This window comes from Burkholderia sp. WSM2230 (genome assembly GCF_000472445.1).
In the GTDB taxonomy this organism is placed as follows: domain Bacteria; phylum Pseudomonadota; class Gammaproteobacteria; order Burkholderiales; family Burkholderiaceae; genus Paraburkholderia.
This window is the reverse complement of record NZ_AXAJ01000014.1, coordinates 56,302-111,257: the sequence shown is the minus strand read 5'-3', so window position 1 is coordinate 111,257 and position 54,956 is coordinate 56,302. Positions and strand designations below refer to the sequence as shown.

Genomic DNA, 54,956 nt, shown 5'->3' with positions numbered 1-54,956 from the left:
TTCTCGAGCGTGCCGACGTGGACGAACAGTTCCTTCTCGAAGTTCAGCAGGAACAGGCGGGCGCGCGCGCGCTGCACCGGATCGGCCGGCATGAGTTGCGGGTGCGGGAAGCGCTCGTCGATATACTCGTTGATGATGTTCGATTCGTACAGAATCAGGTCCCGTTCCACGAGAATCGGCACTTGACCATACGGATTCATCACGGCGATGTCTTCCGGCTTGTTAAACAGGTCGACGTCGCGGATCTCGAAGTCCATGCCCTTTTCGAACAGCACCAGCCGGCAACGCTGGGAGAACGGGCAAGTAGTGCCGGAATACAGAACCATCATGATTTACGTTTCCTCAAAAAGCTGAAGGGCCAGCGCGCGGAAAAACCGTTCAGCAGGTTTTTCCTGGCGCCGGCCCCACGCCGTGTAGCGGCGTGATTATTTGATATGTTTCCAGTACGCGGCGTTCAGTCGCCAGGCGAAAAAGCTCAGAATACCGAGGAACAAGAGCACCCACACGCCAAGTTGCTTGCGGGTTTTCTGCGTCGGCTCGGACATCCAGGACAGGTACGACACAAGGTCGGCCACAGCAGAATCATAATCTACCGGCGACATCGTCCCCGGAGTGACCTGCTGGAAGCCCACAAATTTGTGCACGGTCTCGCCCGTTCTTTCGTCGACTTCGTCACCGAACTTCGCGGTACGTTGCCCCTGAAGCTGCCACAGCACGTGAGGCATGCTCACGTTTTCATACACCAGATTGTTCCAGCCGGTCGGCCGCGTATTGTCGCGATAAAAACTGCGCAAATACGTGTACAGCCAATCCTTGCCGCGCGCCCGCGCTTCCACCGACAAGTCCGGCGGACTCGCGCCGAACCACGCTTTCGCGTCGTCCGGGCGCATCGCCACCGTCATCGTGTTGCCGATCTTGTCCGTCGTGAAGAGCAGGTTCGACTGAATCTCGTTCGGCGTGATGCCGAGGTCGGTCAGCCGGTTGTAGCGCATCAGGTTCGCGCTGTGGCAATTCAGGCAGTAGTTTACAAACAATTGCGCACCATGCTGCAAAGAAGCGAAATTGTCAGCGTTATCCGGCGCATGGTCGAGATGGAAATTCTCGTCCGCGTATGCCGGGCCGGCCAACAGCGCGAGCAGTGTCGCGCCGATCAGCGCGCACGTCGAAAGCAGCTTTTTCATCTTCGTGTTCTCCTCGCTCGCGATTAGTGGGGCTTGTAGCGCACGCGCTCGGGCGGCTGCTTGAACGTGCCAAGCCGCGTCCAGAACGGCATGCCGAGGAAAAACGCGAAGTAGATCAGCGCGCAGACCTGCGCAATCAACGTGGCGGCCGGCGACGGCGGTTTCGTGCCGAGAAAGCCCAACGTGAGGAACGCGAGCACGAAGATCCCGTAGAACACCTTGTGGAAGAACGGCCGGTAACGGATCGACTTGACGGGCGACCGGTCGAGCCACGGCAGGAAAAAGAGCGAAATGACCGCGCCGCCCATCACCACCACACCCCAGAACTTCGACTCGGTGAACGCCATGGCCAGAATCACCAGAACCGCGAGCACCGGCAAGCCGAGCTTCCACTTGCCGCGCGCGCGCACGAGCGCGAGCAGGCCGAGCAGCGCGATGACGACCATCAGGACGATCTTGAACGGGTCGGTAGTGGCGCGCAGCATCGCGTAAAAGGCGGTGAAGTACCAGACCGGCGCGATTTCCGGCGGCGTCTGCAGCGGATTGGCCGGCACGAAGTTATTGGCTTCGAGGAAGTACCCGCCCATTTCCGGCGCGAAGAAAATGATCGCCGCGAAGATCATCAGGAAGATCGACACCCCCATGAAATCGTGCACCGAGTAGTACGGGTGGAACGGGATTCCGTCGAGCGGAATGCCATCCGCGCCCTTCTTCGCCTTGATCTCGATGCCGTCCGGGTTGTTGGAGCCCACCTCGTGCAGCGCGACGAGGTGCGCAACGACCAGCCCGAGCAGCACCAGCGGAATTGCGATCACGTGAAATGCGAAGAAGCGGTTCAGCGTGACGTCCGACACCACGTAGTCGCCGCGAATCCACAGCGACAGGTCCGGGCCGATGAACGGAATCGCCGAGAACAGGTTCACGATCACCTGCGCGCCCCAGAACGACATCTGGCCCCACGGCAGCAGATAGCCGAAAAACGCCTCGGCCATGAGAGACAGAAAGATCGCGCAGCCGAAAATCCACACGAGTTCGCGCGGCTTGCGGTACGAGCCGTAAAGGAGCCCGCGGAACATATGCAGATAGACGACCACAAAGAACATCGACGCGCCCGTGGAATGCAAATAGCGGATCAGCCAGCCCCACGGCACCTCGCGCATGATGTACTCGACCGAGGCGAACGCAAGCGTCGCGTCGGGCTTGTAGTTCATCGTGAGGAAGATGCCTGTGACGATCTGGTTGACCAGCACCAGCAACGCGAGCGAGCCGAAGAAGTACCAGAAGTTGAAGTTCTTCGGCGCGTAGTACTCGGAAACATGCTTTTTCCACGTGGACGTGAACGGAAAGCGCCGGTCGAGCCAGCCGACAAGCCCGGTCGTCTCTACTTCGTGTTCGATCGCCATTACGCTTCTCCTTTCTCGTCCTTGCCGATCACGAGCCCATTGGCCGACGTGAACATATAAGGCGGGATGTCGAGGTTCTGCGGCGCGGGTTTGTTCTTGAAGACGCGGCCGGCCATGTCATAGGTCGAACCGTGGCACGGGCACAGAAAGCCGCCTGGCCAGTCGTCCGGAAGATTGGGCTGCGCGCCCTCCTGGAAGCGCGGCGTCGGCGTGCAGCCCAGATGGGTGCAGACAGCGACGGCGACAAGAATATTCTTGTGGTCGGTACGCGAACGGAATTCGTTGTTGCAGTAGTCCGGCAACGGCAGCGAAAACGGATTCTTCGAGTGGGGATCGGCTACTTCGTTATCGGCTTTCTTGACATCGGCGAGCATCTTGTCGGTGCGGTGGATGATCCACACCGGCTTGCCGCGCCAGGCCACGGTCTTCATGTCGCCGGGCTTCAGATCGCTGATGTCGACTTCGACCGGCGCTCCGGCTGCCTTGGCTTTTTCAGATGGTGCAAACGAACTAACAAAGGGTACGACAGTGGCAACGCCTCCAATGCCACCTGCTACGGTCGTCGCTATCAGCCAGGTACGGCGGCTGCCGTCGACGCGTTCATCTTCCTTGTCTCGCATCACACGCCCCACTTCTGAGTTGGATTTTCCTTCAGGTCGCTTCTACCGCCGCTAGTTTGCTCGAATGGAGTCGCCATTTACAAGGGCCGATTGCCAAAAACCGTGCGAACCCCTTGATAACTCAGGGTTTCTCCGTACAGATCGCAAACTTTTTCGCACCTCCTTTTAAGTGCCCCCTCCGTTATTCGAGCTTTTTTCTTCGCTAATACGCTTTTGCTAATTCGACGCTTAAACCGGATTCGGGATATCGATAAAGAGGTGCTCGATATCGAACTGCTCTGATAGGTGCTTGCCGACCGCCTGCACACCGAAGCGCTCGGTCGCATGATGCCCGGCCGCGAGAAACGCGACGCCGCTTTCCGCCGACGTGTGCATGACCGACTCCGATACCTCGCCCGTCAGATAGACATCGGCGCCGGCGTTGATGGCCGCGTCGAACATGCCTTGCGCGGCGCCCGTGCACCACGCCACGCGGCGCAACATGCGATCCGGGTCGCCGAACACGAGCGGCGTGCGGCCGAGCGTCTGCTCGATTTCCGCCGTGAAGTGCGCGAGCGTGATCGGCATGGCGAAGGTGGCGAGCCAGCCGAGGTCGTTCTCGCCGAAGCGCGCGTCGCTGATCCAGCCCATCTTTGCGCCGATCTGCGCGTTGTTGCCGAATTCGGGGTGATCGTCGAGCGGCAGGTGATAGGCGAAGAGGTTGAGGTCGTTGGCGAGCAGCAGCTTCAGGCGCGCGTATTTGCGGCCGGTGATCTGCGGCGCCTCGTTGCGCCAGAAGTAGCCGTGATGAACCAGCACGGCGTCCGCGCCCCAATCGAGCGCCGCTTCCAGAAACGCCACGGACGCGGTCACGCCCGTCGCGAGTTTGCCGATCTTGCGGCGCCCTTCCACTTGCAGACCGTTCGGGCAATAGTCCTTGAAGCGCGCGGTTTCAAGGAGATTGTTCAAGTACAATTCAAGTTCGATCCGATCCATATAAACCTCTAGTCTTCAGATGCTTAGACGCTTCTGGCTGTTCTTCGCCCAAGCGGTGACTGTGCTGTTGGCGCTGATGTTCATCATCGCGACCCTCAAACCGCAGTGGCTCCAGCGTCAAGGGCAATTCGGCAAGCAACTTGCCGAACCGATCGTCGCGCTGCGGGAAGTGGCGCCCGGCATTGGCAGCGGGCCCGCAACGACGTCTTACGCGGACGCCGCCCAGAAGGCCATGCCCGCGGTCGTCAATGTGTTCTCCAGCAAAGATGGCTCACTGCCGCCGGATGCGCGTGCGAAAGACCCGCTGTTCCGCTACTTCTTCGGCGACAAGAACAATCGCAAGCAGCGCGAGCAGCCGGCCGCGAACCTGGGCTCCGGGGTGATAGTGAGTTCGGAAGGGTACATTCTAACGAACCAGCACGTTGTCGACGGCGCAGATCAGATCGAAATCGCACTCGCCGACGGCCGCACCACGAATGCCAAGGTGATCGGCATCGATCCCGAAACGGATCTCGCCGTGCTTAAGGTCAACATGACCAACCTGCCCACCATCACGCTCGGCCGCATGGAGCAGACGCACGTGGGCGACGTGGTGCTGGCCATCGGCAATCCGTTTGGCGTCGGGCAGACGGTCACCATGGGCATCGTGAGCGCGCTCGGCCGCAATCACCTCGGCATCAATACCTTCGAGAACTTCATCCAGACCGATGCGGCGATCAATCCCGGCAACTCGGGCGGTGCGCTCGTCGACGTGAACGGCAATCTGCTCGGCATCAACACCGCCATTTATTCGCGCTCGGGCGGCTCGCTCGGCATTGGCTTCGCGATCCCGGTATCGACCGCGCGCAGCGTACTGGAGAGCATCATTACCACCGGCTCGGTCACGCGCGGCTGGATCGGCGTGGAACCGCAAGACGTCACGCCCGAGATTGCCGAGTCGTTTGGGCTCGACCAGAAGTCGGGCGCGATTGTGGCAGGCGTGCTTAAGAACGGTCCCGCCGACCGCGCGGGGATCAAGCCGGGCGACATTCTGATGAACGTGAACGGCCAGGAAATCACCGACACCACCCGCTTGCTGAACGTGATTGCACAGATCAAGCCGGGCACGGCCGCGAAGGTGCATCTGGTGCGCAAGAACCGCCAGCTGGATGTGGACGTGATCATCGGCAAGCGCCCGCCGCCGCCGAAACAGCCCGCCGACGACAGCGACCAGCCGGACGACGAAGGCGGTTGAACGCGCCGCGCACGCCGAACAAGGCGCGCAATCGCCAGCTGAACGATCCGCAGGCAAAAAGCAAAAGGGCAGTCCGTCAAGGACTGCCCTTTTGCTTTGCCGTTCAGATCAAGCGCCGCCTGATCGAGCCGCCCGCGCGACATATCAGCCGGGCGGACTGGCGTCTTCGACCACAGCGGTTTGCTTGCCGACAATCAACCGCGCCGCGATGATACCGGCCTCGTACAGCACGATCAGCGGAATCGCCAGAATGAGCTGCGAGAACACATCGGGCGGCGTGACCACCGCCGAAATGACGAATGCGCCGACAATCACATACGGCCGCACTTCTTTCAGTTTTTTCAGCGTCACCACATTCATGCGCACCAGCAACACGACGACGATCGGCACTTCGAACGTCACGCCGAACGCAATGAACATGGTGAGCACGAAGCTCAGGTAATTGTCGATATCCGTCGTCATTTCCGCACCGAGGGGCGCGTTGTAATGCGCCATCACGCGGAAGATGGTAGGAAACACGACGAAGTACGCGAACGCCATGCCGCAAAGGAACAGCGTGTAGCTGCTGCCGACCAACGGCCCAACCAGCTTTTTCTCGTGCTGATAAAGACCCGGCGCGACGAACGCCCAGATCTGGTACAGCACGAAAGGCAGCGCGATCACGAAGGCGACCAGCATCGTCACTTTCATCGGCACGAAGAACGAGCCGGTGACGTCGGTCACAATCATCTTGCCGTCTTTCGGCAGATTGTTCATGAGCGGCCGCGCCAGCAGCCGGAAGATATCCGGCGCCCAATACACCAGCCCGACAAACACCACGATGACGGCAAGGCCCGCGCGGATGATGCGGTCGCGCAGTTCGACGAGGTGGGAAATGAAGGTCTCTTCAGTGCCTTCTTCCTGGCTTTTCTGGGGGTCGCTCACACCGGCCCTCGGTTAGAGATTGTCGTTCTGGTCATCAGAAAAACCGCGTCGGACGACGCATGCTGGCAGGCGTATGCCGCGCGACGCGCGCTGCGCCCGACTGCACGCGCGTGCGCCGCGTGGTGGCGCGCTTATACCAGGTGGGCATGGCGGTTTGCTTGACGCGCCAGTTTTTGCGCCTCGTCGTCGCGGCGGGCGTGCTGGTTTGCCACGAAGCATTGCCGGCGTCTTCGACAGCGCCGCCGGCAATGCTCGGCGACACCGACGTGCCGCTGTTCCACGCGTCGTTCAACTCGGTTTCGTGCTTGCGCAGATTTTCCTGAACGGCGGTTTCCACATTGCTCGCCGCCGTCTCGAACTCGGTCTTCATGCGACGCAATTCGTCGAGCTCGATTTCCCGCGTGACTTCCGCCTTGACGTCGTTGATATAGCGCTGCGCGCGACCAAACAGCGCCCCGGCCGTGCGGGCGACGCGCGGCAACCGCTCAGGGCCGAGCACGACCAGAGCGACGACGCCGATCAGCGCCATCTTGGTTAGACCGAGGTCCAGCATGGAGGGAAATGTCCGTCGGTAACGCGGTGGGCCCGCGGCTTAGCGGTAATCGCCCGAACGCGGGGTTTTTTCCTTGGCTTCCACATCCACAGCGCCGTTGCGCGGCAGTTCGCGCTGCTGCCCGTCCGCCGGCGGTGTTTCGTTTTCCCGCATGCCTTCCTTGAAGCCCTTCACGGCGCCACCCAGATCGCCGCCGATATTGCGCAGCTTCTTCGTGCCGAACACGAGCGCCACGATTAACAACACGATCAACCAATGCCAAATGCTCAATGAACCCATGACTACTCTCCTTAACCCCGACGCCGCACACTGTGCGGCAAAAAATTCGTCTGCCTTGCGGCGTGAATGGAAGCGCACGCGCTTCATCTATACCTTACAGCAGCGTTGCGGCCCTTGCCGACGTGCTGCATTCGCCGCCAAACCGCCAAAACCCGGCGTGTATTGTGACGAGACACCGCGTCGCCAAAATTACAACCCGTCAGAAATAATGCTGGCGCGCCCGGCGACCGGCAGTACCACCCCCGATTTCGCCGGAAATTGCTTCGTCAGCCCATGCGCTGCCAGGGGCGCGGTCCCGCGAGAATGTGCGCGTGCAGGTGATACACCTCTTGCCCGCCGCCCGGACCAGTATTGATGACAGTGCGGAAGCCGGTTTCGCCACCGGTGTACGCCACGCCCAACTGATCCGCGAGTCGTGCGGCCAAAAGAATCATTCTACCAAGCAGCGGCGCATCGCTTTCGGTGCAATCGCTGAGCGTGGCGATGTGTTTGCGCGGAATGACCAGCACATGGGTTTCGGCCGCCGGACGGATGTCGCGGAAGGCAAGAAACTCTTCGTCTTCATGCACTTTGGTGGATGGGATCTCGCCGGCGGCGATCTTGCAAAAGAGGCAATTCGGGTCGTGACTCATCGCATTCCTGAAGCGGTATGGCTAAGCGCGAAGCGTGGTCTAAGACGGCGCGGTGAGCCGCGCCCGCCGTCCGCTAAACATCGGACGAAATCAGAACCACGCCCGCGGATTCACAAGCGGCTTGTTATCGTACAGATACAGCCAGCCCTTGATAATACGGTACAACATCCAGATGCTGACGGCCCACAGCAGCGCAATGCCGATCACGACGAACACCAGCAGCCCGCCAATCGCATAACCGACGAGGCCGATCCAGAAGGTGCGGATCTGCCACTCGAAGTGCTGTTCATACGGCGTGCCCGCGGCGTCGCCCCGCTTCACATAATTGATGATGATCGCGACGATGATCGTCAGTCCGCCCGTCAGCCAGTGGACCGCATAGAGCGCGTACAGCACATGCGTGAGCGTGCGCAGGCTGCGTTCCCGCTCCGGCTCCATAGCGTGGCGGTAAGCCGGCGGCGGATAACTCCCGTGCGACTGTTCCATGCTGCGTCCTCCCGCGAATGGGTTGTCCGGATGCGTTCACTGCAATGTGGGTGCCGGCGCTTGCCACTTCAAGGCGGAGCGGCCAAATAGTCAAATCGACCGCATTCGCCGAAACGGCACGCTCAGTCGCCGTTCTGCTCACGCTCGCGGCTCTTGCGCAGCGCTTTTTCCTCGATGCCCGACATGCCTTCGCGGCGCTCGAGTTCGGCGAGCACATGCGCCGGGCTCAGATCGTAGTGCGACAGCATCACGAGGCAATGGAACCACAGGTCCGCGACCTCGCCGACCAGCGCCTTCGTCTCGCCGCCGTGGCGCGTGTCCTTGGCGGCCAGTACGACTTCGGTGGCCTCTTCGCCGATCTTCTTGAGCACCGCGTCGTCGCCCTTGTGGAATAGGCGCGACACATACGACACGTCCGGATCGCCGCCCTTGCGGCTGTCGATGATCGCAGCGAGGCGCATCAGCGTGTCGGTCGTGGAGGGCGTGGCGGTTGCGGCTTGGGTGGTCTGCGTCATTTGTAGATGTGTTCGGGGTCTTTCAGGACAGGATCGACGGCAATCCAGTCGCCATCGTCCGCGGTGCCTTCGAATTTCTGGAAAAAGCACGAGTGGCGGCCGGTGTGGCATGCAATGCCTGACACCTGCTCCACTTTCAGCAACACGACGTCTTCGTCGCAATCGAGCCGCACTTCATGCACATGCTGCACGTGGCCGGACTCCTCGCCCTTGAACCACAGGCGCTGGCGCGAGCGCGAAAAGTACACGGCGCGCCCGAGTTCTATGGTTTTGGCCAATGCCTCGCGGTTCATCCACGCGAACATCAGCACGTCGTTTGTCGACGCTTCCTGCGCGATGACCGGCACGAGGCCGTTCGCGTCCCACTTCACCTTGTCGAGCCAATTGACTGCCGTCGGATTTACCACTTCACAACCTCACCGAAATGCCCTGCTCGGCCATGAAGCGCTTGGCCTCGCCGACCGTGTGTTCGCCATAGTGGAAGATGCTGGCGGCAAGCACGGCGTCCGCGTGGCCGCTCCTGATGCCGTCGGCGAGATGCTGCAGATTGCCGACGCCGCCCGAGGCGATCACCGGAACCGGCACCGCGTCGGATACCGCGCGCGTGAGCGCAAGGTCGAAGCCGCTTTTGGTGCCGTCGCGGTCCATGCTGGTCAACAGAATTTCGCCGGCGCCGAGTTCGGCCATCTTGCGCGCCCATTGAACGGCTTCAAGGCCGGTCGCCTTGCGCCCGCCGTGCGTGAAGACTTCCCAGCGTGGCGGCTCGCCTTCGGCGGACACGCGCTTCGCGTCGATAGCGACGACGATGCACTGCGAGCCGTATTTGTCGGTGGCGTCTTTCACGAGCTGCGGATTCGCGACCGCCGACGAGTTCATGCTGATCTTGTCCGCGCCCGCATTGAGCAGGCGCCGCACATCTTCGACGGCGCGCACGCCGCCGCCGACCGTCAGCGGGATAAAGACCTGCGAGGCGACCGCCTCGATGATCGGCAGGATCAGGTCGCGCTGGTCCGAAGTCGCAGTGATGTCGAGGAAAGTGAGTTCGTCCGCGCCCTGATCGTCGTAACGGCGCGCGATTTCCACGGGATCGCCCGCGTCGCGCAGTTCGACGAAATTGACGCCTTTGACCACGCGGCCGGCGGTGACGTCGAGACAGGGAATGATGCGTTTAGCTAGAGCCATGATCTTGCAATTCTGCCAATACCGCTGATGGGGCCGCTCGCTTCCGGTGCACGCGAGCGGTGATGTGCCGGGTGGCTAGCCGTGTTTCCGCAGGCAGGTGCCACGGCTGGCGCTAAGGCGCTGCTTTCGCAGCCGCCGCCCGTTGCGCCGTGGATCGTGCGGCATGCCGGCGTGGGTGTTGCGTGCGCCGCGCCGGGCGGTGGTTCAAGCAGTGGTCCGAGCGCCGGTTCTAGCGCCGTCCGCAGGCGCGGCAAAACGTTGCCAACCATGCCACTCGCGCCGCCGTGCCCGCCCGCGCGCATTCGCCCGCGCGCGTTGCGGCCGCTCAGGCGTCGTCCGATTCGCGCAGCCGGTCCGCCAGAGTCTGCGCCGCTGAAAAATCCAGGTCGCCCGAATAAATGGCCCGGCCGCAGATCACGCCTTCAATGCCTTCGTCCTCGACTTCGCAAAGCGATTCGATGTCCGTCAGGTTCGACAGCCCGCCGCTCGCGATCACCGGAATCTTCACGGCGCGCGCAAGGCGCACCGTGGCCTCGATGTTGATGCCCTGGAGCATGCCGTCACGGCCGATATCGGTGTAAATGATCGACTCGCAGCCGTAGTCCTCGAACTTGCGCGCGAGGTCGGCCACTTCGTGGCCGGTCAGCTTGCTCCAGCCGTCGGTTGCGACTTTGCCGTCTTTCGCATCGAGCCCGACGATGATATGGCCGCCGAACGCCGTGCACGCGTCCTGCAGAAAGCCCGGATTCTTGACCGCGGCCGTGCCGATGATCACGTACTCGAGACCGTCGTCGAGATAGCGCTCGATTGTGTTCAGGTCGCGGATGCCGCCGCCAAGCTGCACGGGAATCTCGCCGCCCACTTCCTCGATGATCGCGCGGATCGCGTCTTCGTTCCTCGGCTTGCCGGCGAATGCGCCGTTCAGGTCGACGAGGTGCAAACGACGCGCGCCGCGTTCGACCCAATGTCGGGCCATCGCCGCCGGTTCCTCGGAGAATATCGTCGCCTGGTCCATATCGCCCTGTTTGAGGCGTACACACTGACCATCTTTCAGGTCGATGGCGGGGATCAGCAGCATAGCAATCGGGTGTTGTCTGGGAAGGGGTTGATGGTCGGCGGCGGCGGCTGGTCGGCCAGCCTGCCGGAACGCCGTCTCGCTAGTTTAGTACAACTCTTTCGACGCCCTTGCGCCCAGGCGGCGCAAGGCGCAATGAGGGTGCGGCGGCTGCGGCGCGCGACGAGAGCCCCGCTGGTGGCGGGACAGCGCGCGGCGACAGAAGGAAGAAAGGCGCTCACGGGTTCCAGTGCACGAAGTTGCGATACACGCGCAGCCCCGCTTCGGCGCTCTTTTCCGGGTGGAATTGGGTGGCGAAGATGTTATCCCGCGCCACCGCCGAGGTAAAGGGCACGCCGTACACCGTCTCGCCGGACGTGTGCGCCGCATTGTCCGGCGCTACGTAATAGCTATGCACGAAGTAGAAGAACGCGTTGTCCGTCACGCCGTCCCACAGCGGATGCGGCTGCGCCTGACGCACGCGGTTCCAGCCCATTTGCGGGACCTTGAAGCGCGAGCCGTCGTCCTGCACCTGGCCTTCCAGGTCGAAGCGCAGCACTTTGCCCGGCAAGAGGCCGAGGCCCGGCGTGTCGCCTTCCGCGCTCCAGTCGAACAGCATCTGCTCGCCGACGCACACGCCCATCAGCGGCTTCGCGCGCGACGCTTCCACCACCGCTTCCTGCAGGCCCGATTCGGCGAGACTGCGCATGCAGTCGGGCATCGCGCCCTGGCCGGGCAGCACCACGCGGTCGGCCGCGCGGATCGCTTCCGGCTTGTCGACGATCGCCACGTCCGCTTCCGGCGCGGCCTTGCGCAACGCCTGCGCCACCGAGCGCAGGTTGCCCATGCCGTAATCCACAATCGCTATCGAAGTTTTCATTTCAAGTTAGGCAGCAAAGCCTTCAATCCGTCGACGATGAATTCCACCGCCAGCGCCGACAACATCAAACCCATCAGCCGCGTGCCGATGTTGATACCGGTGCGACCAACCCAGCGTGCAATCGGTTCAGCAAGGCGCAGCGAAAAAAAGCAGATCGCCGCCAGCACCGCGCCGATGACAATCAAGCCAATCCGGTCGTACCAGTGCGGCGAGCTCGCCGCGTAGACGATCGTCGTGCTGATTGCGCCCGGGCCGGTCAACAGCGGAATGGCCAGCGGCACGACCGCGATGTTGTCCTTCTGCTCGGCTTCATCGCGCTCTTCGGGTGTCGAACGACTGTTCCCGATCTGCGCGTTGAGCATGTTGATCGCCATCAACAGCATGATGATCCCGCCGCCCACTTCCAGCGAACCGACCGAAATGCCAAAGAAGCTGATGATCTGCTGTCCGAACAGCGTGGTCACCGCAATCACGCAGAACACCGAAATAGCCGCGATCCGGATCGTTCTGCGCCGTTCGGCGTCGCTTTGATGCGCCGTCAGACTCATGAAGAACGGAATGGCGCCGATCGGATTGATCAGCGCAAGCAGCGAGATAAACGACTTCAGAATATCCATTGAACATCGGGCGCGCGTAAAGCGCGTCCCGGTCCGGGTAAAAAGTCGCTTAAAGGCTGCCCTTGGTCGACGGAATCTGCCCCGCCGCGCGTTCGTCCAGTTCCACCGCCATGCGCAGCGCGCGGCCGAAGGCCTTGAACACCGTTTCCAGTTGATGGTGAGCGTTGATGCCGCGCAGATTGTCGATATGCAGCGTCACGCCCGCGTGGTTCACGAAGCCGCGGAAAAATTCGATCGACAGATCCACATCGAACGTGCCGATGCGCGCGCGGGTGAACGGCACGTGGAATTCGAGGCCCGGACGGCCCGAGAAGTCGATCACGACGCGCGACAGCGCCTCGTCGAGCGGCACGTAGGAATGGCCGTAGCGGCGAATGCCCTTGCGGTCGCCGATTGCCTTGGCGACAGCCTGGCCGAGCGTGATGCCGGTGTCTTCGACCGTGTGGTGGTCGTCGATATGCAGGTCGCCATGCGCTTCAATGTCGAGATCGAATAGGCCATGCCGCGCGATCTGGTCGAGCATGTGGTCCAGAAACGGCACGCCGGTGGCCAGCTTCTGCTGACCGGTGCCGTCCAGGTTGATCTTCACACGGATCTGCGTTTCGCTAGTGTTGCGAACGACTTCCGCAAGGCGCATGGTAATTCCTCGAATCGAGCTAGAAAGCGATAGTAGTGTGGGCGGGAAGCGGCAGGCCGCGGCTCAGTGCAAAACGAGTTTGAGAGCGGCGAGCAACTGGGCGTTTTCGTCGGGAGAACCAACGGTCAAACGCACGCAATTCGCCAGCAATGGGTGCATTTTACTCACGTTTTTGATCAATACCCGCGCCGTGAGCAGGGTTTCGAACAGAATGGAGGCGTCGGGCACGCGCACCAGCAGAAAGTTGCCGGCGCTCGGAAACACTTCGGCGCCTGGCAATGCAGCAACAGCCGCGGCCAGTTTCGCACGTTCTTCGCGCAGTTTCTCGGCCTGCGAGTCGAGCACGTCGACGTGATCCAGCAGGAAATCGGCCGCCGCCTGGGTCAGCACGTTGGTGTTGTACGGCGGGCGCACCTTGTCCAGCTCCGTAAGCCACGCGGGCTTGCCGACCAGATAGCCGAGCCGGATCCCGGCAAGACCGAGCTTCGATACAGTCCGCATCACGACCACATTGTTGAACGCGTCCGCGCGCGGCAGCCAGCTTCGCTGTGCGAACGGTTGATAGGCCTCGTCGATCACCACGAGGCTCTTCGTCGCGGCGGCGATGATGCGCTCCATGTCGGCATTGTCGAACAGCGTGCCGGTCGGATTATTCGGGTACGCGAGGTAGATGATCGCTGGTTCGTGCTGCGCGATTGCCGCGAGCATCGCGTCCGTGTCGAGCGTGAAATCGGCGTTTAGCGGCACGCCGACGAATTCCATGTTCGAGAGCTTCGCCGACATCTGATACATGACGAAACCCGGCACTGGCGCCAGCACCTTGGCGCCCGGCTTCGCGCACGCCACCGAGAGCATGCTGATGATCTCGTCCGAGCCGTTGCCGAGCAGTACGTCGCAACCGGCTGGCACGCCCATCACGCGCTTGATCTTCTCGATGAGCGCTTCGGGGCGCGGCGCCGGGTAACGGTTCAGCGCGACGCCAGCCAGATGCTCGCCGAGATGCGCGGCCAGAACCGGCGGCAGCGGAAACGGATTTTCCATAGCGTCGAGCTTGATGTAGCCCGTGGCGTCCGGTACCGGATAGCTCGTCATCGCGAGCACGTCTTGGCGAATGATGTCTTGAGGTGTTGTCATAAGTCAGTGGGCCGGGCCGGGCGTCGCATGCATCAGGGGCATGCAACGCTTCGGACACGCCTCGTTGCGCGGCTGGCTCGCCGCGCCGGGTTGGTCTGGGTTGTCGTTATAAGATGCGCGGTGGTCGAACGGCTTGTGCGATGTCAGGCGGAAGCTACGCCGAGTCGGTTGACCGGCTCGACCATGCTTTGAGCCGGACTCGTGGTTCCAGCGGGCGGCTCGCGCATGCCTTGGTGATGCTTCGTGGTCGTGATCCGGTCGCGCCCGACCGCTTCGTTGCCTTGCCGCCTTGCTGCCTTGCCGCCTTGCTGCCTTGCCGCCTTGCTGCCTTGCCGCCTTGCTGCCTCTCTGCTCAGCCGAGACTTGCTGGCTTCGCCGCTCAGCTACCTTGCCGCATCCGGTATTCCGCGCTTCGCGCGTGCGCCTGCAAGCCTTCGCCGTACGCCAGTTCGGCAGCGATCTCGCCAAGCGTCTGCGCGCCTTCCGCGCTCACTTCTATCACGCTGGAGCGCTTGAAGAAATCATAGACGCCGAGCGGCGACGAGAACCGTGCGGTGCGCGACGTAGGCAGAACGTGGTTCGGCCCGGCGCAGTAGTCACCGAGACTCTCGCTCGTGTAGCGGCCAAGGAAGATCGCGCCCGCATGGCGGATCAGTTGCCCCCACTGATGCGGCTCCAGCGCCGAAATTTCCAGGTGTTCCGGCGCGATGTCGTTGGCAATCGCGCAGGCTTCGGCCATGTCGCGGACCTTGATGAGCGCGCCGCGTCCTTCCAGCGACGCCTGGATCACGTCGCGGCGCGGCATGGTGGGCAGCAGTTCGTCGATGGCGTCCTGCACGCGGCCAATGAACGCGTCGTCCGGACACAGCAGGATGGACTGCGCGAGTTCGTCGTGCTCGGCCTGCGAGAACAGGTCCATCGCGACCCAGCGCGGATCGGTCGTGCCGTCGCACAGCACGAGAATTTCCGACGGCCCGGCGATCATGTCGATGCCCACCGTGCCGAATACGCGGCGCTTCGCCGACGCCACATACGCGTTGCCCGGGCCGCAAATCTTGTCGACGGCCGGCACGGTTTCGGTGCCGTACGCGAGCGCGGCCACGGCCTGCGCGCCGCCAATGGTGAACACGCGGTCCACGCCGCCGAGCAACGCAGCCGCCAGCACCAGCGGATTCTTCACGCCGTCCGGCGTGGGCACGACCATGATGATTTCGCGCACGCCGGCCACCCGCGCCGGAATCGCATTCATCAGCACCGAAGACGGATACGCCGCCTTGCCGCCCGGCACGTAAATGCCGACGCGGTCGAGCGGCGTCACTTTCTGGCCGAGCACGGTGCCGTCGGCTTCCGTGTATTGCCAGCTATGGCTGCCGCACTCGATTTTCTGCTTCTCGTGATAGCCGCGCACGCGCGCCGCCGCGGCTTCCAGCGAGGCCCGGCGCTTCGGTTCCAGACTTTCGAGCGCCGCTTCCAGCTCCGAAATCGGCAACTCCAGCGCCGCGACGCTCTGGGCGTTCAGACGGTCGAAGCGGTTCGTGTACTCGAGCACCGCCGCGTCGCCGCGCGCCTTCACGTCGTTCAGGATCTGCGCGACCGAGCGCTCGATTGCTTCGTCTTCGCTCGCCTCGAACGCGAGCACCGCATGCAGCGACTTCCTGAAGTCGGCAGCGGCGGAATCGAGTTTGCGAATCTTGATAGACATACGGGTATCCGTTTCGGTAAGGCGCGCTTTAAAGCAAGGTCAGACTGGTTCGATCCAGATGTCAGGCGGCGGCAAGGCCGGTTTTCGTCGCGCGTTCGAACGCGTCGAGAATCGGCCGCAATGCGGCGCGCTTGAGCTTCAGCGCCGCCTGGTTCACTACGAGGCGCGACGAAATCTGCATGATTTCCTCCACCTCCACGAGATTGTTCGCGCGCAAGGTATTGCCCGAGCTCACCAGGTCGACGATCGCATCCGCGAGGCCGACTAGCGGCGCCAGTTCCATCGAACCGTACAGCTTGATCAGATCGACGTGCACGCCCTTGGCGGCGAAATGCTCGCGTGCCGTCTCCACGTATTTGGTCGCGACGCGCAAGCGGGCGCCCTGGCGCACCGCGTTCACATAATCGAAACCCGCGGCCACCGCGACCGACATGCGGCAGCGCGCAATGTCCAGGTCCACCGGCTGATACAAGCCGCTGCCGCCGTGTTCCAGCAGCACGTCTTTGCCCGCGACGCCGAAATCAGCTGCGCCATATTCCACGTAGGTCGGCACGTCGGTCGCGCGCACGATGATCACGCGCAGATTCGCGTCGGTGGTCGGCAGGATCAGCTTGCGCGAGCTTTCCGGATCTTCGGCCACTTCAATACCGGCCGCGGCGAGAAGCGGCAGCGTTTCCTCAAAGATACGCCCCTTCGACAACGCCAGCGTGAGCGGCGCGCTCACCGCGGGCGAGTTCGAGGTTTGCGGCGTCGAGCTCATGCCTCGCTCCCGGAAACTCGACGCACCTTCGCGCCAATCGCGTTCAGCTTGGTTTCCATCCGGTCGTAACCGCGATCCAGATGGTAGATGCGGTCGATCAGCGTTTCGCCTTCCGCGCGCAACGCCGCGATCACGAGACTCGCCGACGCGCGCAGATCCGTCGCCATCACCTTCGCGCCGGAGAGCTTGTCGACGCCGGTCACGAGCGCGGTCTTGCCGTCCGTGGTGATGTTGGCGCCGAGGCGGTTCAGCTCCTGCACGTGCATGAAGCGGTTTTCGAAGATCGTTTCGACGACCTGCGCCTTGCCCTCCGCCACGGCGTTCAGCGCCATGAACTGCGCCTGCATGTCGGTCGGGAACGCCGGATATTCAGACGTGCGGAACGACACCGCGGTCGGACGCTTGTCCATGCGCACGCGCATCCAGTCGTCGCCTTCCTCGATCGTGACGCCCGCTTCGCGCAGCTTGGCCGTCACGGCTTCCAGAATCTGCGGACGCACCTTTCGCAGCGTGACGTCGCCGCCCGCCGCGGCTACCGCGCACAGGAACGTGCCGGCTTCGATCCGGTCCGGAATCACCGTGTGCTTCGCGCCGTGCAGCTTGTCCACGCCCTGAATCACCAGACGATCCGTGCCGATGCCTTCGATTCTGGCGCCCATCTGAACCAGCAGATGGGCCAGATCGCCGACTTCGGGCTCGCGCGCCGCGTTCTCGATGACCGTCTCGCCTTCCGCGAGCACCGCCGCCATCAGCAGATTTTCGGTGCCCGTCACCGTGATCATGTCGGTGATGATGCGCGCGCCTTTCAGACGCTTGGCGCGCGCTTCGATGAAGCCGTGCTCGATCGTGATCTCAGCGCCCATTGCCTGCAGGCCCTTGATGTGCTGATCCACGGGACGCGCGCCGATTGCGCAACCGCCCGGCAGCGACACGCGCGCCTGGCCGAAACGGGCGACGAGCGGCCCGAGCACGAGGATCGACGCGCGCATGGTTTTCACCATTTCATACGGCGCGACGAGGTTGTCGACCTTCGACGCGTCGAGCGACACGCGGCCCTCGCCGCTTTCGATGCGCACGCCCATCTGCCCGAGCAGCTTGAGCATGGTGCGCACGTCCTGCAGATCGGGCACGTTGTCGAGCTGCACCGGCTCCGCGCTCAGCAGACCCGCGCACAGAATCGGCAACGCCGCGTTCTTCGCACCCGAGACAACGACCTCACCCGACAGCGGGTAGCCACCTTCAATGACGAGTTTGTCCATGCCTGTCTGTTCCTGATCGACCCGGACCTGAGCCGGGACTGCTTGAATTGTGTTCGGCGCGCCGCTGCCGGCGTCGCGCCCTTCCTGAGTAATTCGCACTAAATTTCCAGATTACGCGTTCTGCCATTCGGCGGGCGTCAGCGTTTTCATGCTGAGCGCGTGGATTTCTTCGCGCATGCGGTCGCCGAGCGCCGCGTACACGAGTTGATGACGCTGGATCAGCCGCTTGCCCTCGAAGCTCGGCGAAACGATGGTCGCAAAGAAATGCTGACCGTCGCCTTCGACTTCGAGATGCTGGCAGGCGAGCCCAGCGGCTATGTATTGCTTGACCTGTTCGGGAGTCGGCAACATGAGAGAAGCTCCTCGTCAGTGGCGCAGCTTGTAGCCGGATGCGAGCATGCGCATCGCCACCACGGCCAGCACCACGAAGAAACCGGCGACAATCGCAAGGCTCGCGAGCGGATCGATATCCGACATCCCGAAGAAACCGTAGCGAAAGCCGTCGATCATGTAGAAAAACGGATTGAGCCGCGACACCTCGCGCCACACCGGCGGCAGCGTATGCGTCGAGTAGAACACGCCGGAGAGAAACGTGAGCGGCATGATCAGAAAGTTCTGGAACGCGGCGAGCTGGTCGAATTTCTCGGCCCAGATGCCCGCAATCAGACCGAGCGTGCCGAGAATCGCCGCGCCGCAAATCGCAAACAGAATGATGTAGAGCGGCGCCGCGAAACTCACCGGCACGAACCAGATCGTCACGATGAACACGCCGAAGCCGACCGCGAGGCCGCGCGCGACCGCCGCGAGCACGTAGGCTGCGAACATCTCGTAGTGCGAAAGCGGCGGCAGCAGCACGAACACCAGATTACCGGTGATTTTCGACTGGATCAGCGAAGAAGAACTGTTCGCAAACGCATTCTGCAGCACGCTCATCATCACGAGGCCCGGCACGAGGAAGCTCGTGTATTCGACGCCCGGATAAACCTGCACGTGATTGCGCAGCGCGTGGCCGAAAATGGTCAGATACAGCAGCGCCGTGATGATAGGCGCGAGCACCGTCTGGAATGACACTTTCCAGAAGCGCAAAATTTCTTTGTAGAACAGCGTGCCGAAACCGCTATAGCCGCTCATGCGAGCCCCTCGATTACTTCCGGACCGTTCATTACCTGAACGAATACGTCTTCGAGGTCGGCTTTGCGGACCTCGATTTCTTCGAACGTACAGCCTGCTGCACGGCATTGCGCGAGAATTTTCTCGACGTCGTCATAGCTCGCGAGGCGCAGCAGGTGCTGGCGGCCATTGCCGTTGCCTGCGCCGCCTTCGGCTTCGAGCAGCCGCAGTTCAGCGGGCAGTACGCCTTGCGCGAAGCGCACGAACAACTGCATGCCGGCAAAGCGTTGCAGCAGCGTGCTCGTGCGATCGAGCGCCACCACCTCGCCGCGACGCAGCATGGCGATGCGGTCGCACAGCGACTCGGCCTCTTCCAGATAGTGCGTGGTCAGCACGATGGTATGGCCTTCGCGATTCAGGCGCGAAATGAACTTCCACAGCGTTTGGCGCAATTCGACGTCGACGCCGGCAGTCGGCTCGTCGAGCACGATGACGGGCGGCCGGTGCACCAGCGCCTGCGCGACCAGCACGCGGCGCTTCATGCCGCCCGACAGCGCGCGCATGTTGGCATCGGCTTTATCCGTGAGATCGAGGTTGGCCATGATCTCGTCGATCCACGCGTCGTTGTTGCGCAGCCCGTAGTAGCCGGACTGGATGCGCAACGTTTCGCGCACGGTGAAGAACGGATCGAACACGAGTTCCTGCGGCACCACGCCCAACGCGCGACGGGCCGCGCGGAAATCGTCGACCACGTCGTGGCCGCGCACGGCGATGCTGCCTTCGTCCGCGCGCGCGAGGCCCGCGAGAATGCTGATGAGCGTTGTCTTGCCCGCGCCGTTCGGACCGAGCAGCCCGAAGAACTCGCCTTCTTCCACCGTGAGGCTGACGCCCTTGAGCGCCTGCAAGTCCTTGTAGCGCTTTTTGACGTTACGAATTTCTATGGCTGACATGACAGTGCGCCGCGTGCATCGCGGCGCTTAAAGGAGCCCTGGGCGGGCGCAAAGTGCTGGAAAGAAACGGAGTCGGGGCGGGTTGGGTGGCCCGAACCATGCCCCAAAAAACGGTTGATTATAGGGCAAAACCTGCCGGCCCTATCTCAGTTGGGGGGATTCGAACAGGCGCGATCAGCGCGCCGGGCGATGCGAGCGCCGCCCTGGCGGCCAGCGCTCTGTAAGACAAGAACCGGGCGGTGGGACCGCCGGCAGGCGCCGAATCGCTCAGTCGGCGCGACCGTCATTCATGGCACCGGCGATCAGCGTGTCCACGCCGTAGGCTTGTGCGAGACTGGCCAGCCCGGCCGGCAGATTGTGAACTTCGAACGCGCCGCCGCGCGCCTCGCCGGCTCGCCGCCACGCGAGAAGCACAGCCAGCGCCGAGGAATCGAACTGCGTAAGCGGCGCGCAGTCGACGCCGCGCGCGCCTGCCGCGATCCGCTCCAGCCCCGCCGCGAGCGCGGCGCTCGCGCTCGCGTGGGTCAGCGTCGCGCCGCTCGCGAAGCGATTGGCGACGGGGCTCAGCACTTCGCTCACGACTGCTTGCCCGCGGCGAGTTGCTGGTTGCGCTGCGTGAGGAACTGGATCAGTCCGTCGACGCCCTTCTGCTGGATCTGCTCGTTGAACTGCTGCTGATAAGCCTGGATCAGCCACGCGCCGAGCACGTTGATGTCATACACGCGCCAGCCTTGCGGCGTCTTGTAGAGACGATAGTCCAGCTCGATCGGCGAACCGTTGTTCATGACGACCGAACGCACCACCGTGTCGGTGTCGTCCGGGTTCATGCGGAACGGCTTGTACTGGATCTGCTGGTCGCGCACCTGCGCGAGCGCGCCCGAATACGTGCGGATCAGCAGCATCTTGAACTGTTCGACCACCTGAGCCTGCTGCTCGGGCGTCGCCGTGCGCCAGTTGCGGCCCATCGCCAGTTGCGTGGTGCGGCGGAAGTCGGTGTACGGCAGGATCTTTTCGTTGACGAGACGCGTGATATGCGAAATGTCGCCCTGCTGGATCGACTTGTCCGCACGCACTGCGTCGATCACCTGCTGGGTCACCGTTTTGATGAGTACGTCAGGCGCGCTGCTGTCCACAGCTTGCGCCGATGCGCCGGCACTCATGAACGAGAACAACGCGGCAAACAACGGAATGAGGAAGAATTTTTTCATATCGAGCCTTGCGTAAAAAATAGTGCAACCGTTTGAGCGGACATTAACACGCGAGTTCAGCGGCAATCCATGCGCAAACTGCGAGAGTCGTATCGATCTGTTACGGCCGCACCGCCGCCGTCAACGCAACTTGAACGACGGAAAGTTGAAGCGCGTGGGCGGCACCAGTTGCCCCGCCGGGATTTGCGTGGTTTCCGGACCGCCGTTGATGTCGAGCGGCGGCGTCTCAGCAGCGCCCGAAGCGGCTTGGGGCGCGGCCGCGTTGTTGGCGGCGTTGTTGGCGGCGTTGTCGGTCCCCGCCGCACCCGAAGCCGTCTGCGGTGGCGTCGCGGCGCTCGCGCCGGACGCCGCCGGCGCCTTCGCAGCAGCACTGCCCGTTCCCGCCGCGCCCGCCGTTCCGGTCACCGCGCCTGCCGGCGCGCCGGCGGCCGTGCCGTCGACGTCGTCGTACTTCGGCAGCGGCGCTTCATCGCCATAGTTCGGCAGCGCCTGCGACTGCTTGCCATCCGACAACAAATACTGGCGACGCTGCAGATACGCGTTGCGCACGAACGAATATTTGTCCAGCGCGGCGCCTTCCAGCACGTCGCTCGCATTCAGCAGATTCGCGCGCGTGTTGACGATGTTCAGGCCGTACAGCGCCCAGCTCAGGCCCGGTGGATCGACATAGCTGAGCGGGTTCACATAGTAATTGCCGATCGAGCCGACCGCGTCGCGCACGGTGCTCGGGCCAAAGAGCGGCAGGACCAGATACGGACCCGCCGGCACGCCGTAGTGGCCGAGCGTGAGCCCGAGGTCGTTGTCGTGCTTGGGCAGCTTGGCGAGCGTGGCCACGTCGAACAGGCCGCCGACACCGAAGACCGTGTTGATCACGATCCGCATGATGTCCTCTACGCCGTCGGTGATCTTCAACTGCAGCAGATTGTTCGCCGCAATGTAGACGTCGCCGATGTTCGAGAAGAAGTTTGTCACGCTGTCGCGCACCGGCTGCGGCGTGATGAACACGTAGCCCTTGGCGACCGGCTTCAGCGCGTACTGGTCGAGCTTGTCGTTGACGGTGAAGATGGTGCGGTTGAGGCCCTCGAGCGGATCGCCCTTGGTCGGCGTCTGCACCGTGGTGCAGCCGGCGAGCGCCGCGGCCGCGACGGCCAGTTTGGCCACCCGGAAGACGCGTGCGCCTCCGGCCTGTAAGGTCTGCATTGTTGTTCTCCTTATTGACCGGCCGAGCCGGAAGCGGGCACAGCCGCCGCGGGCGCCGGCGCAGGGGCCGCCGCCGGTGCCGTCTGTGCCGTCGGTGCCGCCGGTGCCGTCTGTGCCGTCGGTGCCGTCGGTGCCGTCGATGCGGCGCCCGGCTTCGATGCGCCCGAATCGGCCGCTTTGCTGTAGAGGAACTGTCCGATCAGGTTTTCGAGCACGATTGCCGATTGCGTCATGGAAATCGTGTCGCCGGCTTTAAGCACCTCGGAATCGCCGCCCGGCTCGAGCCCGATGTATTGCTCGCCGAGCAGCCCGGAAGTCAGGATCTTCGCCGACGTATCTTTCGGAAACTGGTATTGCCTGTCGATGTCGATCGTGACGAGCGCCTGATAAGCATTGCTGTCGAAACCAATCGAGGCGACCCGGCCGACCGTCACGCCCGCGCTCTTCACAGGCGCGCGCGCCTTCAATCCGCCGATATTGTCGAACTTCAGCTTGACCGGATAGGTCGCCTGGAACGACAGCGAACTCATGTTGCCGGCCTTCAGTGCGAGAAACAGCAACGCCACAAAACCCAACACCACGAACAGGCCGACCCAGAAGTCGAGAGCAGTCTTTTTCATTGTCATCCCAAAGTGAATCCGCCGCGCCGTCGTCGCTCCACCGTTGCTCCGCCGCGCGCGCCCAGCGCCGCAGCGTCCGGCAGCCAACGCAGTCTTAGCTGAACATCAGCGCGGTCAGCAGAAAATCGAGGCCGAGCACCGCGAGCGACGCGTACACGACCGTTTTGGTCGTGGCGCGCGACACGCCTTCCGGCGTGGGCCGCGCTTCGTAGCCCTGGAAGAGCGCCACGAACGTCACGGCAAGGCCGAACACCACGCTTTTGACGACGCCCGCGCCCACGTCGCGCCAGACGTCCACGCCGCCTTGCATTTGCGACCAGAACGCGCCGGCGTCCACACCGATCAGCAGCACGCCGACCACATAGCCGCCGGTCACGCCGACCGCACTGAAAATCGCCGCGAGAATCGGCATAGAAATAATGCCGGCCCACAGACGCGGCGCGACCACGACCTTGACCGGGTCGACCGCCATCATTTCCATTGCGGTCAATTGCTCGCCGGCCTTCATGAGACCGATCTCGGCGGTGAGCGACGTGCCGGCGCGGCCGGCGAACAGCAGCGCCGTGACCACCGGCCCGAGTTCGCGCACGAGCGAAAGCGCGACGAGCAGCCCGAGCGCCTGTTCGGAGCCGTAGCGGTTCAAGGTGTAGTAGCCCTGCAAGCCAAGCACGAAGCCGACGAACAGCCCCGATACCGCGATGATCACCAGCGAATAATTACCCACGAAGTGGATCTGCTTCGTGACAAGGCGCGGACGGCGCAGCAGCGGAAAGAATTCGAATAGCAGCCGGAAGAAAAAGCGCGTCGCATAGCCGGCCGTGCCGAGGCCGTCGAGCACCGAGCGGCCGACTGTGCGGATCGATGAGTTGATCAACGAGCCGATCATGACTGACCTCCGCCCACGCCGAAGTCCGCCGCGAGCGGCGTCCTGCTCGGATAGTGGAATTTGAACGGGCCGTCAGGCGCGCCGTCGATGAACTGCCGCACCGTCGGATCGGTCGACGCGCGCAGCTCCGCCGGCGTACCCTCGGCATGAACGCCGCCGTTGGCGAGGAAGTACACGTAGTCGGCGATCGCGAACGACTCCGGCACGTCGTGAGTCACCAGAATGGACGTCGCGCCGAGCGCCTGATTGAGCGCGCGGATCAGGTTGGCGGTGATGCCGAGCGAGATCGGGTCGAGGCCGGCGAACGGCTCGTCGTACATCATCAGTTCGGGATCGAGGGCGATGGCGCGCGCAAGCGCCACACGCCGCGCCATGCCGCCGGAAATTTCCGAAGGCAGCAGGTCGCGCGCGCCGCGCAGGCCGACGGCGTTGAGCTTCATCAACACCAGGTCGCGGATCAGTTCCTCGGGAAGGTCGGTGTGCTCGCGCAGCGCAAACGCCACGTTCTCGAACACCGACATGTCCGTGAACAGCGCGCCGAACTGGAACAGCATGCCCATCTTGCGGCGCAGCGCGTACAAGCCCTCGCGGGTCTGGCCGCCGACGTCCTCGCCGTGAAACAGAATCTCGCCGCGCTGCGCGCGCACGAGACCGCCGATCAGCCGCAGCACCGTGGTCTTGCCGCAGCCCGAACCGCCCATGACCGCGACAACCTGCCCGCGCTGAAAGCGCAGATTCAGGTTCGACAGTACGAGCCGGTCGCCGTAACCGAAGTCGACGTCGCGCAGTTCGAGAAGAGTCTCGGAAGAGGAAGACACTGACTGACAGTCCTTTTACACGGAAGGCCGAATTATAGGGCCATCATGCAAAAGTTGCCGTGAGGTGCCCTCTCCTTATCGATACGGGACGATTATTGCGTAAACGCTTGTTGCAGCGCAGAAACGGCGGCAGCGGGATCCGGCGCTTCGGTCACTGCGCGCACCACTGCCGCGCAACCGACGCCGGTCGCGAGCACCTCGGGCAGCACCTGCAGATCGATTCCGCCGATCGCCACGAGCGGCACCACGCCCTCCAGCAGCCGCACGTAGCGCGCAAGACGCTTGAGGCCTTGCGGCGCCGTCGGCATGACCTTGGTGGTGGTCGGGAACACTGCGCCCAAGGCGATATAGCTGGGGCGGAAATGCAGCGCCTTCAGAATCTCGTAGAAGCCGTGCGTCGACAGCCCGAGGCGGATGCCGGCCGCCGCCAGCGCCGACAGGTCGGCCGTGTGCACGTCCTCCTGGCCGAGATGCACGCCGTATGCGCCTGCCTCGAGCGCGGCCTGCCAGTGATCGTTGATGAAGACCTGTGCGTCGTGACGCCGGCCCGCCGCCACGCAGCGGGCGATTTCGCGCTTGAGTTCGTCGGCGGGATGGGCCGATTTGCGGCGCAATTGCACCGTCTTCACGCCAAAGCCAAGCACGCGCTCAACCCACTCCGCGCTCGGCAGCACCGGATACAGCCCGAGCCGCTCGGGGCAGCGCGGGAACGCCTCGGACGGCGCCTGCGGCAGACCGGCCAGTCGCGGAAACGTCGCGAGATCGCAAGGGAAGGAGTCACCACCGGCATGGGTGCGGGTTTCGTCGCCGTCGCGCCACGCCAGCGCCAGCACGAGCGCGTCATGCGGATCGAAGCCGCAATCCAGAAACGCGGCAAGCGCGGGAATCCAGTCCTCCGCGAGATGCCCTTCGAGCTGGTATTTTTCGCCGCCCAGGTGCAGCGTCGCGTTGTGCTCGGCGGCTTCGACCACCGCTGCGCCTTGCATGAGCCAGGCCGCCATGAGTTCACCGTGCCGCGCGGCGTCCAGGATCACGATCAGATCGCCGCCGTTCGGCTCGTCCGGGGCGGTCAGGCAGATGCGCCACGGCGCATGCGTGGGCGGCCAGTCGCCGAGGCGGGCGCGGATGCGCTCGGTGGCTTCGGTGAGTTCGTCGGCGGGCGGCCAGAACAGGTCGCGGTCTTTCAGAGCCAATGTCTGCGTCATGCGGCGCTCCCGTCCTGATGCCAGAACGGCATGCCGATCACCGGCGTGCTCGCGTGCGCGCTTTCGCGCTCTGCCATAGGTCCGGCGAGGAACGCCTCGCGGCCCGCCTCGACACCCAGCGCAAACGCGCGCGCCATGGCCTCGGGATGCGTGGCCTGCGACACGGCCGTGTTGAGAAGCACGCCGTCGAAGCCCCATTCCATCACCTGCGCCGCATGCGACGGCACGCCGAGTCCGGCGTCGACGATCAGCGGCACGTCGGGCAGCCGTTCGCGCAAGACGCGCAGGCCATACGGATTGATCACGCCCTTGCCGGTGCCGATCGGCGCGCCCCACGGCATCAGCGCCTCGCAACCAGCGTCCAGCAGACGGCGGCCGATCACCAAGTCTTCGGTGCAGTACGGCAGCACCTTGAAGCCGTCCTTGACGAGCTTCGCGGCCGCCTCGATCAGGCCGACCGGATCGGGCTGCAGCGTGTAGTCGTCACCGATCAGTTCCAGTTTGATCCACTCGGTTTCGAAAATTTCCCGGGCCATATGCGCGGTCGTCACCGCTTCGCCGACGGTCAGGCAGCCGGCCGTGTTGGGCAGCAGCGGCACGCCGTGGCGCTTGAGCAGATCGAAGAAGCCGGCTTCGGCGCCGCCTTCGTTCATTTGCCGGCGCAGCGCGACGGTCACCATGCCGGGCCGCGCGGCGTCGATCGAATCCGACAGCGATTGCAGCGACGGATAGCGCGACGTGCCGAGCAGCACGCGGCTCGCGAAGGTCTGGCCGTAGAGCGTGAGCGCGTCGACGGTTTGGGGGGAAGTCATTTGCATCATCTGGTCTCCTGCAATGCAAGACGGGGCTTTTGCGGATCAGCGTGGATTAGCGTGGATTAGCGCGGTCGCTGCGTGGTCGTTGCGTGGTCGTTGCGTGGCGATTGCCTCGCGTTCAGGCCGGTTATTGCGCAACCGCGCTCAGCCGCCGGCCACCGGCTGCACGACGTCCAGCCTGTCGCCCGGCTGCAACGCGCGCGCCGCATGCTGCGTGCGCGCGACGAAATCGCCGTTCAGCGCGACGGCAAACGGCGGCCGCGCGCCGTACAGGGTGAGCGCATCGGCGACAGTCGCGCCTTCGGGCAGCGACAACGGCTTCTGATTGATATGAATATCCATGGCGTTCAAATACAGTTCAGTCGATGGCCAATCCGCGAGCGAGCGCGGCGCCGCGCCACGAGCCGGCGCTCATGCCGGCTCCCGCGCGCGGTCCTGCTGGAACAGCTCGCTCCAGCGCGCGCCGCGCTGCCAGTCCGCGAACGCGTCGGCGTCGCCGATGCGCCCGTCCAGCAGCGCCGCCGCGAAACGCGCGGCTTCGTCGGCGACTTCGGGCACGATCATGTAGCCGTGCCGGTACAGCCCGTTCACGCGCAGCGTCTGGCCGCCGTCCCACAGCAGCGCGGGCCGATGATCGGGCAAGGTCGGACGGCACTGCGAATTCAGTTCGAGAATGCGCGCCTCGCCAAAGCCGGGATGCACCGAAAACGCCGCGCTCAGCAGCTCCAGCGCGGAGCGCACGCTGACGGGCGACATGTCTTCGCCTTCCACTTCTGTCGCGCCGATCACGTAGAGATCGTCCTGCTTCGGCGCGATATAGAGCGGATAGCGCGGATGCAACAGCCGCACCGGCCGCGTCAGATGGATGCCCGGCGCGTGCACGCGCGCCACTTCGCCGCGGATGCCGCGCAGCGTCGGCAGCACGGGCTTGGCGCCGAGACCGCGGCAGTCGATCGTAATGCGCGCCGGAGGCAGCGCGTCTTCGCGCACAGGCGTATTCCAGTGTGTTTCGACGCCGCGTTGCGCGAGGCCCGCCGCGAGCGCGGCAAGCACCTGGCGGTTGTCCAGTTGTCCCTCGCGCGGCAACAGCCAGCCCTGGTTGAAACGCCCCGCGAGCGCAGGTTCCGCTGCGCCGAGTTGCGCGCCTGCGAGCGTGACGAAGCCGCCGTCGAGCAATCCGGCCGGCGCGTTCGCGCGCACGCGTCTTTCGAATAACGGCGCCTCGGTTCGATCCGCGTGATGCCAGACCACGAGCGTGCCATTGCGCTGGAAGAACACCGGCTCCGGCAGCTCGGCCAGCACTTGCGGCCACGTTTCGAGCGATGCCGCGCCCAATCGCGTAATCAGAAGTTCGGCACTGGCGGCTTCGGCGAGCGGCGCCAGCATGGCCGCGGCGACCCACGCGGCGGCCTGCGAACCGGCGGCGTCGCCGCGCTCATACAGCGCCACGCGATGCCCTTCGCCGGCGAGCCGCCATGCGACGAGGCGCCCGCACAGGCCGCCGCCGAGCACGGCGAAATCGGGTTGGGCAGCGCGGCTCATTGGGCTCGCTCCAACTGAATGCGGTGGGCAATAGCAATGCAGCGCGCGTGACTGACAGCGCGACAAGGAGCAAAACACATAACTGAGTAATAGGCGGTCATCGAGTCCTTTCCGTACGGCCAAAAAGAAGCGCGTACCCAGGACGAAACCGGCGGGCGAGGCCGGCCGGGCAACAGGCGTGCTTGGTTGAAGTACGCCGCCCGGCGGGGAATGGAAGACTGGCTGCTTCCGGAAACTTCCCGCGCCGGTATTACCCGGATCGGGTGCAAAGGGTCTCTCTCAGCCTCGCTGCCGCAGCGTGAGAATCACGCCGCTCAAGTGCGAAGCACCCCTGTTTCGTCAAAGGTCATTAGACCATAAAAGGCGCGGCGCTCGCAAACGAGCGGTGCATCGCCTCTCACGCGACTTGATCCGGCACCACCTTTTGCGCCGTTGCGCTTCCGCGCGACGGCCGGCTGGGCGCTCTCGCGAGTGAGCACCCGGCGCTCTGGCACAATGCCGGCAGAGATGGCGCGGCGAATGCGGCGTGGGCGTAAGCCAGGCGGGGCACATCGCGGTGCGCGCCTGCGACCGCTTTGCGGCAAGCGCCGCGCCGACAATTAATCCTCGCTTAAGCGCTTTGCGCCAGAATTGGCGATCGCCGCGGCGTTCGCTCGCCAGACGCGGCGCCCGGACGATACAGGCACCTGCGACCGGTTGGTCCGCCCAGGTCCGCCCGAACAGAACAGCACTCCTCAGGACGCACATGAGAACGAACACTTCTGCCAGCCCCGCCCTGCCGCCCGACGAGAAAGTCTCCGCCTGGAGCCTCATCAAGCCCTACTGGGTGTCGGAAGAAAAAAAGACGGCGTGGGCGCTCCTTATCGCCATCATCGTGATGAACCTGATGGTCGTGTGGATCAACGTCCGCCTGAACCGCTGGAGCGCGGATTTCTACAACGCGCTGCAAACCAAGAACGTGCGCGATTTCCCGCATCTGCTGACGATCTTCTCCGGGCTCGCGTTCGGCTACATCATTCTCGCCGTGTACGGGCGCTATCTGCGGCAGATGCTCGGCTTTCGCTGGCGCCAGTGGCTGACCACGCGCTATCTGAACGAGTGGCTGCACGACAGCGCGTTCTACCGGATCGAGCGCGACCGTCTCGCCGACAACCCCGACCAGCGTATCAGCGACGACCTGCAGTCGTTCGCCACCACGACGCTTTCGCTCACGCTCGATCTGCTGTCCACCGTCGTCACGCTGGTGTCGTTCATCACGATCCTGTGGACGCTTGCCGGCGCGCTGACCATCACGCTCGGCGGCGTGCCGCTGCATATTCCTGGCTACATGGTGTGGGCGGCCGCGCTTTACGCGGTAGTCGGATCGCTCGTGATCCAGAAAGTCGGGCATCCACTCGTGCCCATCAACTACCAGGCACAGAAGGTCGAGGCGGATTTCCGTTTCGGCCTGATCCGCCTGCGCGAAAACGCTGAGCAGATCGCTTTCTACAACGGCATGGACACGGAGAAGAAGAACGCGTATTCGCTGTTCGGCCGGATCCGCGACAACTGGTGGCAGGTCATGAAGTACACCAAGCGGCTCACCTTCGTGCTTAGCTTCTATGGCCAGATTGCGATCATCTTTCCGCTCGTCGTCGCCGCGCCGCGCTATTTCGCCGGCGCCTTTACCTTCGGCGTGCTCATGCAGATTTCCAGCGCGTTCGGCACCGTCAGCGATTCATTCTCGTGGTTCATCAACAGTTATTCCACGCTCGTCGAGTGGCGCGCCACTGTCAACCGTCTGCGCGAATTCAAGCGCGTCGTGCATGCGCCGCGTCTAAAGGAATCGGTCTCGCCGGCCACCGCGCACGGCGGCATCAATCTGCATTTCGTCGACGCCGACAAACTCGCAACCGACGGCCTCAAGCTCGCGCTGCCGAACGGCAATCCGCTCTCGCGCATCCGCGATATCGTGATTCACCCGGGCTCGCGCTGGCTCGTGCGCGGCCCGTCCGGCTCGGGCAAGAGCACGCTGATGCGCGCGCTCGCCGGCCTGTGGCCGTTCGGCGACGGCGCGATCGACGCGCCGGTCAACGCCCGCATGATGTTTATCCCACAAGTGAGCTACATGCCGATCGGCACGCTCAAAGCGGCGCTCGCGTATCCGTCGGCGGCGGACACCTATACCGACGACGAATGCCGCGAGGCCCTCGTCACCTGCCATCTGTCGCAATACGCGGACCGTCTGCAGGAATCCGGCCACTGGACGCGCGTGCTCTCGCCAGGCGAGCAACAGCGCCTCGCCGCCGCGCGCGTGCTGCTGCACAAGCCGGACTATCTGTTCCTCGACGAAGCGACGAGCGCGCTCGACGCCGAAAACGAAGCGCGTCTCTACCGCCTCTTCACAGAGCGGCTGCCGAAGGCGGCGATTGTCAGCGTCGCGCATCGCGAGTCGCTGGCGACGTTCCACAACGAAACGCTCGAGGTCGAGCGCGCCGCCGAAGCGGTCGCCGCATGAACATGGAAAGCGACGTAGCCGCCGAAGTCAGCGCCGGATTCGAGCGCGTCGTGCTGATCGCCGGCGCGGGTTCCGGCATCGGTGCGGCGTTGGCCCGGCGGATGTCGCCGCGCTGATCGCCTTCCTGCTTTCCGACGACGCACGCCAGATCACGGGCCAGTGATTCACGTCGACGGCGGACTGACGCCCGGCTGAATCAGCATTCGCGCCCTTGCGGCGCAGAAACACGCCCTATCTGCGGCAAGATCCGGAAACACGCGCGAACAGTTGGAAAGCATTTGCGAAGCGGGCAAGCTTTTCCGCCCTTTGAAACGAGGCCGAAACAGCGACGATAGTCGTGCGCGCCGTCCCCCGCGGCCCGCACGCCATCCACTGCTAACGGACTCTCGCTCATGTCACTCCATCGTCACGCCTGTTCTTCGATTCACCGTCTCGCGCTTGTTGTGGGCGCAACCATGCTGTTCGCAGGCGCCGCGCATGCAGCGCAAACCACGCCGCCGAACGAACCGGCCGACGTGTGCCCCGCGCTGAAGCACATCGTCGAAGCATCTGACTTCAAGCAACTGCGCACCGGGCCGGCCGCGCAACTGCCGGGCGTCGAAAGCACCGAAGACTGCCGCGCCAACGCGCATGCGTACGATTGCCACTGGCGCGCTCACTGGCAGGCAGACGGTTTCGTCAACGACCCGCTCGAGGAAATGGGCGCCGACATCGCCGCCTGCTTTCCGAATGTCGTGCATGACGTCAACACGCCGACGCGTCAGCATTTCATCGTGACCACTGCGGGACGTCGCGTGAATGTGACCGCGAGCGTGCAAGGTCAAAACGAATTGCGCCTGCGCATCACGCGCTAAATTCAGATACCGCGCGACGATGGCAACGCTGCCTGGCACACGTGCTGACGCTTTCACGCGAGCCCCTCGGGCGGCGCGGGTCATGTTGCGGCGGCCCGGCGCGCGGCTTTTCGCGTGCGCGGCGCTGACGCTCGGACTGAACGGCTGCGCGTGGACGCTGATCCAGGCAGCCGACGCAACCGGCTCGGTGATTCAGGCCGGCTACGCAATCGCCGCGAATTATTCGTCGCCGACTTTCGTCAGCGGCCGTCCCGCGGATGTGCGCCATGTGTGCATCGAGGTGAACACTACGGTGTCGGTCGGCGATTTCGTGCCGGCGCTGCAACTTGCGCTCGACCGCCGCGGCATTCGTTCGGACGTCTACAATCCCGGCACCTCGCCTGCCGGCTGCGAGGCGCGCCTCGTATACAACGCCGCAATCGACTATGGCCGCCGCTCGTTCAGCGACGACACGATCCAGTATCTGTCGATCATCGACCTGACGCTCGTGCAGAACGGCCGCATTCTCGTCACCGCGCGCTATCAGACGGGCGGCCTCAATACCGACCGCTTCTCCTCCGCGTCGACCAAGCTCAATGGGCTGATCGACAGAATGGTGATCGACCGCACCGATTTCGGCCGCCAGACACTGCAAACTTCGCAGCTCAATTAGACATACGCCGCTTGCTTTCCCTTACGCGAGAAAGGATTGGAAAGCGTTAGCCGCTTTGCTGCGCCCGCACGGAACACTAAGATGACCTGATGAACCCATCCATTCTGGTCGTCGACGACGACCCCGTCGTACGCAATCTCGTCAGCCAGTATCTCGAAGGGCGCGGTTTCAAGGTCGCCACGCTCGAGCACGGCATGGCGCTGCAGAACAAGCTGCGGGACGAACGTCCCGCGCTGGTCGTGCTCGACATCATGATGCCGGAGCTCGACGGCATCAGTGCACTGCGCGCGTTGCGCGTGGCGGGCGACGATATCCCCGTGATTCTTCTCACCGCGCGCGCCGACCCGATCGACCGTGTGATCGGTCTCGAACTCGGCGCCGACGATTATCTCGGCAAGCCGTTCGAACCGAGCGAGCTGGTCGCGCGCATTCGCACGGTGCTGCGCCGGCGCGGCTCGATTGCGCCGAGCGCGCCGGAACAACGCGCGCCGTACCGGTTTGGCCGCTTCGAAGTCAACTTCCCGGCGCGCGAACTACGCCGCGACGGCGAGCGCATCACCCTGCGCTCGAGCGAATTCGCCATGCTGAAAGTGTTCGTCACGCATGCGATGACGGTGCTCACGCGCGCGCAACTGCTCGAGAAACTGCACGGCAACAGCGAGGCGCATCGCAACCGCAGTCTCGATGTGTCGATCTGGCGTTTGCGCCGGCTGATCGAGGTCGATCCATCCGAGCCTCGCTACGTGCAAACGGTGTGGGGACGCGGCTATGTGTTCGTGCCGGACGGCGAGATCGGCGCCGCTGAGCGCGGACCGGCCGCGCTTTCGGAATAAGCGCGGCAACCTTGGCAGCGCACAAGCGGACGGCGCCGCGATGCGCCGCCGCCAGCATTAGAACGTCAGCACACTCAGGAACATTCTCTGCAGCCAGCCCATCGTCGTCGCGTCGGAGATCATGCCTGTGCCGGCCTGTTCGATGCGCGCATTCGCGACCTTGCTCGATGCGACGTAGTTGCCTGCTTCGATATCCTTAGGATTCACGACGCCCGACAGCCGCAGACGGTCGCGGTTGCCGCTCATCGAAATCACCTTTTCGCCCGATACGACCAGGTTGCCGGTGGGCATGGTGCCGATCACGGTCACGGCGAGCGTGCCCGTCATGCCGCTGACGTCGGTCAGGCTGCCCTGCCCTTTGTATTCCGTGCTTGCGGAGCCGATGTTGAAGAGCCTTGCAAGTCGCGCGGCCGCGCCGGTCGATTTGTCGGCGGCGTCGGCGGTGATGGTGCTCGCACGGCTCGCGGCCGCAGTGGAACTATTGTTGCCGCTATACGACTCCGAGAGGCGGATGGTCAGCACATCGCCGATATGCTGCGCGCGCGGCGTCTCGTAGAGAACCATCAGCGTGCCCGCCTGATAGATCGCGCCCTGCGTGTTGACGTTCAGCGGCGCTGATACTAGCGGCGGCGCCATCGGCGTTTCGACAATCGACCTCTGTCCGCTCGCGCAAGCGGACAAACACGCCGCCGCGCACAGCGCGACGGAAACACGTAGCGTAAGCATTGTTTTACTCCTGGCCTGAATGATTTGAATTCGGCCGAATCTTCAACTGCACCGGCCGCATGAGCCGCAGCGCACATCAACCGGCTTCTGCATCGCTCGCCTGCCACTGCCGCACGACGGACTTGACCCACGCGTCCGAGCCCTTCAGCAGATAAGTGAGCGTGCCGTTGCGCGTGCCCGGCAGGAAACACAGCGTGATCGAACTGACCGCGTTCTCCCACACGTAGACCGGCAGCGCGCCGGGCGACGACACGTTCTGCGTCGCGTGACGCGGCGGGCCGTAGCGCTCCGCGAGCGCATCACGCAGATCCTCGGCGGTGACCTCGTCGATCACGAAGGACATCTCGTAGAGCCGCAGCGCGCTTTGGCCATCGCTCTGCCCTTCCATGCGCGCGAAGCGCAGCACGTGCTCGGCCGCCGGCGCACCGTCGACGACCGCTTGCGAGAGCGCCCAACCGTTGTCGCCGCGATGCGCCCAATGGCACGCGACGGTCAGGCTCTCGCGTGACTTGAGCCGCATGCCGAGCGCGCCCGCCTGCACGTCCGTCTCGCAGACCGGCACGCTGCCGAGCGGCGTCGCACGCACCTTCGAACCGGCGCGGAACTCGTCGAGCGTGATGCCAAGCGCAATTCCGCGGAATGCAAAGGGCGTCTCCTGCGCACGCCGTCGGGCGTCGGTCAAAGCGTCTTTCGAAGCTGGAGCGGACGCCGCAACACTGGCATCGCGCGCCGCGACGTTCAGCGAAAACATGCCGCATAGCAGCGCCAGCGCGCAGACAATCCGGGTGGCTGTCATGATTCAGTCGATAGCGGATGAACACATGTCGAACGGCGCGGCCGCCGCATGGCCGACGACCGGGATGATTTTCAACGTGGCCGACGTGAGCCGGCATGGCAGCGCGGCAACGGCGCAGCCGTCGAGCGGCAGCAGCGCCGCGCCGAGCGCGAGCCACGCAGTGGCGCGTAGCAAGCGCCTGTAAAGTTTCAGAGTCGACACACGAACCTCGGTACGTCAGGCGGTAGTGTTGACGTGATGGCCCACGAGGCCCGCAGGCAGCGACGGCTGCGGCTGGGTCGCGGAGCCTTTGGCTTGCGTGGTGCTCGAATTCGCGGAGCTGCCTGTAGTCGCCGGTTTTTCCACCGGCTTCGCAGGCGCGATCGATGAGAAGTGTGTGGAATTGAGGTGGCTTGGAACGGTCATGATGAGCCTCGCATAGCGCTGGGTTGGCTGGATGTCGGTCGCGCGCCGCGCTGGCTGCACCAAGGCTCGGGGCTCGGGGCTCGGGGCTCGGGGCTCTGCCGGCGTGCGGCGCGACGTATCGCAGGACGAATCATCTCGCCGCCGCAGCCCCGCCGATGCACGAAGAAAAGCGCGCTTTCCGGCGGTTCTTACGACCCGTTGCGAGTGGTTTCCAGCAGTTCCCGTTGCGCCCGGATTATTTCCGCGGTGCGGACCGAAGCGGTGCGAATGCGCTTTGGCAGCGCGCTGCGCGTTGCCGGACAGCGCCCCGCTGAAATATGCTGTGAGCCTTTGGTGACCGGCCTTACGCGCTGATGTGCCGGGTTCGCAGTGAATCTGCCGCGCAACGGGTAAGCATTGGTAAGAAAACTGTCGGCCGCGCGTCGCGCGCGTCGGTCTAGAATTTCGCCATGAATCCACAGGTCCTTATCGTCGACGACGATCCGGTCGTACGCGATCTGCTTTGCAAGTTCTTGCAGTCGAACGGCTTCGACGCGTCGGTGCTGCACGACGGCACCCATCTCCAGCGCCGGCTCGAGCGCGAACGGCCGTCGGTCGTCGTGCTCGACATCATGATGCCGAACACCGACGGGCTGCGGGCGCTCACCGCGCTGCGCGCCGCCGGCGACGACATTCCGGTGATCTTCGTGACGGCGCGCGGCACGGTAGCCGACCGCATCGTCGGGCTCTCGCTCGGCGCGGACGATTATCTGACCAAGCCCTTCGATCCACGCGAACTGCTCGCGCGCATCCACACGGTGCTGCGCCGCCGCGGCCCACCCACCACGAGCGCACCGGAAGCTCGCAAGCCGTACAGGTTCGGTCCGTTCGAACTGGACTTCGCCACACGTTCGCTGTCGCGTGCGGATACCAAGCTGCCGTTGCGCGACAGCGAGTTCGCGCTGCTGAAAATCTTCGTCAACAACCCTTATAAGGTGTTGTCGCGCGTGCTGATTCACGACCTCGTGCACCGCGATAACCTTGCCTTCCGCGACCGCAGCCTCGACGTGCCGATCTGGCGCCTGCGCCGCGTGATCGAAGACGATCCGTCCAATCCGCGCTACGTGCAGACCGTACGCGGCAAAGGCTACGTCTTCGTGCCCGACGCCGACGGCACACCGTTTTCCGAAGAGGCCACATCGGGCGCATGAGAAACCCGCTGAACACGCTATTCGGCAGAATGGCGTTGCTTTCCACGGCGGTGCTCCTGGCAATTCAGGCCGGCTGGTTCGTACTCGTTGTCATGCAGCCGCCGCGTCATGAAATCGACGGCTTCGCGCGCGGCGTCGTGCTCGCCTTGCAGGCCATCAACGGCGAGCCGATCAAGGGCGCGGCGCTCGCGCCCGCCATGCGCGTCCATCTCGTTCCGACCTGGAACATGCCGCCGAGCGTCCATCTGCACGAACCCACGGACCATCTGGTCGTCCAGTTGACCCGGCATCTGCGCGAGACGCTTCCGCCCGGCACCCAGATTGCCGTCGACGATCTCCGGCCGCCGCAACTGTGGGTGCTGTTTCCGGGCAAGTCGAACTGGGTGGTGCTGCCGGTCGACCTTCCGCCGCCGCCGCGCTTTCTGATCGAAGCCATTTCGATGTTGGCCGCCGCGCTGATCCTCTCGCTGTTCGCGGTCTGGCAAATGCAGCGCCCGCTCTCGCGCGTCGCCGACGCCGCGCGCGCCTTCGGTTCGGGCGGACGGCCCGAGCCGGTGACGGTGCAAGGCCCGCGCGAACTGCGCGATCTGATCGGCTCGTTCAACGACATGATGCGGCGTCTGAATGAGGCCGGCGACGACCAGGCGGTCATGCTGGCCGGCGTCGCGCATGACCTGAAAGCGCCGCTGACGCGGCTTAAGCTGCGCGCGAGCGTGCTGGTGGCGGAAAGCGAGCGCGCCGGGCTAATTCGCGATGTGGATTCGCTGACCAACATCGTCCAGCAGTTTCTGGAATTCGCCGGCCAATCCGCCGACGCGGGGCCGCCAGTCGAAGTCGACGGATTCTTGCGCGAGCAGTTTTCCGACAGCGGGAACGATGGCGATAGCACCAACGACAGCGACCGCGACCGCAACCGCAACAGCGCCAGCGCCAGCGCCCCCCCTGCCGACGGTCCCGACGACAACCCCGACGACGACCGCCTGTTCAGGCTCGATCTGCGTGCCGGTCCATCGTTCAAGCTGCCGCGCACGCTGCTCGACCGGCTCGTGACGAACCTCGTCGAAAACGCGCTCGAACACGGCGCGCCGCCTGTGGAGATCTCCACCGCGCGCAACGACGGATGCTGGATCATCGGCGTGCGCGACCACGGCGGCGGGATTCCCGACGACCGCATTGCCGCCGCGATGAAACCGTTCGTCAGACTCGATGCCGCGCGCGGCGGCGAAGGCCATTGCGGGCTCGGCCTGGCGATCGTCGCGCGGCTCGCGCACGATCGCGGCGGACGTTGCCACGTACGCAATCATGCAGAAGGTGGTCTGGAAGTGTGTATCGAATTGCCGGTGGCGTCGGCGTCGGCGTGAAGCGCCGGCCAGAGCCGCAGCTGAATGAGATGGTGCGGCTCGTGCGCTTACCTCGCCTTACCGGATCGGATATCGCATGGCAGGGGGCCTTATAGTTGGCCTTGGCAACCTCGATGCCGCCCTTCTCAGTCCGCCCGCTTATCTGGGGCGGACTTTTTTTGCGCGCGTTTTACTGGTGCGTTTTACTGGCGCGTTTTGCCGGCGTGTTTTCCGGCGTCCCCTGCGTGCGTCTTTTGCGTGCGCTCTTACCCGCCGCTGCGCCCGCTGGTTGAAACGACAAGCCTGCTGCGCAAGCTCTCGATGGTGGAATCGGATACGCCGAGGCCGTCAGTCAGGTAGCGCGTCATTGTGCCGTAGCTCGCCTGCACCTGATCGAAGCCAGCCTGCAGAAAACTCTCCTGAACGCCGAGCAAGGGCTCCTGAATCGCGGCGAGCGCGTCGCCGTCCTGCGCACGCAACGTTTCCTTCATCGACCTGATCGCCTGCGCGCGGTAGACGTTACTGAGCAGGTAGTCCTGCATGATCACGTCGAGCGGCACGTTGGCAATGCTCTGCAACAGCGCCGCGACCCAGCCGGCGCGATCCTTACCCGCGTTCGAATGAAATAGTTGCGCGCCGGTGCCGTCCGCGAGTTGACGCAACAGCGCGCCGAAGCTCGCCCGCTGCGCGGCGCCGGTCACATAGCCGCGCGCCTGCGATTCCATGAATGCGACGGCGTTGGCCGCCGAATTGAAAGCGGGCGGCACGAAGTCGCGCACACCCAGTACATCCAGCGCCTGCGAAACCGACCCGCGAGGCAAGATGTCCGCCGTGCGCTCTATCTCGCCGGGCGTGCGCAAATCGAAAACGCCGACGATGCCAAGCCTTTCCATCTCGTTCTGATCGGCCACGCTGAGCGTCAGGACGTTCGAGCGGAAAAAGGCGCCGCGGCGCATCTTTTTGCCGTCGACAGTCGGATAGCCGGCGGCAGCGCCGGCGACGTCGCGAAAATTATCGACCGATGCGAGCCGCGGCGTCTCGCGCTGCTCGTCCTCCAGATTGCCGCCGCCGCATGCGGAGAGCAGCGAGCTGCTCACGCCGGACACCAGCAGCACGCTGGCGGAGCGCTTCAGGAAGGTCCTTCGCGATGGGCTAGCGGCAAGCAGGCTCGCAGGCATGACCGTGGGGACAAAATAGCGGCGACGTTCCGGGCAGTTTTTTGCGGTGGCGGGCATCAGGCGATTCGACGTAGCAGGCGCAAGCCTGAGTAAATAATGTGCAGCCTATGCGCTGCGGGCGCAGTTTAACGTTTCCAAATAAATTTCTGGTTACGACGTATTAGTTCGTAAGCAATATTGTCGCGTGACCTTCCCCGTCGGGAGCGCGTTCCCAGTATGCGGGTTGCAATCAGCATTCTCTCTGTTATCGGCTGCTTACCGTTTCCTGCCAATTTTGACCACACGTGGCCGCACGACGCCTCGTCCCCGTAGAATAGAAAAACCGCCCCACGCGCCGCCGGCACACAAGAAAAGCCAGGAGAAACACGAAAAATATGCTCTCTCCCCAATGGTTCACCGAACTGACGCAGCGCGAACGCCGCACGCTGTATGCGGGCTTCGGCGGCTATGCCGTCGACGCGTTCGACTTCATGATCTACTCGTTCCTGATCCCGACGCTGATCGCGACGTGGGGCATGAGCAAAAGCGAAGCGGGCATGATCGCCACCAGTTCGCTGATTTCGTCGGCGCTCGGCGGCTGGCTCGCCGGCATTCTGGCCGACCGCTATGGGCGCATCCGCGTGCTTCAGTGGACTATCGCCACTTTCGCGCTCTTCACCTTCCTGTCCGGCTTCACGCATTCGTTCTGGCAGCTGCTCGCCACCCGCACACTGCAAGGCATCGGCTTCGGCGGTGAATGGTCGGTCGTGACGATCATGATGGCGGAGACCATCCGCTCGCCGCAGCATCGCGCGAAAGCCGTGGGCACCGTCCAGAGCAGTTGGTCGTTCGGCTGGGCCGCGGCGGCGATCGTCTACTGGGCGTTTTTCGCGTTGCTGCCCGAACAGTACGCGTGGCGCGCGTGTTTCTGGATCGGCCTGCTGCCGGCGGCGTGGATCATCTACATTCGCCGCAATGTCAGCGATCCGGATATTTATCTGCAGACGCGCCGTGCGCGCGAGGGCGGCTTTGAGACCGCGCATTTCCTGCAGATTTTTTCGCTGCCGCATCTGCGCACCACGCTGCTCGGCAGCGCGTTGTGCACCGGCATGCTCGGCGGCTATTACGCGCTCACCACGTGGCTGCCGACTTATCTGAAAACCGTGCGCCATCTGTCCGTGTTCAACACGAGCGGCTATCTGATCGTGCTGATCGTCGGCTCGTTCGCCGGGTATATCGTCGGCGCGATTCTGTGCGACAGGATCGGCCGGCGCGCGTCTTTTGTCCTGTTCGCGCTCGGCTCGTTCGTGCTCGGCATGGTCTACACGATGCTGCCTATCACAAACGGCATGATGCTTGCGCTCGGTTTTCCGCTGGGCATCGTCGTGCAGGGGATTTTTGCAGGCGTGGGCGCGTATCTGTCGGAGCTTTATCCGAATGCGATTCGCGGCTCGGGCCAAGGCTTCTGCTACAACCTGGGGCGCGGCTTCGGCTCGTTCTTTCCGATTCTCGTCGGTACGCTTTCGCAAGGCATGTCGCTTGTGAAGGCGATGGGGATTGTCGCCGGATCGGGCTATCTGCTCGTGATCGTCGCCGCCTTGTGCCTGCCCGAAACGAAGGGCAAGGTGCTCGGCACGGCCAGTCCTGCTGCATGAGATTGCTGACTGGGACTGTGACCCGGCGTTGCCGCTGATTTGCCTGATAAGCACATGAAAACGATTGTTCTCGGAGGCGGCGTGATTGGTGTCGCCACCGCCTTTTACCTGCGCCAGCAAGGCTGCGACGTCACGCTGATCGAACGCGAGCCGGACGTCGCGCTCGCCACGAGCTTCGGCAACGCAGGCGTGATCGCGCCCGGCTATGTGACGCCATGGGCCGCGCCCGGCATGCCGGCCAAGATTCTCAAATACCTTTTCAAGCCCGCTTCGCCGCTCATTTTTCGCCCGACACTCGATCCGGCTCAATGGCGCTGGATCGCGCGCTGGCTGCGCGAATGCGAGCTCGAACGCTTTCGCGTCAACAAGCAGCGCATGCAGCGGATCGCCTACTACAGCCGCGAGTGTCTGCGCGAATTCCGCAGCCGCCATCCGTTCGATTACGGCCGCAGCCAGGGCTATCTGCAACTCTTTCGCAGCGAGTACGACGTCGAACTCGCGCAACCGGCGCTGGCGGTGCTGCGCGACGCGGGCATCGCGTATCGGGAAGTGAGCGCGGCGCAATGCATCGACATCGAGCCGGGCCTGCGCTGGGCGCGCACGATGCCGGTGTCGGGCGTCCATCTTCCCGACGACGAAGCCGGCGATTGCGCCCGCTTCACGCGCGAGCTCCGCGCAATCTGCGAGCGCCATGGAGTGCGCTTTCGCTTCGACACGCGCGTGACGTCGCTCGACGTGGAAGGCGGCGCCGTGCGCGGCGTGCGTCTCGAAAGCGAGCGCGGTGCGGAGACGGTGGCGGCCGACAACGTGGTGGTGGCGCTGGGCGTCGACAGTGCGGCGCTGCTCGCGCCGCTCGGCGTGAAGGTGCCGCTCTATCCGGTCAAAGGCTATTCGGCGACGCTGCCCATCATCGACGATGAAAAGGCGCCGCGCGCCGCGCTCATGGACGAATCGCTGAAAACGGCCATCACGCGCTTCGGCAACAATCTGCGCGTGGCGGGCACGGCGGAACTGGGCAACCGCGAGGCGACACTGCGCGAGCAAGCCTTGCAGACGCTGATGCAAGTGCTGGCCGACTGGTTTCCGCACGCCGCGACGCCCACCTCCGCGCATTTCTGGGTAGGCCGCCGGCCGATGACGCCGGACGGCGCGCCTTTGCTCGGGCCGTCCGGCATCGGCAATTTGTGGCTCAATCTCGGCCACGGCTCGACCGGCTGGGCGATGTCGATGGGCTCGGCGCGCGTGGTCGCCGATCTGATTGCGCAGCGCGAGCCGGAGATCGATGTCGACGGGCTGACCTTGGCGCGGTATGGTAACGGGACGATTGCGTGAAACGTTATAGATAGCGGCAGCTGGAAACCGGTTAAAAGCGCTTTAGTCCAGCTTTTGATGCCTGGAAGTTGAGATGCGGGAAGACGCATTAGGTATTGGAGATGGGTTTGCCCACTTTCGAGTTCCGCGCAGTCGCACTCCATCGCATGATCTGACGGAAATGCTGGTGGCTGCACTGTTTGCAATGCTGTCGGGTACCGATAGCTGCGCGGCGATTCAGAAGTACGCCGAAGCGATGCTGGAATTGTGACTGCGGAGCTACGAGCCGCTGTTCAACGGTATGGCGTCGCATGCCATACTCGGACGCGCGTTTGCCGTACTCGCGCGACAGTTTGAAGCCTGCCTTGCACCACGCATCTCGGCCAGCGCTGACCGATCAAATGGTAGCCGTTGACGGCATGACAGTGCATAGCTCGCATTGCGCGATCAGAGGGCACTTCGTCTGGTGTTGGCCTACGGCGGTGGCTTGGGAATGGTGCGGGCGCAGATACGCGCGGCAGACAAAAGGAACGAGATCACCGCGATTCCGCAAGTGCTTGATGCTCGGCGCGCTCGGTCGTCATGGTCGACGCAACCGGAAATCTGCGGCATCAATTCGACGCTCCATCCTTATCGAATCGGTAACTTGCTCGCCTACGCGTGCGGCATTGCCATCCGCTCAAGCGCAATATCGACACCAGGACGGGACTGAGGATACATCGCCTCAAGGTCTGCGCCAACAATGCATATCGCGCGAGCCGGTCGGCTTCACCTTCATGCGATTGCTCTACCCCAACGTCAAAAACAATCAGAATCTTCGGAATTATCGGATTCCGAAACATTTCATTCTCCTTAAAAATACTTACGCCTTTAAAGGCTCAACTGACAATTAAGGAGAAAAATGGAAACCAGAACGTTATCGAGCAGCACATTTGGCATGCTCTCTCGTCTGTTCACCGTCTTCACATTACTGCTTACCGCGATCGGGGCAAACGCCGAAAGTGGAGACGGCGTCTGCGCTGCGCTGTATGTCAGATCGGGCGCGATACAAGGGACTTCCTCATGCTACGCGAACGCTTGGGGCAATACGCCGATCAATCTGTCAAATCACTACTGCGTCAACGAACCGGCACGAATCAAGCGGTGGTGTGGTGCGCCTCCAGATCTAGTGCAAGCGGACGCGACATGTCCAGTTGCCGATCCCGTCAATCCCAATAGCGGCACGGCTTAAACCTGAAATTGAAGCCAAGCAGTGCGCAGAGGTACCGCAACAGCTTACCGCTGAGGAAATGAGCGGTATCCTTCGAGATGCGGCAAGCAACAAAGGTAACACTACCTTAGGTACGGCCACGGCGGAAGATGCGCAGGCACTTGGTGAAGCTTGGGTTGGACCGGGGGCCCGCGAGACAAGCGATGGTTCTGGCTTGGTCAGCGCTGACGGCTTGCGTGTGTACCGTTATCCTTCTTCAAAACCTAACAGTCCGTACGCAACGACAGGTGTTCAAGCGAACTTTGAATCGAAAATGTCGCCAACTGGTCGTCCCTACGCGAATGGACACTTGAACATAGCACCATGAACGCAGAAATTAGAAAGCTCTATTCTCTCGAAGTGGAAGATGACTTGGTATGCTATCAACCTACCGAGCGAGACAATTTCGGAACCTGGATCCGTCTTTCAATAGGTGCGGTTGGTCAACCGGGTACTGACAATTTCGAGCTTTTGGTTTGCACGCCGCAATGGCTTTCCCAGGAACTCAAACGAGAAGCAGGTACGCGCTGGGGGCGTCATTCGTTGATCGTGATTGACTATGATCTTGCGGTGATTACCGGGCAACTTCAGCGCATGGTGCAACAATGCGCCGGGCCCGACTGGCAAAGCATCGCAGTAAAGATCGCCCGGTTCGCGGCATGGGAGTTCGAAGACTACCGAATGTAAGCGATCGGAGGATCGTCGCCCGCGAGAAAGCGCGAGTAGTCGCGCATCTTTGCCGGGGGCGCTGGAAAGTAGTGAACCGGCACCTGACGGGTTTTTTAAAGGAAGAGCGCAAGTTGCGCCTTCTAGCCATTCACCTTTCCTTGGATTCATTCAGGTGGCGGTCTCCCCTCGCGGTTTGCGTGCGGCCTGTTGTGCCCTGCTTGCCGTGCGGGGACAAGAAGGTGGCGCATCCGTCCTCATCGAGAACTCACACGGTGCCGGTTTTTAGTAGCGAACGCGCGAGAATGTCGATTCTCCGCGCGCTCCCTGAGCAGCCTTTGCCAGCGCCGACAGGTGATTGAACTGGTTGACATGTCGCCGGGTCATTTCCGCCGCGACTTTCGAGACGCGTTTCGGTAAGTCACGTGAATACCGCGGCCGCGTGCTGAAATTAAAAAGCCGGGTCACCCTTTCAGGTGCCCGGCTTTGTTTTTACCGCTTTGACGGTGCCACCCGATTTCACGTCAGGCAAGCACCGTGTCGTCTCCACCTCTTCCCGCAAGCCTTGGCCCGCAACAGACGACGTTTAGCGCGGCAGTTCCGAATGTCCCATCAGGAAAGCGTCGACCGAACGCGCGCACTGACGGCCTTCGCGGATCGCCCACACGACGAGCGACTGGCCGCGGCGCATGTCGCCTGCGGTGAACACTTTGTCCACCGACGTGTAGTACGCCTTGTCGCCTTCCGTCGAGGCTCGCACGTTGCCGCGCGCGTCCTTGTCGACGCCGAACGCTTCGAGCACCGGCGACACCGGCTGCGTGAAGCCCATGGCGAGCAGCACGAGGTCGGCCTTCATTTCGAATTCCGAGCCCGGCACTTCCTGCATCTTGCCGTCTTTCCATTCGACGCGTGCCGCGATCAGCTTCTCGACCTTGCCGTTCTTGCCTTCGAGGCGCTTCGTGGCGACAGCCCAATCGCGCGAGCAGCCTTCTTCATGCGAGGACGACGTGCGCAGCTTGATCGGCCAATACGGCCACACGAGCGGCTTGTTCTCTTCTTCCGGCGGCTGCGGCAGCAGTTCGAACTGCGTGACGCTCTTCGCGCCGTGACGGTTGGACGTTCCCACGCAGTCCGAGCCCGTATCGCCGCCGCCGATCACCACCACGTGCTTGCCCTTCGCGAGCAGCTGATGCGGGACCTTGTCGCCGGCATTGACCTTGTTCTGCTGCGGCAGGAATTCCATCGCGTAATGGATGCCTTCCAGCTCGCGGCCAGGCACCGGCAGATCGCGCGGCGTTTCCGAACCGCCCGCGATCACCACCGCGTCGAAATCTTCCTTCAGCTGCTCCGGCGTGATGGTTTCCTTCGCGGTGTTGCCGATATACGGCGGCAGCGAATCGGCCTTGCCGACGAACACGTTCGCGCGGAACGTCACGCCTTCCGCTTCCATCTGGCGCATGCGGCGGTCGATCAGCCACTTCTCAAGCTTGAAGTCGGGAATGCCGTAACGCAGCAGGCCGCCGATGCGGTCGTTCTTTTCGAACACCGTCACCTCGTGGCCCGCGCGCGCGAGCTGCTGCGCGACCGCGAGACCTGCGGGGCCCGAACCGACGACGGCAACCTTCTTGCCGGTCTTGTGCTTCGGCGGCTGCGGCGCGACCCAGCCTTCGGCCCAGGCTTTGTCGATGATCGCGTGTTCGATCGACTTGATACCGACCGGGTCGTCATTGATGCCGAGCGTGCACGCCGCTTCGCACGGCGCCGGACAAATGCGGCCCGTGAACTCCGGGAAGTTGTTCGTGGAGTGCAGCACTTCGATCGCGTTCTTCCAGTCCTGATGGAACACCAGGTCGTTGAAGTCCGGGATGATGTTGTTCACCGGACAGCCGTTGTTGCAGAACGGAATGCCGCAGTCCATGCAGCGTGCGCCTTGAATCTTCGCTTCGTCGTCGGTGAGTGCCGCGACGAATTCCTTGTAGTGCTTCACACGCGTGAGCGGAGCTTCGTACGCCTCGTGGCGGCGCTCGAACTCGAGAAAACCGGTTGCCTTGCCCATGTGGTTCTCTTCTCTATCTGTATCTAGGGGTGATCTGGACCCGCCGCGCGTCGGATTGTCGAGCAGCGGCGGGTACGGCTAAAGGTGACGTCGTGCTGACGGATCAGGCGGCGAGGACTTCCTTGTTCGCTTTCTTCGCTGCCATTTCGCCCAGCGCGCGCTTGTATTCGGTCGGGAACACCTTCACGAACTGACGGCGCGACGCGTCCCAGTTTTCGAGCAGCGCTTTCGCACGCGGCGAGCCCGTGAACTGGAAGTGACGTTCGATGAGGCCCTTGAGCAGCGCTTCGTCGGTGGTGCCGGTATGCCACAGGCCACGGTCGACGGTGCGCTCCTGTTCCGCCTGTTGCAGCACAGGCTCGAGCGCGACCATCGACTTGTTGCACTTGCCCGCGAACGTGTTGTCCGGGTCGTACACATAAGCCACGCCCCCCGACATGCCCGCCGCGAAGTTCCGGCCGGTTTCACCCAGTACGACCACGGTGCCGCCCGTCATGTATTCGCAACCGTGGTCGCCGGTGCCCTCGACAACCGCCGTCGCGCCCGAGTTACGCACGCAAAAACGCTCGCCCGCCACGCCGCGGAAGAACGACTCGCCTTCGATCGCGCCGTACATGACCGTGTTGCCGCAGATGATGTTCTCTTCCGACTTGCCGCGGAAATCGTTCGTGGGACGAATGATGATGCGCCCGCCCGACAAACCCTTGCCGACGTAGTCGTTGCCGTCGCCGACCAGGTCCAGCGTGATGCCCTTGGCCAGGAACGCGCCGAAGCTTTGACCCGCCGTTCCCTTCAACTGGATGTGGATCGTGTCGTCGGGCAGGCCGTCATGGCCGTACTTTTTCGCGATCGTGCCGGACAGCATCGCGCCGACCGTACGGTTCACGTTGCGCACCGGCTGGATGAACGAGACGTGCTCGCCCTTCTCGATAGCCGCCTTCGCCTTTTCGATCAGCGTGTGGTCGAGCGCGCGGTCCAGACCGTGGTCCTGCTCTTCCACGTGCTTGCGCGCCACTTCGGCCGGCACTTGCGGCTGATAGAACACACGCGAGAAGTCGAGACCCTTCGCCTTCCAGTGTTCGATGCCCTTCTTCATGTCGAGCAGCTCGGCGTGACCGATCAGGTCGTCGAACTTGCGAATGCCCAGTTGCGCCATGATTTCGCGCGCTTCTTCGGCGACAAAGAAGAAGAAGTTGACGACGTGCTCCGGCTGGCCCTTGAACTTGGCGCGCAGCACCGGGTCTTGCGTCGCGACGCCGACCGGGCACGTGTTCAGGTGGCACTTGCGCATCATGATGCAGCCTTCGACGACGAGCGGCGCCGTCGCAAAGCCGAACTCGTCGGCGCCGAGCAGCGCGCCGATCACCACGTCGCGGCCGGTCTTCATCTGACCGTCGGCCTGCACGCGGATACGGCCGCGCAACTGGTTCAGCACCAGCGTCTGCTGCGTTTCGGCGAGGCCCAGTTCCCACGGCGTGCCGGCATGCTTGATCGACGACAGTGGCGACGCGCCCGTGCCGCCGTCGTGGCCGGCGATCACCACGTGATCGGCCTTGGCCTTGGCAACACCCGCGGCAACCGTGCCGACGCCCGATTCCGACACAAGCTTCACCGACACGCTAGCCGCCGAATTCGCGTTCTTCAGGTCGTGAATGAGCTGCGCCAGGTCTTCGATCGAGTAGATGTCGTGATGCGGCGGCGGCGAAATGAGGCCAACGCCCGGCACCGAGTAACGGAGCTTGCCGATATATTCGGACACCTTGTGGCCCGGCAGCTGACCGCCTTCGCCCGGCTTTGCGCCCTGCGCCATCTTGATCTGGATCTGGTCGGCCGAGGCGAGATATTCCGCCGTCACGCCGAAGCGGCCGGACGCGACCTGCTTGATCTTCGAGCGCAGCGAATCGCCTTCCTTCAACGGAATGTCGACGATTACTTCGTCGCCGATCACGGACTTCATCGTGTCGCCGTTCTTGATCGGAATGCCGCGCAGTTCGTTGCGATAGCGGTTTTCGTCCTCGCCGCCTTCGCCCGTGTTGGACTTGCCGCCAATGCGGTTCATCGCGACAGCCAGCGTGGCGTGCGCTTCCGTGCTGATCGAGCCGAGCGACATTGCGCCGGTGGCGAAACGCTTGACGATTTCCTTCGCCGGTTCCACTTCGTCGAGCGGAATCGCCTTGGTCGGGTCGAGCTTGAACTCGAACAGGCCGCGGAACGTCATGTGGCGCTTCGTCTGGTCGTTGATCAGATGCGCGTATTCCTTGTACGTCTGATACGAGTTGCTGCGCGCCGAGTGTTGCAGCTTGGCGATCGCATCCGGCGTCCACATGTGTTCTTCGCCGCGCACGCGGTACGCGTACTCGCCGCCCGCGTCGAGCATGTTCGAGAGAATCGGGTTGTCGCCGAACGCGTCGCGATGCAGACGGATCGCTTCTTCGGCCACGTCGAAAAGACCGATGCCGCCCACCTTCGACGAGGTGCCCTTGAAGTACTTCTGCACGAGGTCTTCAGCGAGACCGACCGCTTCGAAAATCTGCGCGCCGGTATAGGACATGTAGGTCGAAATGCCCATCTTCGACATGACCTTCTGCAGGCCCTTGCCGACCGCCTTCGTAAAGTTGTAGACCGCCTTCTCCGGCGACAGGTCGCCCTTCAGGCCGGCCGCGAGCTGGCCGAGCGTTTCCATCGCGAGGTACGGGTGCACGGCTTCCGCGCCATAGCCCGCGAGCAGCGCAAAGTGGTGCGTCTCGCGCGCCGAACCCGTTTCGACGACGAGACCCGTGCTCGTGCGCAAGCCCTGCTGCACGAGGTGCGTGTGGATCGCGGCGGTGGCGAGCAGCGCGGGAATCGCGACGTTGTCGCGGTCGGTCTTGCGGTCCGACACGATCAGCATGTTGTAGCCGGACTTGACCGCATCGACTGCTTCGGCGCACAGCGACGCGAGGCGCGCTTCTATGCCTTCCTTGCCCCAGGCGACCGGATAGCAGATGTTCAGTTCGTACGAGCTGAACTTGCCGCCGGTGTACTGATCGATTGCGCGGATCTTGGCAATGTCCTTGAAGTCGAGCACAGGCTGCGACACTTCGAGGCGCATCGGCGGGTTGATGTTGTTGGTGTCGAGCAGGTTCGGCTTCGGGCCGATGAACGACACGAGCGACATCACCATGTTTTCACGGATCGGGTCGATCGGCGGGTTCGTCACTTGCGCGAACAGCTGCTTGAAGTAGTGATACAGCGTCTTGTTCTTGTTGGACATGACCGCGAGCGGCGAGTCGTTGCCCATGGAGCCGACGGCTTCTTCGCCGGCTTGCGCCATCGGCGCCATCAGGAACTTGAGGTCTTCCTGCGTGTAGCCGAACGCCTGCTGGCGATCCAGCAATGCTGCGGCTTCGCGGCGCTCCGTTGCGACGTCTTCGGCCTTCGCCTCGATCTCGTCGAGCTTGATACGCACCGCGTCGATCCAGCTCTTGTACGGCTTGGCGTTCGCGAGGTTGTCCTTCAGTTCCTTGTCGTCGATGATGCGGCCGTGCTCCATGTCGATCAGGAACATCTTGCCCGGCTGAAGACGCCACTTCTTGACGATCTTCGACTCGGGAATGGGCAGCGTGCCGGCTTCCGACGCCATGATGACAAGATCGTCGTCGGTGACGATGTAGCGCGCCGGACGCAGGCCGTTACGGTCGAGCGTCGCGCCGATCTGACGGCCGTCGGTGAAGGCGATTGCGGCGGGGCCGTCCCACGGCTCCATCATCGCAGCGTGGTATTCGTAGAACGCGCGGCGGTTGTCGTCCATCAGCGTGTGCTGTTCCCAGGCTTCCGGGATCATCATCATCATCGCGTGGACGAGCGGGTAGCCGGCCATCACCAGCAGTTCGAGACAGTTGTCGAACGAGGCGGTGTCCGATTGGCCCGGATAGATGAGCGGCCACAGCTTCGGCAGGTCGTCGCCGAGCACGTGCGAGGCGATCGCGCCGGTACGCGCATTCAGCCAGTTGACGTTGCCCTTCACGGTGTTGATTTCGCCGTTGTGGGCGATCATCCGGTACGGGTGAGCGAGTTCCCACGCCGGGAACGTGTTGGTGGAGAAGCGCTGGTGCACGAGCGCGAGCGCCGACACAGTGCGCTCGTCCTGCAGGTCGCGGTAGTACACGCCGACCTGGCCCGCCAGCAGCAGACCCTTGTAGACGACCGTGCGCGCCGAGCACGAGGGCACGAAGTATTCCTTGCCGTGCTTCAGTTTCAGCGCCTGGATGCGGTGGCTCGCGGTCTTGCGGATTACGTACAGCTTCCGCTCCAGCGCGTCGGTCACCATGATGTCCTTGCCGCGGCCGATGAAAATCTGCCGGATCAGCGGCTCGCTTGCCTTGACGGTGGGCGAAATCGGCATGGTGTGGTCGACCGGCACGTCGCGCCAGCCGAGCACGACCTGGCCTTCGGCCTTCACCGTGCGCTCGAGCTCCTGTTCGCAGGCGAGGCGCGACGCGTGTTCCTTCGGCAAAAACACCATGCCGACGCCATATTCGCCGAACGGCGGCAAGGTCACGCCCTGCTTCGCCATCTCCTCGCGATAGAAACCATCCGGAATCTGGATCAGGATGCCGGCGCCATCGCCCATCAACGGATCGGCGCCGACTGCGCCGCGGTGGTCGAGGTTCTCGAGAATCTTCAGGCCCTGCTCAATGATCTCGTGGCTCTTCTTGCCCTTGATGTGAGCAACGAAGCCGACGCCGCAGGCGTCATGTTCGTTTTGCGGGTCGTACAACCCTTGCGCGGCGGGAACCGGGCGAACCGGTTGCTGGTGATCGTTCATGGGGACACCGTCTGTGAGGGGCCGACAGGCCGTTAAACCGTTTTTCTATTGCCGCACGTGCACACCCGCAACGGCGAAGGCGCTTCCAGATGCCGACTGCAAGGCATGTCAAAAACGCCGGAATTCGGAATATACGCGACGAATCAACGGAATAGCAAATAAAACGTATTGTTCGATCCCCAATTATCAATTTGGTGCATTGCGGCCTATTTTTATTGGTGCCATATCAAAACCGGGCAAAATAAAACGGCATGTCAGGATGCCGTTCGAAACACAGAGCCTTGATTCAAACTGCTTATTGCGCTTGCGGCGTCTCGCGCACCTTGCGCGGCCGTCCGCGCGGCAACGGAGACACGCGCCGGTTCGCCGCGCGCGCCGCCCATTCGCGGTACGTGTCGCTACCGAGCACCCAACCCTTTAACGTAGCCTGCTGAAGCTGGCTTGCCTCGCGTTCGTCGAGCGGCTGCTCGCACAGTTCGCGGTACGCGCGCTGCCGCTCGAACGGCGTGTTGCCGAGCGACCAGTAAAGCGGATGGTCGGTGATGAGGCTGTCGAGCGTAAGACCGATGTGATGCCGGTAGCTCGACCACCGGTAGTCTTCCGGCGCGCTCACGAGCTGCATGCGCACCGGACACATTTCGACGACGCGGCTCGCCAGCAGAAAATACCGCTCGCCCTCGATCACGGTGGCGCGATAGCGTCCTTCCCACAGCGTGCCGCGCCGCGCGTAGCGGCGGTTGAAGTGCGCCACATAGCGGCGCCCGACTGCCTGCATCGCCTTGGGCAGGCTCGACTCCTCGGTCGGAGTGACGAGCAGTTGCACCGCGCCCGGCATCAGCGCATATGCGTGGATCGACAGGTGATGGTCGCGCGAAGCCGCTTTCAAACAGTCGATGAAGAGTTCGTAGTCCTGGTCGTCGACGAACGCAGGCTGCTGATCGAGTCCGCGGAGGATGACGTGCTGCGGCTGGTCAGGAACATAAAGACGTGCAAGCCGTGCCATGCTGGAGTATCCGATAGTCGCGTTGGTACATACCCGAAGGTCCGAAGAGCCGCATGCGCCAAGGTTCGGCGCGGCGCGGCCAGGCCAGAAAGCGCGCGCGGCTTAGGGAGAAAACTCTAGCCGCCGCGTATGGTTAGTTTCAAACGTTGTGGTCATAATGAGCGGGCCTTTTCTGGAGGAGCACATATGAAATTAAAACAGGCCGTAACGGGGATCGCAGTGCTAGCCAGCATGACAACAGCAGCACATGCGCAATCGGCCGGTAGCTTTTTTGTCTCAACAGGCTGGTTCCATCTTGCGCCTCAATCGAGTAGCGAGCCACTGCGGGTGACAAGCATCGGCGGCAGTCCGACCAACATCACAGAAGCAAATACCGGAGCCTCGCTCAGTTCGGCCGACACCATCGGACTGACCGCGGGCTACTTCATCACCGATCACATTGCGACCGAATTCGTGATTGGCTACCCGCCCTCGTTCGACCTGAACGGCACCGGCAGCCTCGAAAAATTCGGCAAGCTGGGCCAGGCAAAACAGTGGAGCCCGACTCTGCTGTTCAAGTACTACTTCAACGCTCCGACTGCCACGTTCCGTCCGTACCTGGGTATCGGCGTGAGCCGTATCTGGTTCACCGACGAAAAGATCACGAACGGCGCATTCGAAGCAAATGTTCTGCATGGTCCGACCAGCGTAACTACGGATAGTTCGTGGGAGCCTGTGTTTAATGCCGGCTTCACTTACGCGTTCGATCAGCACTGGTTCGCGGGCGTGTCGGTGTCGTATCTGCCGCTCAGCACGACTGCCAAACTCAACACGCAGGCGAGGACGCCGGTGGGTACGCTGACCGTGCAGTCGCAAACCAAGATCAAGCTGAACCCGATCGTTACCTACGTCAACATCGGTTACCGCTTCTAACACCTTTTCCGGTGCGCGATCGAATGATGCCGTGCGATTAGGGTAGTCGAATTTCCGAGGCTTGAACAACGCCGTCATTCATCCAATGGCGGCGTTTTTTATGTCGTGCGCGCCATGCGGCATCGCGCCGGCTTTACCGATGTGACGCGCAGCGTGGCACTGCGTTTGTAAATTTGACCCGCGCTCAGGGCGCTTCGTGCAATATGTGCTGAGGAAATCCGGCGCGCGCCGCCATGCGCCGGGCGTTGGGGTTTGGCACCGAAGTTGCGTTCTGCTGGTGTTTCCTGCGTTGCGATGTGGTTTAACGCAACCGTGAACGTGGGCCTTTTCACCCTCATCGACGGAGCGACCATGACAGCACTTCCAAACACGCGAGACGCCCTCGGCGAATCCTGGACCAGCACGAGCCGCCGTGCGCGGCGTATTGCGCGGCACGGCCGCCATGCGGCCGAAGATATTGCAGGCGAATTGCGCACGCTAATGGCGGAACTGGAATCCACCCTGGCGGACGGCACGCAGGCCGACGCAGTCGCGCTGCGCGGCAAACTGCGCAAGCAGCTCGACAGCGCGCGCGCCCGTTTAAACGACACCCGCGAGGCCGTGCGCGAACGCGCCAACGTGGCGCTTTCCGATGCCGACGACTATGTGCATGAAAATCCGTGGCAGACGCTCGCGATTGTCGGCGGCGTCGCGTTGATCGCGGGCGCGCTATTTGCCTCGCGGATGCGCTGAGTCTCCGGATGCGCTGAGTCTCCGGATGCGCTGAGTCTGGCGGATGCGCTGAGTCTGGCCGGATGCGCTGCGTCTCGCGGATGCGCTGAGTCTCGCCGGATGCGCTGCGTCTCGCGGATGCGCTGAGCGTCGCCGGATGCGCCGGAGATCGCGCCTGCGGTTTGTTCCGGACTGCGCTTGATCGGGTGCCACGCATCGCAACCGTGTTGGCGCCCGGCGGCCTGTTAAATCGCGGCGACGCGCGCCAGGCAGTGACAGTCGCTGTGATCTGTGCGGCTGCCACTGCCGGCTGCGCGCGTGCCTCGACGCGTTGCGCGGGCGCAGCGTGCGTGCTGTACGTGTCGTACGCCCCACGGGACCCGGCCTGCTCAGTTGTCGTCGATCACGAAAAGGCGCTGATACTCCTTCAGCGCATAGCGGTCGGTCATGCCCGCTATGTAATGCGCGATCAACCGCGCTTGCAGCGCGGCATCCGTCGACTGGTAGCTGGGCGGCAATAGCCGCGGATCGTCGGTGAACGCGTCGAACAGACCGACGACGACCCGGCGCGCCTTGTTCGCCATGCGCATCACGCGGTAATGGCGGTACAGGTTCTTGAACAGAAAGCGCTTGAGCGCCGCCGCCTGAGCCGCAATGGGCCCGCTATGCGCGACGAGCGCCGGCGCGGCGCGCACGGCCTCGAGCGAATCCGGCGCATGACGCACGAGGTTTGCCTGCGTAGTGTCGATCAGATCGACGATCAGCGTATTGATGATGCGCCGCACCGTCTCGTGAATCAGCCTGCGGCCTTCGATCTGCGGAAAATCACGGCGCGCCGCTTCGTAGTGCGTTTGCCACAGCTCGACTTCAGCGAGTTGCTCGACGGTGAGCAAACCCGAGCGCAGACCATCGTCCACATCATGATTGTTGTAGGCGATTTCATCGGCTACGTTCGCGATCTGCGCTTCGATGGACGGCTGCCGTCCTTCCAGAAAACGCTCGCCCAATGCGCCGAGCCGCCGCGCATTCTCGCGCGAGCAATGCTTGAGAATGCCTTCGCGCGTTTCGAAACACAGGTTCAGGCCGTTGTACGCGCCGTAGTGCTCCTCCAGATCGTCCACCACCGCGAGGCTTTGCAGATTGTGCTCGAAGCCGCCGTGCTCGCGCATGCATTCGTTCAGCGCATCCTGGCCGGCGTGCCCGAAAGGCGTATGGCCGAGGTCGTGGGCGAGCGAAATGGCCTCCACGAGGTCTTCGTTGACGCGCAGATTGCGCGCCACGGACCGTGCGATTTGCGCGACTTCGAGACTATGCGTGAGACGCGTGCGGAACAGGTCGCCCTCGTGGTTCACGAACACCTGCGTTTTATATTCGAGCCGGCGGAACGCCGTCGAATGGACGATGCGGTCGCGGTCGCGCTGGAATTCGGTGCGTGCGCTCGGCGGGGCTTCCGGATAGCGGCGCCCGCGCGAGTGCGCCGAATGCGCGGCATACGGCGCAAGATGCGCTTCGAGCGCTTCCTGCGTCGGGACGCCGAGCGCTGCCGTGCCTGCCGCGGGTTGCTGCTTTACATCGTCGCTGCGCCTGTCTGTCACCGGGTTCTCCGAAACATGGGCGGCGCCGCTCGACGCCGTGCGCGGCGCCCGCTGGAGGGTCCGCCCGTCAGACGGCGGCAGCCAGCGTGGCTTGCACTTCGGCGTCGGGCGCCTGGGTGATGAGCGTCTCACCGAAACGCTTCAGCAGAATGAACTTGAT

Annotated in this window: 57 protein-coding genes, 1 pseudogene and 1 riboswitch (2 of these 59 only partly in view); of the genes and pseudogenes, 14 read left to right on the top strand and 44 right to left on the bottom strand. The window is 63.4% G+C overall.

Annotated features, from left to right (window positions below; translation table 11 throughout):
* The 5 genes from A3AC_RS0123535 to A3AC_RS0123515 form a co-directional block, all read right to left on the bottom strand.
* Positions 1-329 carry the 5' portion of a glutathione S-transferase N-terminal domain-containing protein gene (locus A3AC_RS0123535; protein ID WP_006052302.1) on the bottom strand. 283 nt of this gene lie to the left of the window's left edge, so 329 of the gene's 612 nt are visible here — the first part of the coding sequence; it begins with the start codon at positions 327-329; its stop codon lies beyond the left edge, outside the window.
* 96 nt (positions 330-425) lie between these two features.
* Entirely contained in the window at positions 426-1,181 is a 756-nt protein-coding gene (locus tag A3AC_RS0123530; RefSeq protein ID WP_025601905.1) for a cytochrome c1, read from the bottom strand.
* A gap of 23 nt (positions 1,182-1,204) precedes the next feature.
* Positions 1,205-2,584 carry a cytochrome b gene (locus A3AC_RS0123525; RefSeq protein WP_025601903.1) on the bottom strand — a complete coding sequence of 460 codons (1,380 nt, stop codon included), beginning with the start codon at positions 2,582-2,584 and terminating at the stop codon, positions 1,205-1,207.
* A complete protein-coding gene (gene petA / locus A3AC_RS0123520; RefSeq protein WP_025601901.1) occupies positions 2,584-3,204 on the bottom strand; it encodes a ubiquinol-cytochrome c reductase iron-sulfur subunit in 621 nt (206 codons plus the stop codon). The genes A3AC_RS0123525 and petA overlap by 1 nt, the downstream gene beginning before the upstream one ends.
* Before the next feature lie 228 nt (positions 3,205-3,432).
* A complete protein-coding gene (locus A3AC_RS0123515) occupies positions 3,433-4,179 on the bottom strand; it encodes a Nif3-like dinuclear metal center hexameric protein (RefSeq protein ID WP_025601899.1) in 747 nt (248 codons plus the stop codon).
* A 19-nt stretch (positions 4,180-4,198) separates the two neighbouring features.
* On the opposite strand from A3AC_RS0123515, the gene A3AC_RS0123510 reads away from it, so the two are divergent.
* Complete coding sequence (locus A3AC_RS0123510; RefSeq protein ID WP_025601897.1) at positions 4,199-5,413, top strand: Do family serine endopeptidase; 1,215 nt, start codon at positions 4,199-4,201, stop codon at positions 5,411-5,413.
* 144 nt (positions 5,414-5,557) lie between these two features.
* Here A3AC_RS0123510 and tatC read toward each other — a convergent pair whose 3' ends face one another.
* The 29 genes from tatC to A3AC_RS0123365 all read right to left on the bottom strand — a co-directional run bounded on the left by tatC (position 5,558) and on the right by A3AC_RS0123365 (position 28,381).
* Entirely contained in the window at positions 5,558-6,337 is a 780-nt protein-coding gene (tatC, locus tag A3AC_RS0123505) for a twin-arginine translocase subunit TatC (protein WP_025601896.1), read from the bottom strand.
* 34 nt (positions 6,338-6,371) lie between these two features.
* Positions 6,372-6,890 (bottom strand): Sec-independent protein translocase protein TatB, encoded by a 519-nt coding sequence (gene tatB, locus A3AC_RS0123500; RefSeq protein ID WP_025601894.1) that lies wholly within the window; start codon positions 6,888-6,890, stop codon positions 6,372-6,374.
* A 39-nt stretch (positions 6,891-6,929) separates the two neighbouring features.
* Positions 6,930-7,169 (bottom strand): Sec-independent protein translocase subunit TatA, encoded by a 240-nt coding sequence (gene tatA / locus A3AC_RS0123495; RefSeq protein WP_025601892.1) that lies wholly within the window; start codon positions 7,167-7,169, stop codon positions 6,930-6,932.
* Positions 7,170-7,435: 266 nt separating this feature from the next.
* Entirely contained in the window at positions 7,436-7,801 is a 366-nt protein-coding gene (locus A3AC_RS0123490) for a histidine triad nucleotide-binding protein (protein WP_025601891.1), read from the bottom strand.
* A 90-nt stretch (positions 7,802-7,891) separates the two neighbouring features.
* Positions 7,892-8,287: a DUF4870 family protein gene (locus tag A3AC_RS0123485; protein WP_025601889.1), complete on the bottom strand. Its 396-nt coding sequence runs from the start codon at positions 8,285-8,287 to the stop codon at positions 7,892-7,894.
* A gap of 122 nt (positions 8,288-8,409) precedes the next feature.
* The gene (locus A3AC_RS0123480) at positions 8,410-8,802 is read right to left on the bottom strand and encodes a phosphoribosyl-ATP diphosphatase (protein ID WP_025601887.1); all 393 of its coding nucleotides are present in this window, start codon (positions 8,800-8,802) and stop codon (positions 8,410-8,412) included.
* Positions 8,799-9,209: a phosphoribosyl-AMP cyclohydrolase gene (gene hisI, locus A3AC_RS0123475; protein ID WP_025601885.1), complete on the bottom strand. Its 411-nt coding sequence runs from the start codon at positions 9,207-9,209 to the stop codon at positions 8,799-8,801. Before hisI ends, A3AC_RS0123480 begins: the two co-directional genes overlap by 4 nt.
* A gap of 1 nt (position 9,210) precedes the next feature.
* Positions 9,211-9,984, bottom strand: a complete 774-nt coding sequence (gene hisF, locus A3AC_RS0123470; RefSeq protein WP_025601884.1) for an imidazole glycerol phosphate synthase subunit HisF — start codon at positions 9,982-9,984, stop codon at positions 9,211-9,213.
* Positions 9,985-10,309: 325 nt separating this feature from the next.
* Entirely contained in the window at positions 10,310-11,062 is a 753-nt protein-coding gene (gene hisA / locus A3AC_RS0123465) for a 1-(5-phosphoribosyl)-5-[(5-phosphoribosylamino)methylideneamino]imidazole-4-carboxamide isomerase (protein WP_025601883.1), read from the bottom strand.
* A 214-nt stretch (positions 11,063-11,276) separates the two neighbouring features.
* On the bottom strand, positions 11,277-11,918 hold the full coding sequence (gene hisH / locus A3AC_RS0123460; protein ID WP_025601881.1) for an imidazole glycerol phosphate synthase subunit HisH: 642 nt from the start codon (positions 11,916-11,918) through the stop codon (positions 11,277-11,279).
* Positions 11,915-12,535, bottom strand: coding sequence for a YchE family NAAT transporter (locus A3AC_RS0123455; protein WP_025601879.1), 621 nt, complete (start codon positions 12,533-12,535; stop codon positions 11,915-11,917). The genes hisH and A3AC_RS0123455 overlap by 4 nt, the downstream gene beginning before the upstream one ends.
* Before the next feature lie 49 nt (positions 12,536-12,584).
* Positions 12,585-13,172: an imidazoleglycerol-phosphate dehydratase HisB gene (gene hisB / locus A3AC_RS0123450; protein WP_013589774.1), complete on the bottom strand. Its 588-nt coding sequence runs from the start codon at positions 13,170-13,172 to the stop codon at positions 12,585-12,587.
* 63 nt (positions 13,173-13,235) lie between these two features.
* Positions 13,236-14,306: a histidinol-phosphate transaminase gene (gene hisC, locus A3AC_RS0123445; RefSeq protein ID WP_025601876.1), complete on the bottom strand. Its 1,071-nt coding sequence runs from the start codon at positions 14,304-14,306 to the stop codon at positions 13,236-13,238.
* A gap of 379 nt (positions 14,307-14,685) precedes the next feature.
* Positions 14,686-16,008, bottom strand: coding sequence for a histidinol dehydrogenase (gene hisD / locus A3AC_RS0123440; RefSeq protein ID WP_025601875.1), 1,323 nt, complete (start codon positions 16,006-16,008; stop codon positions 14,686-14,688).
* 61 nt (positions 16,009-16,069) lie between these two features.
* Positions 16,070-16,768, bottom strand: coding sequence for an ATP phosphoribosyltransferase (gene hisG / locus A3AC_RS0123435; RefSeq protein WP_025601873.1), 699 nt, complete (start codon positions 16,766-16,768; stop codon positions 16,070-16,072).
* Positions 16,765-18,027, bottom strand: a complete 1,263-nt coding sequence (murA, locus tag A3AC_RS0123430) for a UDP-N-acetylglucosamine 1-carboxyvinyltransferase (RefSeq protein ID WP_025601872.1) — start codon at positions 18,025-18,027, stop codon at positions 16,765-16,767. Before murA ends, hisG begins: the two co-directional genes overlap by 4 nt.
* A 111-nt stretch (positions 18,028-18,138) precedes the next feature.
* On the bottom strand, positions 18,139-18,378 hold the full coding sequence (locus A3AC_RS0123425) for a BolA family protein (RefSeq protein WP_006052280.1): 240 nt from the start codon (positions 18,376-18,378) through the stop codon (positions 18,139-18,141).
* A gap of 15 nt (positions 18,379-18,393) precedes the next feature.
* Positions 18,394-19,158, bottom strand: a complete 765-nt coding sequence (locus A3AC_RS0123420) for an ABC transporter permease (protein WP_025601870.1) — start codon at positions 19,156-19,158, stop codon at positions 18,394-18,396.
* Positions 19,155-20,087, bottom strand: coding sequence for an ABC transporter ATP-binding protein (locus A3AC_RS0123415; RefSeq protein WP_025601868.1), 933 nt, complete (start codon positions 20,085-20,087; stop codon positions 19,155-19,157). The genes A3AC_RS0123420 and A3AC_RS0123415 overlap by 4 nt, the downstream gene beginning before the upstream one ends.
* 267 nt (positions 20,088-20,354) lie before the next feature.
* Complete coding sequence (locus A3AC_RS0123410; protein WP_025601866.1) at positions 20,355-20,666, bottom strand: STAS domain-containing protein; 312 nt, start codon at positions 20,664-20,666, stop codon at positions 20,355-20,357.
* A complete protein-coding gene (locus tag A3AC_RS0123405; RefSeq protein ID WP_025601865.1) occupies positions 20,663-21,295 on the bottom strand; it encodes an MlaC/ttg2D family ABC transporter substrate-binding protein in 633 nt (210 codons plus the stop codon). Before A3AC_RS0123405 ends, A3AC_RS0123410 begins: the two co-directional genes overlap by 4 nt.
* Before the next feature lie 120 nt (positions 21,296-21,415).
* Complete coding sequence (locus A3AC_RS0123400; RefSeq protein WP_025601863.1) at positions 21,416-22,495, bottom strand: MlaA family lipoprotein; 1,080 nt, start codon at positions 22,493-22,495, stop codon at positions 21,416-21,418.
* A gap of 11 nt (positions 22,496-22,506) precedes the next feature.
* Positions 22,507-23,115: an outer membrane lipid asymmetry maintenance protein MlaD gene (mlaD, locus tag A3AC_RS0123395; RefSeq protein ID WP_025601862.1), complete on the bottom strand. Its 609-nt coding sequence runs from the start codon at positions 23,113-23,115 to the stop codon at positions 22,507-22,509.
* A gap of 94 nt (positions 23,116-23,209) precedes the next feature.
* Entirely contained in the window at positions 23,210-24,001 is a 792-nt protein-coding gene (gene mlaE / locus A3AC_RS0123390) for a lipid asymmetry maintenance ABC transporter permease subunit MlaE (RefSeq protein WP_051361676.1), read from the bottom strand.
* Positions 23,998-24,819, bottom strand: a complete 822-nt coding sequence (locus A3AC_RS0123385; protein ID WP_025601859.1) for an ABC transporter ATP-binding protein — start codon at positions 24,817-24,819, stop codon at positions 23,998-24,000. Before A3AC_RS0123385 ends, mlaE begins: the two co-directional genes overlap by 4 nt.
* Positions 24,820-24,911: 92 nt before the next feature.
* A complete protein-coding gene (gene thiE / locus A3AC_RS30220; protein ID WP_025601858.1) occupies positions 24,912-26,024 on the bottom strand; it encodes a thiamine phosphate synthase in 1,113 nt (370 codons plus the stop codon).
* Positions 26,021-26,836 carry a thiazole synthase gene (locus A3AC_RS0123375; RefSeq protein ID WP_025601856.1) on the bottom strand — a complete coding sequence of 272 codons (816 nt, stop codon included), beginning with the start codon at positions 26,834-26,836 and terminating at the stop codon, positions 26,021-26,023. The genes thiE and A3AC_RS0123375 overlap by 4 nt, the downstream gene beginning before the upstream one ends.
* A 147-nt stretch (positions 26,837-26,983) precedes the next feature.
* The gene (gene thiS / locus A3AC_RS0123370) at positions 26,984-27,181 is read right to left on the bottom strand and encodes a sulfur carrier protein ThiS (RefSeq protein ID WP_025601854.1); all 198 of its coding nucleotides are present in this window, start codon (positions 27,179-27,181) and stop codon (positions 26,984-26,986) included.
* Between the two features lie 69 nt (positions 27,182-27,250).
* The gene (locus A3AC_RS0123365; protein ID WP_025601853.1) at positions 27,251-28,381 is read right to left on the bottom strand and encodes an FAD-dependent oxidoreductase; all 1,131 of its coding nucleotides are present in this window, start codon (positions 28,379-28,381) and stop codon (positions 27,251-27,253) included.
* A gap of 219 nt (positions 28,382-28,600) precedes the next feature.
* A riboswitch (TPP riboswitch) is annotated at positions 28,601-28,724 on the bottom strand.
* A gap of 402 nt (positions 28,725-29,126) precedes the next feature.
* On the opposite strand from A3AC_RS0123365, the gene A3AC_RS0123360 reads away from it, so the two are divergent.
* The 5 genes and pseudogenes from A3AC_RS0123360 to A3AC_RS0123340 all read left to right on the top strand — a co-directional run bounded on the left by A3AC_RS0123360 (position 29,127) and on the right by A3AC_RS0123340 (position 33,217).
* On the top strand, positions 29,127-30,878 hold the full coding sequence (locus A3AC_RS0123360) for an ABC transporter ATP-binding protein/permease (protein WP_025601851.1): 1,752 nt from the start codon (positions 29,127-29,129) through the stop codon (positions 30,876-30,878).
* 94 nt (positions 30,879-30,972) lie between these two features.
* Positions 30,973-31,073, top strand: a pseudogene (locus A3AC_RS31325) (SDR family oxidoreductase); the annotation flags it as partial.
* Between the two features lie 197 nt (positions 31,074-31,270).
* Positions 31,271-31,732, top strand: coding sequence for a hypothetical protein (locus A3AC_RS0123350; RefSeq protein WP_025601849.1), 462 nt, complete (start codon positions 31,271-31,273; stop codon positions 31,730-31,732).
* An 82-nt stretch (positions 31,733-31,814) separates the two neighbouring features.
* Positions 31,815-32,384, top strand: coding sequence for a hypothetical protein (locus A3AC_RS0123345; RefSeq protein ID WP_232231980.1), 570 nt, complete (start codon positions 31,815-31,817; stop codon positions 32,382-32,384).
* 89 nt (positions 32,385-32,473) lie between these two features.
* Positions 32,474-33,217, top strand: a complete 744-nt coding sequence (locus A3AC_RS0123340) for a response regulator (RefSeq protein ID WP_025601846.1) — start codon at positions 32,474-32,476, stop codon at positions 33,215-33,217.
* A gap of 57 nt (positions 33,218-33,274) precedes the next feature.
* Here A3AC_RS0123340 and A3AC_RS0123335 read toward each other — a convergent pair whose 3' ends face one another.
* The 4 genes from A3AC_RS0123335 to A3AC_RS30215 all read right to left on the bottom strand — a co-directional run bounded on the left by A3AC_RS0123335 (position 33,275) and on the right by A3AC_RS30215 (position 35,144).
* Positions 33,275-33,943 carry a flagellar basal body L-ring protein FlgH gene (locus tag A3AC_RS0123335; RefSeq protein WP_025601844.1) on the bottom strand — a complete coding sequence of 223 codons (669 nt, stop codon included), beginning with the start codon at positions 33,941-33,943 and terminating at the stop codon, positions 33,275-33,277.
* A gap of 76 nt (positions 33,944-34,019) precedes the next feature.
* Entirely contained in the window at positions 34,020-34,739 is a 720-nt protein-coding gene (locus tag A3AC_RS0123330) for a hypothetical protein (protein WP_025601843.1), read from the bottom strand.
* Between the two features lie 3 nt (positions 34,740-34,742).
* The gene (locus A3AC_RS29500; protein ID WP_035475714.1) at positions 34,743-34,940 is read right to left on the bottom strand and encodes a DUF6726 family protein; all 198 of its coding nucleotides are present in this window, start codon (positions 34,938-34,940) and stop codon (positions 34,743-34,745) included.
* A gap of 15 nt (positions 34,941-34,955) precedes the next feature.
* Entirely contained in the window at positions 34,956-35,144 is a 189-nt protein-coding gene (locus tag A3AC_RS30215; RefSeq protein ID WP_084515564.1) for a hypothetical protein, read from the bottom strand.
* Between the two features lie 449 nt (positions 35,145-35,593).
* Between A3AC_RS30215 and A3AC_RS0123315 the strand changes: the two genes are divergently transcribed.
* On the top strand, positions 35,594-36,334 hold the full coding sequence (locus A3AC_RS0123315) for a response regulator (RefSeq protein ID WP_025601839.1): 741 nt from the start codon (positions 35,594-35,596) through the stop codon (positions 36,332-36,334).
* Entirely contained in the window at positions 36,331-37,695 is a 1,365-nt protein-coding gene (locus A3AC_RS0123310; protein WP_025601838.1) for an ATP-binding protein, read from the top strand. The genes A3AC_RS0123315 and A3AC_RS0123310 overlap by 4 nt, the downstream gene beginning before the upstream one ends.
* A gap of 245 nt (positions 37,696-37,940) precedes the next feature.
* Here A3AC_RS0123310 and A3AC_RS0123305 read toward each other — a convergent pair whose 3' ends face one another.
* Complete coding sequence (locus A3AC_RS0123305; RefSeq protein WP_025601837.1) at positions 37,941-38,909, bottom strand: tyrosine-protein phosphatase; 969 nt, start codon at positions 38,907-38,909, stop codon at positions 37,941-37,943.
* Positions 38,910-39,226: 317 nt separating this feature from the next.
* On the opposite strand from A3AC_RS0123305, the gene A3AC_RS0123300 reads away from it, so the two are divergent.
* From A3AC_RS0123300 to A3AC_RS30210, 4 genes are all read left to right on the top strand, one after another.
* Entirely contained in the window at positions 39,227-40,486 is a 1,260-nt protein-coding gene (locus tag A3AC_RS0123300) for an MFS transporter (protein ID WP_025601836.1), read from the top strand.
* A 54-nt stretch (positions 40,487-40,540) separates the two neighbouring features.
* Entirely contained in the window at positions 40,541-41,818 is a 1,278-nt protein-coding gene (locus A3AC_RS0123295) for a D-amino acid dehydrogenase (protein ID WP_025601834.1), read from the top strand.
* Positions 41,819-41,891: 73 nt separating this feature from the next.
* Complete coding sequence (locus tag A3AC_RS30540) at positions 41,892-42,068, top strand: hypothetical protein (protein WP_156924658.1); 177 nt, start codon at positions 41,892-41,894, stop codon at positions 42,066-42,068.
* Positions 42,069-43,370: 1,302 nt separating this feature from the next.
* Entirely contained in the window at positions 43,371-43,733 is a 363-nt protein-coding gene (locus A3AC_RS30210; RefSeq protein WP_084515563.1) for an immunity 8 family protein, read from the top strand.
* 565 nt (positions 43,734-44,298) lie between these two features.
* Here the strand turns inward: A3AC_RS30210 and A3AC_RS0123280 are convergent.
* From A3AC_RS0123280 to A3AC_RS0123270, 3 genes are all read right to left on the bottom strand, one after another.
* On the bottom strand, positions 44,299-45,768 hold the full coding sequence (locus A3AC_RS0123280) for a glutamate synthase subunit beta (RefSeq protein ID WP_025601833.1): 1,470 nt from the start codon (positions 45,766-45,768) through the stop codon (positions 44,299-44,301).
* A gap of 103 nt (positions 45,769-45,871) precedes the next feature.
* Positions 45,872-50,575 (bottom strand): glutamate synthase-related protein, encoded by a 4,704-nt coding sequence (locus A3AC_RS0123275; protein ID WP_025601832.1) that lies wholly within the window; start codon positions 50,573-50,575, stop codon positions 45,872-45,874.
* A gap of 295 nt (positions 50,576-50,870) precedes the next feature.
* The gene (locus A3AC_RS0123270) at positions 50,871-51,578 is read right to left on the bottom strand and encodes a transposase (RefSeq protein ID WP_013340707.1); all 708 of its coding nucleotides are present in this window, start codon (positions 51,576-51,578) and stop codon (positions 50,871-50,873) included.
* A gap of 186 nt (positions 51,579-51,764) precedes the next feature.
* Here A3AC_RS0123270 and A3AC_RS0123265 point away from each other — a divergent pair, with 186 nt between their 5' ends.
* A complete protein-coding gene (locus tag A3AC_RS0123265; RefSeq protein ID WP_025601830.1) occupies positions 51,765-52,490 on the top strand; it encodes an OmpW/AlkL family protein in 726 nt (241 codons plus the stop codon).
* A 351-nt stretch (positions 52,491-52,841) separates the two neighbouring features.
* Complete coding sequence (locus tag A3AC_RS0123260) at positions 52,842-53,222, top strand: DUF883 family protein (protein WP_025601828.1); 381 nt, start codon at positions 52,842-52,844, stop codon at positions 53,220-53,222.
* 368 nt (positions 53,223-53,590) lie between these two features.
* Here the strand turns inward: A3AC_RS0123260 and A3AC_RS0123255 are convergent, their stop codons facing one another.
* Both A3AC_RS0123255 and aroB read right to left on the bottom strand, forming a co-directional pair.
* Positions 53,591-54,796 (bottom strand): deoxyguanosinetriphosphate triphosphohydrolase, encoded by a 1,206-nt coding sequence (locus A3AC_RS0123255; RefSeq protein ID WP_025601827.1) that lies wholly within the window; start codon positions 54,794-54,796, stop codon positions 53,591-53,593.
* 67 nt (positions 54,797-54,863) lie between these two features.
* Positions 54,864-54,956, bottom strand: the final stretch of a protein-coding gene (gene aroB, locus A3AC_RS0123250; protein ID WP_025601826.1) for a 3-dehydroquinate synthase. Its footprint extends 993 nt past the window's final position; the window shows 93 of its 1,086 coding nt (coding positions 994-1,086); its start codon lies beyond the right edge, outside the window; the stop codon is at positions 54,864-54,866.

What these genes read in the sequence shown, in the direction of transcription:
- A3AC_RS0123365 (WP_025601853.1), bottom strand. Translation starts at nt 28,381, where the DNA reads ATGAGCCGCGCTGCCCAACCCGATTTCGCCGTGCTCGGCGGCGGCCTG.
- A3AC_RS0123510 (WP_025601897.1), top strand. Translation starts at nt 4,199, where the DNA reads ATGCTTAGACGCTTCTGGCTGTTCTTCGCCCAAGCGGTGACTGTGCTG.
- A3AC_RS0123455 (WP_025601879.1), bottom strand. Translation starts at nt 12,535, where the DNA reads ATGGATATTCTGAAGTCGTTTATCTCGCTGCTTGCGCTGATCAATCCG.
- A3AC_RS0123280 (WP_025601833.1), bottom strand. Translation starts at nt 45,768, where the DNA reads ATGGGCAAGGCAACCGGTTTTCTCGAGTTCGAGCGCCGCCACGAGGCG.
- A3AC_RS0123405 (WP_025601865.1), bottom strand. Translation starts at nt 21,295, where the DNA reads ATGAAAAAATTCTTCCTCATTCCGTTGTTTGCCGCGTTGTTCTCGTTC.
- A3AC_RS0123300 (WP_025601836.1), top strand. Translation starts at nt 39,227, where the DNA reads ATGCTCTCTCCCCAATGGTTCACCGAACTGACGCAGCGCGAACGCCGC.
- A3AC_RS0123490 (WP_025601891.1), bottom strand. Translation starts at nt 7,801, where the DNA reads ATGAGTCACGACCCGAATTGCCTCTTTTGCAAGATCGCCGCCGGCGAG.
- A3AC_RS0123515 (WP_025601899.1), bottom strand. Translation starts at nt 4,179, where the DNA reads ATGGATCGGATCGAACTTGAATTGTACTTGAACAATCTCCTTGAAACC.
- A3AC_RS0123305 (WP_025601837.1), bottom strand. Translation starts at nt 38,909, where the DNA reads ATGCCCGCCACCGCAAAAAACTGCCCGGAACGTCGCCGCTATTTTGTC.
- A3AC_RS0123485 (WP_025601889.1), bottom strand. Translation starts at nt 8,287, where the DNA reads ATGGAACAGTCGCACGGGAGTTATCCGCCGCCGGCTTACCGCCACGCT.
- hisC (WP_025601876.1), bottom strand. Translation starts at nt 14,306, where the DNA reads ATGACAACACCTCAAGACATCATTCGCCAAGACGTGCTCGCGATGACG.
- A3AC_RS0123400 (WP_025601863.1), bottom strand. Translation starts at nt 22,495, where the DNA reads ATGCAGACCTTACAGGCCGGAGGCGCACGCGTCTTCCGGGTGGCCAAA.
- A3AC_RS0123375 (WP_025601856.1), bottom strand. Translation starts at nt 26,836, where the DNA reads ATGACTTCCCCCCAAACCGTCGACGCGCTCACGCTCTACGGCCAGACC.
- A3AC_RS0123335 (WP_025601844.1), bottom strand. Translation starts at nt 33,943, where the DNA reads ATGCTTACGCTACGTGTTTCCGTCGCGCTGTGCGCGGCGGCGTGTTTG.
- hisD (WP_025601875.1), bottom strand. Translation starts at nt 16,008, where the DNA reads ATGTCTATCAAGATTCGCAAACTCGATTCCGCCGCTGCCGACTTCAGG.
- A3AC_RS0123345 (WP_232231980.1), top strand. Translation starts at nt 31,815, where the DNA reads ATGTTGCGGCGGCCCGGCGCGCGGCTTTTCGCGTGCGCGGCGCTGACG.
- petA (WP_025601901.1), bottom strand. Translation starts at nt 3,204, where the DNA reads ATGCGAGACAAGGAAGATGAACGCGTCGACGGCAGCCGCCGTACCTGG.
- tatB (WP_025601894.1), bottom strand. Translation starts at nt 6,890, where the DNA reads ATGCTGGACCTCGGTCTAACCAAGATGGCGCTGATCGGCGTCGTCGCT.
- A3AC_RS0123480 (WP_025601887.1), bottom strand. Translation starts at nt 8,802, where the DNA reads ATGACGCAGACCACCCAAGCCGCAACCGCCACGCCCTCCACGACCGAC.
- A3AC_RS0123340 (WP_025601846.1), top strand. Translation starts at nt 32,474, where the DNA reads ATGAACCCATCCATTCTGGTCGTCGACGACGACCCCGTCGTACGCAAT.
- hisG (WP_025601873.1), bottom strand. Translation starts at nt 16,768, where the DNA reads ATGAGCTCGACGCCGCAAACCTCGAACTCGCCCGCGGTGAGCGCGCCG.
- A3AC_RS0123260 (WP_025601828.1), top strand. Translation starts at nt 52,842, where the DNA reads ATGACAGCACTTCCAAACACGCGAGACGCCCTCGGCGAATCCTGGACC.
- tatA (WP_025601892.1), bottom strand. Translation starts at nt 7,169, where the DNA reads ATGGGTTCATTGAGCATTTGGCATTGGTTGATCGTGTTGTTAATCGTG.
- hisH (WP_025601881.1), bottom strand. Translation starts at nt 11,918, where the DNA reads ATGAAAACTTCGATAGCGATTGTGGATTACGGCATGGGCAACCTGCGC.
- thiS (WP_025601854.1), bottom strand. Translation starts at nt 27,181, where the DNA reads ATGGATATTCATATCAATCAGAAGCCGTTGTCGCTGCCCGAAGGCGCG.
- hisB (WP_013589774.1), bottom strand. Translation starts at nt 13,172, where the DNA reads ATGCGCCTTGCGGAAGTCGTTCGCAACACTAGCGAAACGCAGATCCGT.
- A3AC_RS0123310 (WP_025601838.1), top strand. Translation starts at nt 36,331, where the DNA reads ATGAGAAACCCGCTGAACACGCTATTCGGCAGAATGGCGTTGCTTTCC.
- A3AC_RS30215 (WP_084515564.1), bottom strand. Translation starts at nt 35,144, where the DNA reads ATGACCGTTCCAAGCCACCTCAATTCCACACACTTCTCATCGATCGCG.
- A3AC_RS0123265 (WP_025601830.1), top strand. Translation starts at nt 51,765, where the DNA reads ATGAAATTAAAACAGGCCGTAACGGGGATCGCAGTGCTAGCCAGCATG.
- mlaD (WP_025601862.1), bottom strand. Translation starts at nt 23,115, where the DNA reads ATGAAAAAGACTGCTCTCGACTTCTGGGTCGGCCTGTTCGTGGTGTTG.
- A3AC_RS0123425 (WP_006052280.1), bottom strand. Translation starts at nt 18,378, where the DNA reads ATGTTGCCGACTCCCGAACAGGTCAAGCAATACATAGCCGCTGGGCTC.
- murA (WP_025601872.1), bottom strand. Translation starts at nt 18,027, where the DNA reads ATGGACAAACTCGTCATTGAAGGTGGCTACCCGCTGTCGGGTGAGGTC.
- A3AC_RS0123270 (WP_013340707.1), bottom strand. Translation starts at nt 51,578, where the DNA reads ATGGCACGGCTTGCACGTCTTTATGTTCCTGACCAGCCGCAGCACGTC.
- A3AC_RS0123360 (WP_025601851.1), top strand. Translation starts at nt 29,127, where the DNA reads ATGAGAACGAACACTTCTGCCAGCCCCGCCCTGCCGCCCGACGAGAAA.
- A3AC_RS0123330 (WP_025601843.1), bottom strand. Translation starts at nt 34,739, where the DNA reads ATGACAGCCACCCGGATTGTCTGCGCGCTGGCGCTGCTATGCGGCATG.
- A3AC_RS30210 (WP_084515563.1), top strand. Translation starts at nt 43,371, where the DNA reads ATGAACGCAGAAATTAGAAAGCTCTATTCTCTCGAAGTGGAAGATGAC.
- A3AC_RS30540 (WP_156924658.1), top strand. Translation starts at nt 41,892, where the DNA reads ATGCGGGAAGACGCATTAGGTATTGGAGATGGGTTTGCCCACTTTCGA.
- A3AC_RS0123525 (WP_025601903.1), bottom strand. Translation starts at nt 2,584, where the DNA reads ATGGCGATCGAACACGAAGTAGAGACGACCGGGCTTGTCGGCTGGCTC.
- A3AC_RS0123295 (WP_025601834.1), top strand. Translation starts at nt 40,541, where the DNA reads ATGAAAACGATTGTTCTCGGAGGCGGCGTGATTGGTGTCGCCACCGCC.
- mlaE (WP_051361676.1), bottom strand. Translation starts at nt 24,001, where the DNA reads ATGATCGGCTCGTTGATCAACTCATCGATCCGCACAGTCGGCCGCTCG.
- hisF (WP_025601884.1), bottom strand. Translation starts at nt 9,984, where the DNA reads ATGGCTCTAGCTAAACGCATCATTCCCTGTCTCGACGTCACCGCCGGC.
- A3AC_RS0123415 (WP_025601868.1), bottom strand. Translation starts at nt 20,087, where the DNA reads ATGTCAGCCATAGAAATTCGTAACGTCAAAAAGCGCTACAAGGACTTG.
- thiE (WP_025601858.1), bottom strand. Translation starts at nt 26,024, where the DNA reads ATGACGCAGACATTGGCTCTGAAAGACCGCGACCTGTTCTGGCCGCCC.
- A3AC_RS0123315 (WP_025601839.1), top strand. Translation starts at nt 35,594, where the DNA reads ATGAATCCACAGGTCCTTATCGTCGACGACGATCCGGTCGTACGCGAT.
- A3AC_RS0123530 (WP_025601905.1), bottom strand. Translation starts at nt 1,181, where the DNA reads ATGAAAAAGCTGCTTTCGACGTGCGCGCTGATCGGCGCGACACTGCTC.
- A3AC_RS0123420 (WP_025601870.1), bottom strand. Translation starts at nt 19,158, where the DNA reads ATGAGCGGCTATAGCGGTTTCGGCACGCTGTTCTACAAAGAAATTTTG.
- A3AC_RS0123275 (WP_025601832.1), bottom strand. Translation starts at nt 50,575, where the DNA reads ATGAACGATCACCAGCAACCGGTTCGCCCGGTTCCCGCCGCGCAAGGG.
- A3AC_RS0123350 (WP_025601849.1), top strand. Translation starts at nt 31,271, where the DNA reads ATGTCACTCCATCGTCACGCCTGTTCTTCGATTCACCGTCTCGCGCTT.
- hisA (WP_025601883.1), bottom strand. Translation starts at nt 11,062, where the DNA reads ATGCTGCTGATCCCCGCCATCGACCTGAAAGATGGTCAGTGTGTACGC.